Source organism: Streptomyces sp. NPDC031225, from assembly GCF_055570355.1.
Genome location: NZ_JBVIHJ010000007.1, coordinates 259,488 through 313,863 on the forward strand (window position 1 = coordinate 259,488; position 54,376 = coordinate 313,863).

Annotated in this window: 58 protein-coding genes, 2 tRNA genes and 2 pseudogenes (2 of these 62 only partly in view); 34 read left to right on the forward strand and 28 right to left on the reverse strand. The window is 69.2% G+C overall.

The features are described 5' to 3' along the window. Positions 1 to 1,091: the 5' portion of a diguanylate cyclase CdgB gene (cdgB, locus tag ACZ48Z_RS14820; protein ID WP_468736220.1), read on the reverse strand. Its footprint begins 568 nt before the window's first position; only the first 1,091 of its 1,659 coding nucleotides appear in the window; the start codon lies at positions 1,089 to 1,091; its stop codon lies off the left edge, out of view. 338 nt (positions 1,092 to 1,429) lie between these two features. Here cdgB and ACZ48Z_RS14825 point away from each other — a divergent pair, with 338 nt between their 5' ends. Continuing rightward, positions 1,430 to 2,008, forward strand: a complete 579-nt coding sequence (locus ACZ48Z_RS14825) for a flavin reductase family protein (protein ID WP_468736221.1) — start codon at positions 1,430 to 1,432, stop codon at positions 2,006 to 2,008. Between the two features lie 42 nt (positions 2,009 to 2,050). Beyond that, entirely contained in the window at positions 2,051 to 2,530 is a 480-nt protein-coding gene (locus ACZ48Z_RS14830) for a GNAT family N-acetyltransferase (protein WP_468736222.1), read from the forward strand. Here ACZ48Z_RS14830 and ACZ48Z_RS14835 read toward each other — a convergent pair. Beyond that, entirely contained in the window at positions 2,527 to 3,366 is an 840-nt protein-coding gene (locus ACZ48Z_RS14835; RefSeq protein ID WP_468736223.1) for a sigma-70 family RNA polymerase sigma factor, read from the reverse strand. The two genes, ACZ48Z_RS14830 and ACZ48Z_RS14835, sit on opposite strands and share 4 nt — an antisense overlap. Positions 3,367 to 3,553: 187 nt before the next feature. Continuing rightward, complete coding sequence (gene arfB / locus ACZ48Z_RS14840) at positions 3,554 to 3,991, reverse strand: alternative ribosome rescue aminoacyl-tRNA hydrolase ArfB (RefSeq protein WP_468736224.1); 438 nt, start codon at positions 3,989 to 3,991, stop codon at positions 3,554 to 3,556. Between the two features lie 180 nt (positions 3,992 to 4,171). Here arfB and ACZ48Z_RS14845 point away from each other — a divergent pair, with 180 nt between their 5' ends. Further along, on the forward strand, positions 4,172 to 4,747 hold the full coding sequence (locus ACZ48Z_RS14845) for a TerD family protein (protein ID WP_468736225.1): 576 nt from the start codon (positions 4,172 to 4,174) through the stop codon (positions 4,745 to 4,747). Positions 4,748 to 4,814: 67 nt separating this feature from the next. On the opposite strand, the gene ACZ48Z_RS14850 is transcribed toward ACZ48Z_RS14845, so the two are convergent. Further along, on the reverse strand, positions 4,815 to 5,081 hold the full coding sequence (locus ACZ48Z_RS14850) for a DUF397 domain-containing protein (protein ID WP_468736226.1): 267 nt from the start codon (positions 5,079 to 5,081) through the stop codon (positions 4,815 to 4,817). Then, positions 5,078 to 5,938, reverse strand: a complete 861-nt coding sequence (locus tag ACZ48Z_RS14855; protein WP_468736227.1) for a helix-turn-helix domain-containing protein — start codon at positions 5,936 to 5,938, stop codon at positions 5,078 to 5,080. Before ACZ48Z_RS14855 ends, ACZ48Z_RS14850 begins: the two co-directional genes overlap by 4 nt. A gap of 155 nt (positions 5,939 to 6,093) precedes the next feature. Between ACZ48Z_RS14855 and ACZ48Z_RS14860 the strand changes: the two genes are divergently transcribed. From ACZ48Z_RS14860 to ACZ48Z_RS14885, 6 genes and pseudogenes are all read left to right on the forward strand, one after another. Beyond that, positions 6,094 to 6,555: an ATP-binding protein gene (locus ACZ48Z_RS14860; RefSeq protein ID WP_468736228.1), complete on the forward strand. Its 462-nt coding sequence runs from the start codon at positions 6,094 to 6,096 to the stop codon at positions 6,553 to 6,555. Between the two features lie 201 nt (positions 6,556 to 6,756). Further along, on the forward strand, positions 6,757 to 7,617 hold the full coding sequence (locus ACZ48Z_RS14865) for a helix-turn-helix domain-containing protein (protein ID WP_468736229.1): 861 nt from the start codon (positions 6,757 to 6,759) through the stop codon (positions 7,615 to 7,617). Next, positions 7,614 to 8,227, forward strand: a pseudogene (locus tag ACZ48Z_RS14870) (Uma2 family endonuclease). The gene ACZ48Z_RS14865 and the pseudogene ACZ48Z_RS14870 overlap by 4 nt, the downstream one beginning before the upstream one ends. Positions 8,228 to 8,239: 12 nt before the next feature. Further along, entirely contained in the window at positions 8,240 to 8,782 is a 543-nt protein-coding gene (locus ACZ48Z_RS14875; RefSeq protein WP_468736230.1) for a hypothetical protein, read from the forward strand. A 314-nt stretch (positions 8,783 to 9,096) separates the two neighbouring features. Next, a complete protein-coding gene (locus ACZ48Z_RS14880; protein ID WP_468736231.1) occupies positions 9,097 to 10,581 on the forward strand; it encodes a hypothetical protein in 1,485 nt (494 codons plus the stop codon). A gap of 19 nt (positions 10,582 to 10,600) precedes the next feature. Continuing rightward, on the forward strand, positions 10,601 to 11,122 hold the full coding sequence (locus ACZ48Z_RS14885; RefSeq protein WP_468736232.1) for a hypothetical protein: 522 nt from the start codon (positions 10,601 to 10,603) through the stop codon (positions 11,120 to 11,122). A gap of 193 nt (positions 11,123 to 11,315) precedes the next feature. Here the strand turns inward: ACZ48Z_RS14885 and ACZ48Z_RS14890 are convergent, their stop codons facing one another. Next, positions 11,316 to 12,737, reverse strand: coding sequence for a M1 family metallopeptidase (locus ACZ48Z_RS14890; protein WP_468736233.1), 1,422 nt, complete (start codon positions 12,735 to 12,737; stop codon positions 11,316 to 11,318). A gap of 41 nt (positions 12,738 to 12,778) precedes the next feature. On the opposite strand from ACZ48Z_RS14890, the gene ACZ48Z_RS14895 reads away from it, so the two are divergent. Next, positions 12,779 to 13,279, forward strand: coding sequence for a hypothetical protein (locus tag ACZ48Z_RS14895; RefSeq protein WP_468736234.1), 501 nt, complete (start codon positions 12,779 to 12,781; stop codon positions 13,277 to 13,279). Positions 13,280 to 13,351: 72 nt separating this feature from the next. Here the strand turns inward: ACZ48Z_RS14895 and ACZ48Z_RS14900 are convergent, their stop codons facing one another. Together ACZ48Z_RS14900 and ACZ48Z_RS14905 are read right to left on the reverse strand one after the other, a co-directional pair. Next, positions 13,352 to 13,867, reverse strand: coding sequence for a hypothetical protein (locus tag ACZ48Z_RS14900; RefSeq protein ID WP_468736235.1), 516 nt, complete (start codon positions 13,865 to 13,867; stop codon positions 13,352 to 13,354). 214 nt (positions 13,868 to 14,081) lie between these two features. Next, positions 14,082 to 14,819 (reverse strand): pentapeptide repeat-containing protein, encoded by a 738-nt coding sequence (locus tag ACZ48Z_RS14905; protein WP_468736236.1) that lies wholly within the window; start codon positions 14,817 to 14,819, stop codon positions 14,082 to 14,084. A gap of 142 nt (positions 14,820 to 14,961) precedes the next feature. Between ACZ48Z_RS14905 and ACZ48Z_RS14910 the strand changes: the two genes are divergently transcribed. Genes ACZ48Z_RS14910 through ACZ48Z_RS14920 form a run of 3 tightly spaced genes read left to right on the forward strand, consistent with a single transcriptional unit; the run spans position 14,962 to position 18,685 of the window. After that, positions 14,962 to 16,122: an NAD(P)-binding protein gene (locus ACZ48Z_RS14910; protein ID WP_468736237.1), complete on the forward strand. Its 1,161-nt coding sequence runs from the start codon at positions 14,962 to 14,964 to the stop codon at positions 16,120 to 16,122. 41 nt (positions 16,123 to 16,163) lie between these two features. Continuing rightward, entirely contained in the window at positions 16,164 to 17,153 is a 990-nt protein-coding gene (locus tag ACZ48Z_RS14915) for a zinc-binding dehydrogenase (RefSeq protein WP_468736238.1), read from the forward strand. 44 nt (positions 17,154 to 17,197) lie between these two features. After that, the gene (locus ACZ48Z_RS14920; RefSeq protein WP_468736239.1) at positions 17,198 to 18,685 is read left to right on the forward strand and encodes an MFS transporter; all 1,488 of its coding nucleotides are present in this window, start codon (positions 17,198 to 17,200) and stop codon (positions 18,683 to 18,685) included. 262 nt (positions 18,686 to 18,947) lie between these two features. Here the strand turns inward: ACZ48Z_RS14920 and ACZ48Z_RS14925 are convergent, their stop codons facing one another. Both ACZ48Z_RS14925 and ACZ48Z_RS14930 read right to left on the reverse strand, forming a co-directional pair. Further along, on the reverse strand, positions 18,948 to 20,345 hold the full coding sequence (locus tag ACZ48Z_RS14925) for an NAD(P)/FAD-dependent oxidoreductase (RefSeq protein ID WP_468736240.1): 1,398 nt from the start codon (positions 20,343 to 20,345) through the stop codon (positions 18,948 to 18,950). Between the two features lie 11 nt (positions 20,346 to 20,356). After that, positions 20,357 to 21,010 (reverse strand): rhomboid-like protein, encoded by a 654-nt coding sequence (locus ACZ48Z_RS14930; RefSeq protein WP_468736343.1) that lies wholly within the window; start codon positions 21,008 to 21,010, stop codon positions 20,357 to 20,359. Between ACZ48Z_RS14930 and ACZ48Z_RS14935 the strand changes: the two genes are divergently transcribed. Beyond that, a complete protein-coding gene (locus ACZ48Z_RS14935) occupies positions 21,009 to 21,935 on the forward strand; it encodes an aminoglycoside phosphotransferase family protein (RefSeq protein WP_468736241.1) in 927 nt (308 codons plus the stop codon). The two genes, ACZ48Z_RS14930 and ACZ48Z_RS14935, sit on opposite strands and share 2 nt — an antisense overlap. Then, entirely contained in the window at positions 21,932 to 22,444 is a 513-nt protein-coding gene (locus tag ACZ48Z_RS14940; protein WP_468736242.1) for a GNAT family N-acetyltransferase, read from the forward strand. Before ACZ48Z_RS14935 ends, ACZ48Z_RS14940 begins: the two co-directional genes overlap by 4 nt. A 14-nt stretch (positions 22,445 to 22,458) precedes the next feature. Here ACZ48Z_RS14940 and ACZ48Z_RS14945 read toward each other — a convergent pair. Next, positions 22,459 to 22,532: transfer RNA gene (locus ACZ48Z_RS14945), tRNA-Thr, on the reverse strand. A gap of 216 nt (positions 22,533 to 22,748) precedes the next feature. Here ACZ48Z_RS14945 and ACZ48Z_RS14950 point away from each other — a divergent pair. From ACZ48Z_RS14950 to ACZ48Z_RS14960, 3 genes are all read left to right on the forward strand, one after another. Continuing rightward, complete coding sequence (locus tag ACZ48Z_RS14950) at positions 22,749 to 23,885, forward strand: ABC transporter ATP-binding protein (protein WP_468736243.1); 1,137 nt, start codon at positions 22,749 to 22,751, stop codon at positions 23,883 to 23,885. Between the two features lie 226 nt (positions 23,886 to 24,111). Beyond that, positions 24,112 to 24,570, forward strand: coding sequence for a hypothetical protein (locus tag ACZ48Z_RS14955; protein WP_328748382.1), 459 nt, complete (start codon positions 24,112 to 24,114; stop codon positions 24,568 to 24,570). Between the two features lie 58 nt (positions 24,571 to 24,628). Beyond that, positions 24,629 to 25,360 (forward strand): nucleotidyltransferase family protein, encoded by a 732-nt coding sequence (locus ACZ48Z_RS14960; RefSeq protein WP_468736244.1) that lies wholly within the window; start codon positions 24,629 to 24,631, stop codon positions 25,358 to 25,360. A gap of 229 nt (positions 25,361 to 25,589) precedes the next feature. Here the strand turns inward: ACZ48Z_RS14960 and ACZ48Z_RS14965 are convergent, their stop codons facing one another. The 6 genes from ACZ48Z_RS14965 to ACZ48Z_RS14990 form a co-directional block, all read right to left on the reverse strand. Then, entirely contained in the window at positions 25,590 to 27,251 is a 1,662-nt protein-coding gene (locus tag ACZ48Z_RS14965; protein WP_468736245.1) for a DoxX family protein, read from the reverse strand. A 288-nt stretch (positions 27,252 to 27,539) separates the two neighbouring features. Next, positions 27,540 to 28,481, reverse strand: coding sequence for a 23S rRNA (guanosine(2251)-2'-O)-methyltransferase RlmB (gene rlmB / locus ACZ48Z_RS14970; protein WP_356106418.1), 942 nt, complete (start codon positions 28,479 to 28,481; stop codon positions 27,540 to 27,542). A gap of 111 nt (positions 28,482 to 28,592) precedes the next feature. Continuing rightward, positions 28,593 to 29,990, reverse strand: a complete 1,398-nt coding sequence (gene cysS, locus ACZ48Z_RS14975) for a cysteine--tRNA ligase (protein ID WP_468736246.1) — start codon at positions 29,988 to 29,990, stop codon at positions 28,593 to 28,595. A gap of 77 nt (positions 29,991 to 30,067) precedes the next feature. Further along, positions 30,068 to 30,565, reverse strand: coding sequence for a 2-C-methyl-D-erythritol 2,4-cyclodiphosphate synthase (gene ispF, locus ACZ48Z_RS14980; RefSeq protein WP_468736247.1), 498 nt, complete (start codon positions 30,563 to 30,565; stop codon positions 30,068 to 30,070). Further along, positions 30,555 to 31,319: a 2-C-methyl-D-erythritol 4-phosphate cytidylyltransferase gene (gene ispD, locus ACZ48Z_RS14985; protein ID WP_468736248.1), complete on the reverse strand. Its 765-nt coding sequence runs from the start codon at positions 31,317 to 31,319 to the stop codon at positions 30,555 to 30,557. Before ispD ends, ispF begins: the two co-directional genes overlap by 11 nt. Positions 31,320 to 31,637: 318 nt before the next feature. Continuing rightward, on the reverse strand, positions 31,638 to 32,120 hold the full coding sequence (locus ACZ48Z_RS14990) for a CarD family transcriptional regulator (RefSeq protein ID WP_006380568.1): 483 nt from the start codon (positions 32,118 to 32,120) through the stop codon (positions 31,638 to 31,640). 609 nt (positions 32,121 to 32,729) lie between these two features. Here ACZ48Z_RS14990 and ACZ48Z_RS14995 point away from each other — a divergent pair. Continuing rightward, positions 32,730 to 33,377 (forward strand): copper chaperone PCu(A)C domain-containing protein, encoded by a 648-nt coding sequence (locus tag ACZ48Z_RS14995; protein ID WP_468736249.1) that lies wholly within the window; start codon positions 32,730 to 32,732, stop codon positions 33,375 to 33,377. A 92-nt stretch (positions 33,378 to 33,469) separates the two neighbouring features. Here the strand turns inward: ACZ48Z_RS14995 and phoP are convergent, their stop codons facing one another. Then, positions 33,470 to 34,141 carry a two-component system response regulator PhoP gene (gene phoP, locus ACZ48Z_RS15000; protein WP_005476807.1) on the reverse strand — a complete coding sequence of 224 codons (672 nt, stop codon included), beginning with the start codon at positions 34,139 to 34,141 and terminating at the stop codon, positions 33,470 to 33,472. 5 nt (positions 34,142 to 34,146) lie between these two features. Further along, a complete protein-coding gene (gene phoR / locus ACZ48Z_RS15005) occupies positions 34,147 to 35,403 on the reverse strand; it encodes a two-component system sensor histidine kinase PhoR (protein ID WP_468736250.1) in 1,257 nt (418 codons plus the stop codon). A gap of 224 nt (positions 35,404 to 35,627) precedes the next feature. Here phoR and phoU point away from each other — a divergent pair, with 224 nt between their 5' ends. The 6 genes from phoU (at position 35,628) to ACZ48Z_RS15035 (ending at position 39,545) form a co-directional block, all read left to right on the forward strand. Further along, entirely contained in the window at positions 35,628 to 36,317 is a 690-nt protein-coding gene (gene phoU / locus ACZ48Z_RS15010) for a phosphate signaling complex protein PhoU (protein WP_468736344.1), read from the forward strand. A 489-nt stretch (positions 36,318 to 36,806) separates the two neighbouring features. Then, positions 36,807 to 37,055: an SCO4226 family nickel-binding protein gene (locus tag ACZ48Z_RS15015; RefSeq protein ID WP_468736251.1), complete on the forward strand. Its 249-nt coding sequence runs from the start codon at positions 36,807 to 36,809 to the stop codon at positions 37,053 to 37,055. A gap of 74 nt (positions 37,056 to 37,129) precedes the next feature. Next, a complete protein-coding gene (locus tag ACZ48Z_RS15020) occupies positions 37,130 to 37,714 on the forward strand; it encodes a hypothetical protein (protein WP_468736252.1) in 585 nt (194 codons plus the stop codon). A 64-nt stretch (positions 37,715 to 37,778) separates the two neighbouring features. Next, positions 37,779 to 37,988 carry a hypothetical protein gene (locus ACZ48Z_RS15025; protein ID WP_468736253.1) on the forward strand — a complete coding sequence of 70 codons (210 nt, stop codon included), beginning with the start codon at positions 37,779 to 37,781 and terminating at the stop codon, positions 37,986 to 37,988. Between the two features lie 238 nt (positions 37,989 to 38,226). Then, entirely contained in the window at positions 38,227 to 38,910 is a 684-nt protein-coding gene (locus ACZ48Z_RS15030; RefSeq protein ID WP_468736254.1) for an alpha/beta fold hydrolase, read from the forward strand. A gap of 80 nt (positions 38,911 to 38,990) precedes the next feature. After that, on the forward strand, positions 38,991 to 39,545 hold the full coding sequence (locus ACZ48Z_RS15035) for a DUF4760 domain-containing protein (protein ID WP_468736255.1): 555 nt from the start codon (positions 38,991 to 38,993) through the stop codon (positions 39,543 to 39,545). A 19-nt stretch (positions 39,546 to 39,564) separates the two neighbouring features. On the opposite strand, the gene ACZ48Z_RS15040 is transcribed toward ACZ48Z_RS15035, so the two are convergent. Beyond that, a complete protein-coding gene (locus ACZ48Z_RS15040) occupies positions 39,565 to 40,131 on the reverse strand; it encodes a GNAT family N-acetyltransferase (RefSeq protein WP_468736256.1) in 567 nt (188 codons plus the stop codon). A gap of 917 nt (positions 40,132 to 41,048) precedes the next feature. Here ACZ48Z_RS15040 and ACZ48Z_RS15045 point away from each other — a divergent pair. Then, complete coding sequence (locus ACZ48Z_RS15045; RefSeq protein WP_468736257.1) at positions 41,049 to 41,711, forward strand: formylglycine-generating enzyme family protein; 663 nt, start codon at positions 41,049 to 41,051, stop codon at positions 41,709 to 41,711. 60 nt (positions 41,712 to 41,771) lie between these two features. Here the strand turns inward: ACZ48Z_RS15045 and ACZ48Z_RS15050 are convergent. Beyond that, positions 41,772 to 41,840, reverse strand: a tRNA-Tyr gene (locus ACZ48Z_RS15050). Positions 41,841 to 41,937: 97 nt separating this feature from the next. Here ACZ48Z_RS15050 and ACZ48Z_RS15055 point away from each other — a divergent pair. Next, positions 41,938 to 42,204: a DUF6959 family protein gene (locus ACZ48Z_RS15055; RefSeq protein WP_468736258.1), complete on the forward strand. Its 267-nt coding sequence runs from the start codon at positions 41,938 to 41,940 to the stop codon at positions 42,202 to 42,204. Between the two features lie 521 nt (positions 42,205 to 42,725). Here the strand turns inward: ACZ48Z_RS15055 and ACZ48Z_RS15060 are convergent. The 3 genes from ACZ48Z_RS15060 to ACZ48Z_RS15070 all read right to left on the reverse strand — a co-directional run bounded on the left by ACZ48Z_RS15060 (position 42,726) and on the right by ACZ48Z_RS15070 (position 44,293). Further along, positions 42,726 to 43,220 (reverse strand): hypothetical protein, encoded by a 495-nt coding sequence (locus ACZ48Z_RS15060; RefSeq protein ID WP_468736259.1) that lies wholly within the window; start codon positions 43,218 to 43,220, stop codon positions 42,726 to 42,728. A gap of 141 nt (positions 43,221 to 43,361) precedes the next feature. After that, positions 43,362 to 43,703: a hypothetical protein gene (locus ACZ48Z_RS15065; protein WP_468736260.1), complete on the reverse strand. Its 342-nt coding sequence runs from the start codon at positions 43,701 to 43,703 to the stop codon at positions 43,362 to 43,364. A 197-nt stretch (positions 43,704 to 43,900) separates the two neighbouring features. After that, on the reverse strand, positions 43,901 to 44,293 hold the full coding sequence (locus tag ACZ48Z_RS15070) for a hypothetical protein (RefSeq protein ID WP_468736261.1): 393 nt from the start codon (positions 44,291 to 44,293) through the stop codon (positions 43,901 to 43,903). A 134-nt stretch (positions 44,294 to 44,427) separates the two neighbouring features. Here ACZ48Z_RS15070 and ACZ48Z_RS15075 point away from each other — a divergent pair, with 134 nt between their 5' ends. Together ACZ48Z_RS15075 and ACZ48Z_RS15080 are read left to right on the forward strand one after the other, a co-directional pair. After that, positions 44,428 to 45,651, forward strand: a complete 1,224-nt coding sequence (locus ACZ48Z_RS15075) for an ISAs1 family transposase (RefSeq protein WP_468736262.1) — start codon at positions 44,428 to 44,430, stop codon at positions 45,649 to 45,651. A 508-nt stretch (positions 45,652 to 46,159) separates the two neighbouring features. Beyond that, positions 46,160 to 46,693 carry a hypothetical protein gene (locus ACZ48Z_RS15080; RefSeq protein WP_164409965.1) on the forward strand — a complete coding sequence of 178 codons (534 nt, stop codon included), beginning with the start codon at positions 46,160 to 46,162 and terminating at the stop codon, positions 46,691 to 46,693. Between the two features lie 68 nt (positions 46,694 to 46,761). Here ACZ48Z_RS15080 and ACZ48Z_RS15085 read toward each other — a convergent pair whose 3' ends face one another. Then, positions 46,762 to 48,273 carry a helix-turn-helix domain-containing protein gene (locus tag ACZ48Z_RS15085; RefSeq protein WP_468736263.1) on the reverse strand — a complete coding sequence of 504 codons (1,512 nt, stop codon included), beginning with the start codon at positions 48,271 to 48,273 and terminating at the stop codon, positions 46,762 to 46,764. A 503-nt stretch (positions 48,274 to 48,776) separates the two neighbouring features. On the opposite strand from ACZ48Z_RS15085, the pseudogene ACZ48Z_RS15090 reads away from it, so the two are divergent. Together ACZ48Z_RS15090 and ACZ48Z_RS15095 are read left to right on the forward strand one after the other, a co-directional pair. Then, positions 48,777 to 49,364, forward strand: a pseudogene (locus ACZ48Z_RS15090) (tyrosine-type recombinase/integrase); the annotation flags it as partial. Between the two features lie 432 nt (positions 49,365 to 49,796). Further along, positions 49,797 to 49,976: a hypothetical protein gene (locus tag ACZ48Z_RS15095; RefSeq protein ID WP_468736264.1), complete on the forward strand. Its 180-nt coding sequence runs from the start codon at positions 49,797 to 49,799 to the stop codon at positions 49,974 to 49,976. Between the two features lie 100 nt (positions 49,977 to 50,076). Here ACZ48Z_RS15095 and ACZ48Z_RS15100 read toward each other — a convergent pair whose 3' ends face one another. Further along, a complete protein-coding gene (locus ACZ48Z_RS15100) occupies positions 50,077 to 50,838 on the reverse strand; it encodes a phosphoglyceromutase (protein ID WP_468736265.1) in 762 nt (253 codons plus the stop codon). A 163-nt stretch (positions 50,839 to 51,001) separates the two neighbouring features. Between ACZ48Z_RS15100 and ACZ48Z_RS15105 the strand changes: the two genes are divergently transcribed. Beyond that, the gene (locus tag ACZ48Z_RS15105) at positions 51,002 to 52,276 is read left to right on the forward strand and encodes an MDR family MFS transporter (protein ID WP_468736266.1); all 1,275 of its coding nucleotides are present in this window, start codon (positions 51,002 to 51,004) and stop codon (positions 52,274 to 52,276) included. On the opposite strand, the gene ACZ48Z_RS15110 is transcribed toward ACZ48Z_RS15105, so the two are convergent. Continuing rightward, positions 52,251 to 52,676: a DUF2000 family protein gene (locus ACZ48Z_RS15110; protein ID WP_468736267.1), complete on the reverse strand. Its 426-nt coding sequence runs from the start codon at positions 52,674 to 52,676 to the stop codon at positions 52,251 to 52,253. The two genes, ACZ48Z_RS15105 and ACZ48Z_RS15110, sit on opposite strands and share 26 nt — an antisense overlap. Before the next feature lie 49 nt (positions 52,677 to 52,725). Here ACZ48Z_RS15110 and ACZ48Z_RS15115 point away from each other — a divergent pair, with 49 nt between their 5' ends. Together ACZ48Z_RS15115 and ACZ48Z_RS15120 are read left to right on the forward strand one after the other, a co-directional pair. Beyond that, positions 52,726 to 53,562 (forward strand): helix-turn-helix transcriptional regulator, encoded by an 837-nt coding sequence (locus tag ACZ48Z_RS15115; RefSeq protein WP_468736268.1) that lies wholly within the window; start codon positions 52,726 to 52,728, stop codon positions 53,560 to 53,562. Positions 53,563 to 53,572: 10 nt separating this feature from the next. Beyond that, entirely contained in the window at positions 53,573 to 54,097 is a 525-nt protein-coding gene (locus ACZ48Z_RS15120) for a hypothetical protein (RefSeq protein ID WP_468736269.1), read from the forward strand. 57 nt (positions 54,098 to 54,154) lie between these two features. Here ACZ48Z_RS15120 and ACZ48Z_RS15125 read toward each other — a convergent pair whose 3' ends face one another. After that, a protein-coding gene (locus tag ACZ48Z_RS15125; protein WP_468736270.1) for a type III secretion system chaperone family protein crosses the window boundary here: on the reverse strand, positions 54,155 to 54,376 show its 3' end. Its footprint extends 270 nt past the window's final position; only the last 222 of its 492 coding nucleotides appear in the window; its start codon lies beyond the right edge, outside the window; it ends in the stop codon at positions 54,155 to 54,157.

Consider the following 54,376-nt stretch of genomic DNA (forward strand, 5'->3'; position numbering starts at 1 on the left):
TGACAGAGCCGGGAGGAAAGGCGCGTCCGCAGCTCGGCGGAGTTCGGCAGGCCGGTCAGGGAGTCGTGGGAGGCGCGGTGGGCGAGCTGGAGCTCGCGGCGCTTGCGCTCCTCTATGTCCTCGACGTGCGTGAGCAGGAAGCGCGGCCCGTCGGCGGCGTCGGCGACGACGGAGTTGCGCAGGGACACCCAGACGTAGGTGCCGTCCCGGCGCCCGAGGCGGAGTTCGGCCCGTCCGCCCTCCGCCGAGGTCCGCAGCAGGGTGCCTATGTCCTCGGGGTGGACGAGGTCGGAGAAGGAGTAGCGGCGCATCGCGGACGCGGGGCGGCCGAGCAGCCGGCACAGGGCGTCGTTGGTGCGCAGGATCCGGCCGTGCTGGTCGCCGCCCATCTCGGCGATGGCCATGCCGGAGGGGGCGTACTCGAAGGCCTGCCGGAAGCTTTCCTCGCTGGCCCTGAGCGCCTGCTGTTCCCTTTCGAGCCTGACCAGTGCGCGCTGCATGTTCGCGCGTAGACGCGCGTTGCTGATCGCGATGGCGGCCTGGAACGCGTACATCTGGAGCGCTTCGCGTCCCCATGCGCCCGGTCGGCGGCCGTTGCGCGGCCGGTCCACGGACAGGACGCCGATCAGTTCGCCGCACTGGCCGCCGCTCTGCGCGCTCGGCGTGTACATCGGCGCGAACAGCCGGTCGGAGGGGTGCCACTCGTCCTCGAAACGGGGCGCGGGCCCGTCGGTGTACCACTGCGGTACGTCGTCGTCGTCGAGGACCCAGCCCTCGGTGTGCGGGATGAAGACCAGGTCGCCCCAGGTCTCCCCCATGCTCAGCCGGCGCTCCCAGGAGTCGCGGGAGCCCACCCGGCCGGTGATCAGCGCCTCGGCCGCCTGGTTGCCGGAGAAGGCGGCCACCACGAGGTCGCCGTCGGGGCGCACGAGATTGACGCACGCCAGCTCGTAGCCCAGTGCCTGGGTCACGCCGTTCGCGACTGTCTGCAGTGTGTCCGCGAGGCTGCGGGCCGTGTTCATGTCGGCCATGACCTGGTGCAGCTGTCGCAGGGACCCAAGCTGGACGTAAGGCTCCGACTCGGTCTCCATTGCTCGCCCTCCCCCCGAGACCTCGCAGTGAATCAAGGGTTCTGTCCTGCGTATCTCCAGTGCGGTTTCGGTGATCCGCACTGTCGGTACTTCTCCGCCACTGAATCACAGCGCGCTGCCCACTCGGTACACAGGGTCAACAATTAGTACCTCTTGTGACTCAAGTCACAGCGAAAGATGAACAATTGAGTGGGGTTTCTGCGGTTTCCCTGTGCGTTTACTGAACGCAAACTTTGGGTGTTTGTGGAAGGTGTGCGCATCTCCGCCGGTAGACCTAGGTCCGACCTCGGACGAAGGCCCGATGCGTGCTCCCCGGGCAGCCGCATAGCGTTTCGGGCATGCCCCGGACTCCCCTCGCCACCCCCGCCCCGATGATCCCCCCAGCCGCTTCCGGGCATGCTGTGGGGGTGAGCAACGAAGAGTTCCGTGCCGCCATGTCCCGGCTGGCCGCCGGCGTGGTCCTGGTGACCGCGTTCGAGCCCCCGCTCGACGCCGAAGGGCCCGGCGGCGAGGACATCGGCATGACGGCGACGGCGTTCCTGTCCGTCTCCCTGGACCCGCCTCTGGTGCTGGTCAGCCTGCGTACGGGCTCCCGCATGGACGACCTGCTCGACGAGCAGCCCCACTGGGCGGTCTCCGTCCTGTCCGAGAGCCAGCGCCACATCGCCGGCCGCTTCGCCATGAAGAACCGCATCAGCGACCGCCTCCTGTTCGAGGACATCCCCTACGTCCGCGGCGAGGCGACCGGCGCCGCACTGGTCGGCGGCGCCCTCGCCATCCTGGAGTGCCGCACGGAACAACGCGTGGAGGCCGGCGACCACACCCTGGTGATCGGCCGCGTCCTCACGGCCGCCGTCCCGAGCGCGGACGGCGGCCCCCTGGCGTATTTCCGCGGACGGTACCGGCAGTTGGGCTGAATTCCCTGGCCGCCGGCCGACGGCTCGAACTAGGGTCCCCGGATGACCTCAGCGATCTCCACACCCCGCCTCGAAGAGATCACACCCGGGAATTTCGAAACCGCCACCGGTATTCGGGTGCACCCCGAGCAGGAATTCGCGGTCTCCCCCGTGATGCAGTCCCTCGCCGAGGCATACGTGCATCCCGCGGGAGTGGCCTGGCCGCGCCTGATCGTCGACGGCGACCGCCCGGTCGGCTTCCTCATGGCCTTCCTCGACATCGACTGGCGGGCCGACGGGGGCAGCGTGCGCCGCTCCGGCCTGTGGCGGCTCAACATCGCGGCCGGTGAGCAGGGCATGGGATACGGCCGTTTCGCGGTCGAGTCCGTCGCCGCCGAACTGCGCCGCCGGGGCACGAAGGAGCTGTACGTCACCTGGCACGAGGGCCCGCACGGCCCGGCGGACTTCTATCTGAGCCTCGGCTTCCGCCGGACCGGGGAACTGAGCGGGGGCGAGACGGTGGGAGTGCTCAGCCTCGACTAGACCAGGGTGACGTCCAGTTGTGCCGCCCGCTCCGGGTCCGTGGTGATGTCGATCACGGCGATCCTGTCGTGTACGAACGTGAAGGCCAGCGTTCGCTCCACACGGCCCTCCCGGAGCACCGCGAGACCCGTGACGCCCCCGACGAGAGCCGGTACGACGACGACGTCGCGGTGCGAGTAACTGCTCGCCCCCTTGGCCACCGCCGACGCCCCCGTCGTCACCCCGGCCTCCGTGCGCACCACGACGTCCGGATCGAGGACCGCCAGCAGCCCGTCGAAGTCACCGTCACGCGCGGCGGCCAGGAAGGCGTCGACGAGCTCGCGCCGACGGGCGGTCCCGACGTCCGCGCCCTGCGCGCCCCGCACCCGTCGCCGGGCCCTGCTGGCGAGCTGGCGGGCGGCCGCCGGGCTCTTGCCGACCACGCCGGCGATCTCCTCGTACGGGACCGCGAAGAGGTCGTGGAGGACGAACGCGAGCCGTTCGGCGGGGGTGAGGGTCTCAAGGACGACGACAAGGGCGGAGCCGACCGAGTCGGCGAAGAGGGCGTCCTGTTCGGGATCGGGCGCGACGGCGGCGACCGGCGTCCCGGACTCAAGCGGCTGCTCGGCGCGGGACCTGCGGGAGCGGAGCATGTCGAGACAGACCCGCCCGACGACCGTCGTCAGCCAGCCGCCGAGGTTGTCCACCTGCCCCGCGTCGCTCCGGCTGAGCCGCACCCAGGCCTCCTGCACCGCGTCATCGGCCTCGGCGACCGACCCGAGCATCCGCTGCGCGACCGCCCGCAGCCGCCCCCGGTGCGCCTCGAAACGCTCGGCCAGGAAATCGTCGTCGCCCATGGGTCACCGCTCTCGTCGCCGTCAGCTGCCAGTCGGTTGACGGAAGAGAGGGTGGAGATGTGACACGCGTAGGCGGGAGGTGCCGTTTTTTAGGGGCGCGGGGCTGTATCGATGTGCGGCTCCGCCGCGTGAGCGCGACCCGCCACGACGGCGCCGCAGCCGATGAACAGCCCGACGCCCGGAGGCATTACCCCCAGTCCCGCCCCGTCCGCCCCCGTTTGGTGTCCGAGCGCTGCTTCTTCTCCCGAAGCCGGCGTTCGTTGATCCCGCGCGGGATGCGTGTCGCGCGGCGCGGCTTCGGCGGCGGCGCCGTGGACTCGGCGAGCAGCGCCGCGAGGCGCACGGCGGCGGTCTCACGGTTGCGCCACTGCGAACGGTGCTCGGAGGCGCGGACGGTGACTACACCGTCGACGAGCCGCCCGGCCAGCTTCTCCAGCGCCCGCTGCTTCCACACGTCGGGCAGCGCCTCGGTCCGCTCGATGTCGAAGCGCAGCTCGACCTGCGTGTCACTGGTGTTGACGTGCTGTCCGCCGGGCCCGGACGACCGCGAGAAACGCCACATGAGCTCGGCCTCGGGGAGCGAGACGGAGCCGCGGATGACATAGGGACCGGACATGAGGTCCATGTTCCCGGCTCTGTCCGGTCCACGTCACCCCAATATCGCCGGACCGCCCCTCTCTCTTGGCAAAGAAAGTAAAGACACAGGGAACCTTGGGCACCCCTCGCGGCGTTCATACGGGTAGCTGTAGCTTCAAGGCCGTACCGCCGTACATAGACGTCTTAACGAGGGAAGGACTCCCAAACCATGGCTGTAAGCCTGTCCAAGGGTGGCAACGTCTCGCTCACCAAGGAGGCCCCGGGCCTGACCGCCGTCACCGTGGGCCTCGGCTGGGACGTCCGCACGACCACCGGCACGGACTTCGACCTCGACGCCTCCGCGATCGCGGTCAACGCGGAGGGCAAGGTCTACTCGGACGGCCACTTCGTCTTCTTCAACAACAAGGAGACCCCGGACAAGACCATCGTCCACACCGGCGACAACCGCACGGGTGAGGGCGCTGGCGACGACGAGGCGATCAAGGTCAACCTCGCCGGCCTCCCGGCCGACATCGACAAGATCGTCTTCCCGGTCTCGATCTACGACGCGGAGAACCGCTCGCAGAACTTCGGCCAGGTCCGCAACGCCTACATCCGCATCCTGAACGAGGCCGGCGGCGCCGAGATCGCCCGCTACGACCTCTCCGAGGACGCGGCCACGGAGACGGCCATGGTCTTCGGCGAGCTCTACCGCAACGGCGCGGAGTGGAAGTTCCGCGCGGTCGGCCAGGGCTACGCCTCCGGCCTGGTCGGCATCGCCACGGACTTCGGCGTCAACGTCTGACGTCGACTGCACCGAGCTGAGCGGGAGCCCCTGGCCGTACCGGCCGGGGGCTCCGGCTTTCCCGCCCCTACGCCTGCGAGACGAACGCGGTCCAGGCGGCGGGGGTGAGGGTGAGGCGGGGGCCGGCGGGGTCGTTCTTGGAGTCGCGGACGTGGATGGTGCGGGGGGTTAGCGCGATCTCGACGCAGGACTCACCATCGGTGCCGCCGCTGTAACTGCTCTTGAACCAGTCCAGTGCGATCTCGACGCAGGACTCGCCGTCATTGCCGCCGCTGTAACTGCTCTTGAACCACGCCAACTCTGAGGTGTCACCGGCAACGGTCTCGCGGATCATGTTTCTCCCAGCAATTGCTCGATGAAGGCCAGCGACTCCCTCGGTGGGAGAGCCTGCGCCCGGATGGTGCCATACCGCAGTTCGATGACGCGCAGTTGTTTCGCATCCGAGGTCGGGCGGCCGTTGAACGCACCGTCGGAGCGCCCCACTACCGTGCCATCCGGGAACTTCAGCAGCTCGATCCTGCCGTCCAGCCCCGGGTGAGCGTCACTGTTCGTCGGCATGATCTGAAGTGTGACGTTACGCAACCGCCCTACCTCCAGCAGACGTTCGAGCTGCTGTCGCCAGACCATTGTGCCTCCGACCTGTCGACGCAGAGGGGCCTCTTCCAGTACGAAGTGGATGGCGGGGGCGGGGTCACGTTCGAAGACCGACTGCCGAGCCAATCGAGCAGCGACCATGCGCTCCACGTCATCCGGCGCGTACCCCGGTTGTGCCGCCTCGATCAAGGTGCGGACATGCTCCGGGGTCTGCAGCAACCCAGCGATGATGTTGCACTCGTAGACCCCGATCTCGACGGCCTGCCCCTCCAACTTGGCCAGCTCCCGAACCTTCTTCGGATACCGGACCTTCCTCACGTCCTCCTTCATCGCCGAGATGAGTCCACCCGCCCCCAGTACCTCGTCGGCCCTGTCCAGATAGTCGAGCCGAGGGATCCGCTTGCCGCCCTCGACCTTGTAGACCAGGTCCTCCCCGTACCCGACGGCCTCGCCGAACTCGGCGGCCCGCATCCCCACGGCCTCGCGCCGCAGCTTCAACTGCCGCCCCACCGTGGCGATCACGGCCACGCCCCACTCGTCGTCGGGGTCGACCTCCCACCCCGCCTCGACCGCCTCCGCCTCGCCGTCCACGCTCATCCCGCGCCCCTCCGCCGTACGTCCGTGTCCGCGACGCCCCTACCCGTACGTCCGCCCCCGACAGCCCGGACACGACCGGACAAGCTCCGGACAGTCACCGTACGCATCGGTGTCGTCACTGTTCACGGTAAGCACCGACGGCCACGCTGAGTGACGTGAATCAAGAAACCGCCGTCATCCGCAACTTCAGCGTCCTGCTGTCCCCCACACCGCGTGGAGCGCGCCTGGCCCGGCTGCTGGCCGGCGAGCAACTGCGCGAGTGGGGAATCCCGTTGCACCCGGCGGAGCACATCGTGGCGGAGCTGGCGGTGAACGCGTCCACACACGGCAGGGTCCCGGGGCGCGACTTCCGCCTCACGCTCTACGTCGTCGGCGACACCCTGCGCATCGAGGTAACAGACACCCGGGGCGACCGTCTGCCCCGCGCCGAACTCCCCGCACCGGACGCCGAGTCGGGCCGGGGTCTCGTACTGGTGGAGGCGCTTGCCGACCGGTGGGGCGTGGCGCCGGGGCCTCGTCCGCGCAAGACGGTGTGGGCGGAAATCGACCTGTCACCGGATCCCGGAAACCCGGGCTTCGGTGGTGGTGGCGGCCTTTTCCAAGGAACTCATGGGTGAAAGAACCCCGACCAAACCCCACCCCTCCTCCCGCCTCGCAGTCGGCTCACTCTCGCGAGTGAACATCACCAACTCAGCTGGATTTCGCCCCGGTTGCCTGCCCTACAGTCAGCCCCAACACAACAGCAGACATGCAACGGCCCTCGCCGGGACGGCAATCCCAGTGCGAGGGCCTGACCACCAAGGAAGAGACGCTTCCCGATGGACACCCAAAACCCTAGCGCGCCCTCGCGCGCCCGGTCCCGTGTTGCCGCCAAGAACCACTCGAACCGGGACCCCGAAGCCGAGCCCGGCGGCGGTCTGCTCCACGACCACACCCGCCACACCACCCGCTTCACGGTGATCGGCAACCACCTGGCCCAACACCCGGAGCTGTCACTCCTGGCCATCGGCCTGGCCGCACACCTCCAGTCGCTGCCGCAGGGCGCCTGCGCCGACATCAAGTCGCTGGCCGCTCGCTTCCCCGAGGGCCCGACCCGGATCGCGGCCGCTCTGCGCGAGTTGGAGGCCCACGGCTACCTGCGCCGCGAACGGCGCCGCATCCCCGGCGGCCGCATCGTCACCCGCACGGTCTCCTGCAACCAGCCGAAGCAGCACCGCACAGCCCCGGCACGAAGGACAGCGCCCGCACACGACACCCCGCGCTCCGAGAAACCGTCCCTCCGCGCCGTACCGCACCCTGCCCACCCCTCCCCGGCGCTCCTCCAGAAGTCCACCGACCTCCTCGCGGGCCTGCGCCGCATCGACTCCCGCCTGCCCCTCTCCGCCCGGGACACCGGCCACCTCGCCCCCGGAGTCGCCGCCTGGCTGGAACGGGACGTCACCCCCACCGCCGTACGCGACGCCCTCACCGCAGACCTCCCTCCCGACGGCCCCCGCCACCCCGCGGCCTTCCTGGCCCACCGGCTGACCGTCCTGCTGCCACCCCCACCGCCCCCGTTCCGGCCGCTCGGAGCATCACCACCAGCCGCCCGCGCCCCCCTTCAGAACTGCAACGGCTGCGACCGCGCCTTCCGCGCCCCCACAGCCGGCCGCTGCCGCGACTGCCGTCCCGCACCATGACGGGCAACCCGAGCGATGGCAGGCGAGCCACCTCGCACCACCGGTACCGCGCCACGCGGGACTTCGTGCAGTCCATGGACGACACCGTGCCCGGCAGGTTCGAGATCACCAAGGAAGGGATCGTTCACGACATCACAGCGGGCGCCGGTCGGCACGAACTCACCGCCGCGCGCATCCGGAGACGCCTGGAAAAGGTGACGCCGGAGGACATCGTGGCCCACACGGGCAAGCCGGACGTCGAGGACGAGGCCGAGGGAATCCTCCGCCGACCCGACGTCATGGTGATCGCCGAAGCGAACATGCAGGGCGAGGAGACGTTCGACCCACGCACCCTCATCGCCGTCGTCGAGGTCGTCTCCCGCTCCAGCCCCGAAAGCGACTGGGTCGGCAAGGTCCGCGACTACCCCCTGATCGGCATCCCCGTCTACGCGGTCTTCGACCCCCGCACCGGCGCCGACGCCGTCCTCACCGACATCCACCCCACCCCCGACGGACCCCGCTACGCCACCCGCAGGACTTCGTCTACGGCGAGGACGTCACCATCGCCGACTGGGCCATCTCCACGGACGATCTGCCGCGCTACACGGCTGGTGAGGGACGGCGTGGCTGAGACGATGCCCCGGTGAACTCCTTCTCGAATGGCCGGCCGCCCCTCCAGGAGCCCAGACGGGCCGAGCCCGGTGAGTGGCCGAAATTCGAGGCCGCGCTCGCTGTGGTCAATCGCGACGTGACGGCGACCCTGCCCGGTCAGGACGCGCTGATCCTGATGGTCGCTCCGTCCTGGCAGCCGCTGCCGCCGGGCGGGATCGACAGGGGCTTGGTCTTCGTGGCGATGCCGGACGGCCGTTGGCAGGGCAACGCGGTGAACGCCGACCGGGAGGAGGGCGACCCGCCAGAGCCGAATGATGCGATGACGGCCCTGGGCCTGGTCGCGGAGGCGGCACAGGACACGATCATGGAGCTGCTCTGGCAGGCCTGGCCGATCTGTCGGGAACACAAGACCGGACTTCACCTTCGCCCCGCAGGGACCGCTGAGGACTTGCACGGGAGCGAAACGGACGCATCGGACCCAATGGTGTGGTGGTGCCGGGGCAGCCGGGACCGCACATCCCACGACGTCTCCCTGGTGGGCGAGTTGGCCGCCACCCTGCCTTCTGTGAACTAGGGCCTACTGCGAAGGAAAGGGAAGGTCATCCAACTCTGGCGACTTCGTCAAGACTTGAGCAGGATTTGAGCTCAAAGCAAAGCGATCACCAACCCGAACTGATGATCATTGACTCTTCAAGATCCCCCCCGTTAGCTTCCAGTCAAGCCGCAGCACCGACCAGACCGGCGCGGCAGCAGCGGGGGAAACACTCAAAGGCGATTGCCCATCCCCTGCCTTTCACAACCGCTTCGCAAGCGGTTTCACATGATTCATCGCGCTCCCAGGAATGTGGCGGAGCGTGCGATGAAATCGGGGAATCGGGGAATCTCTCCATGACCAAACCCTCTGGCAGACGTCTGTCTCTGGCCACCGCACTCAGCGTCGTCGCCACCTCGGCCGTGATCGGCTTGGGGCTCTCGGCACCGGCGCACGCCGTCTGCACACAGAGCACAGACACACCGGGCTGCGGCAGCACCAGCAGCCCGAGCCCCACTCCCACGGCGACCGACGTCAAGCCCACCGACTCCGCGGCGCTGCCCACCAGCGGATCGACGATCACCGCCGCTCCGAGCCCGGGCACCCTGACCGCCGTGTCGGGCGCCGCCACGGTCAAGGGTGTCTTCACCCTCGGCAACGGATCGCCCCTGGCCGGCGCGACCGTGACCCTGACCCCGGTGGACGAGGTGCCGGAGGACGGCAGCGACGTCACGCCGACAACCGTTGGCACGACCAAGACGGCTTCGGACGGTAGTTGGTCGTTCACGCTGCCCTCGACGCTGCCGACCGAGCTTCAGAACTATGCGGATGCCAACGGAGGCGTGCTGTCCTTGCAGGCGTCGTTCGACGGGAAAGCGCCCGACGGCACCGTCCTGACCGGCAGCGACTACGTGGATGCCGGAGTGGCCACCGGTTCCACGACGACGGAAGGATCGGCCGCCGCCCGAGCCGAGGCGGCAAACACAGTGGCCATCCACCCCGACGTGGACGAGGCCCAGGTGACACCGGCGGACTCGACCCTGGTCGACACCGCAGACACCACTTCCGACGACTCTTCCGGCACTGCGGCGAACACCTGGCAGTCGGCGGACGGCGCCTCCACTGCCGACTTCAATCCCGACACGGCCGGCGGTGTCGACTACAGCGCCGTGACACCGGACCTCGGCGGAGGCTGCATCGTCACCAAGCACGTCATCAAACAGCATGACTACTACACCACCGTCGGCGAGGCGCACGCCTACTACGACACCACCGCCGCATTCGAGTACAACAACACCTTGTCCAGCACCTGGGGCGTAGCGACCAGTGTCGACGGAGAGCACTGGTCGATCACCGGCAAGGTTTCCCGGAAGAGCAGCACCGGTCACGCGGTCGGATTTGCCAACCAAGGGCCTTACTGGGCAAAGCGTTTCCAGATTCCCGTCGAATACCAGGACGTCGACCGCCGGGTCACGTGCATCGGCGAAAAGACCAAGCACACCTACTCCATCGTCCCGGTCAAGTACGACATCCCTTCCGGGGGCGACGTGGCAAGATACGGAGCCGATGTCCGTTCCAAGGACGGAGTGAGCTCCTACCGGGGTTCCAATCCCGCCTACCGTGCGGTCCTCGGCAAGAAGCAGTACACGACCATCACCTCAGGAACGTCGATCACCTACGGCCTCGCCGCCAAGGTGTTCAACGTGACGGTCAGCCTCGACACGGAGTACGGCGCGGCGCACTACCAGAAGATCACCGCAGGGTCCGGGCTCTCGGAGCACGACATCTGGGGCGCCAAGGGAAAGATCTCGGGGAACCCCGGTGTCATCTACTCGTACTGACCGCCGAGCAGGCGTGCTCGTGGCAACAGCTCTGCTGGTCCTCGCGACGGCCTGTTCCGGTTCGCCGGAAGGCAGGACCACGGGCACAGCCCTGCAGGCGGAAGGGCCGGGCACGAACGGTGCTCTCGGTTTCTCGGACGTGAAGGTCGGCGACGTCTACCGCATGGCCTTCCCACTGACCAGGAACACGTCCAAGCAGCCTGTCTCCGTCACCGGGGTCAAGCTGCTGGACATCCCAGCCGGCGTGAAGCTCCTCAAGTACTCCATGTACTCGGTCAAGGACACCCCCGGCTACCGCCTGGGCTACCAAGAGACAGCGCATCCCACCGCGGGTGACATCGACCTCGACAAGTACCCGGACTACTACGGGCATCCCTACACCATCAAGCCGGGAGTGCTCAGCGACAAGTACACGGTGATCAGGCTCCGGGTCACCGGAAAGATCACCGAACCTCTCACCGGATGCGAGATCGACTACACCGAGGGAGAGAAGGACTACCGCCAGACCCTCGGATGCAAATTCGGTCTCGACATGACCTGAAACAGTCGAGACGCACCTACGGCGCTCCGTTCCCACCACCCACGGGAGCGGAGCGCCGTCCGGGTACGTCACAGTCAGGCACCACAAGAGCCGTCAAGTCCCGCTCAGAAAGCGATAGTTCATGCCCAGCTGGGGAAGCCGGCGGGACCCCGACCGGCCTGCCGACAGCGGCCCAGCGATCACACCCCGTCGGCTACGCCCGCTCCGGCTTGCCGTCCCCGTACAGCCAGTCGTCCCAGATCGGGGTGAAGTCCTTGTCGGGGGCCTGGTGTTCGACGTACGTCGTGAAGTCGTCGGTGTCCGCGTTGCCGTGCCGGTGGGCGGCGGCCCAGCCCCGGACGAGCGCCGCGAACGCCTTGTCGCCGACGGTCTGCCGGATCTTGTGCAGGACCATCGCGCCGCGCTGGTAGACGGGGCTGTCGGAGAGGTGCGCGGCGCTCGACGGCTTTCCCGGCGGGAAGTCCCAGAGGTCTTCGTAGTCGTCGTCGCCGTGGTCGTAGAGCGCGTCGAAGGTCTGCTGGGCGCTGTCGCCGCCGTGGTCCTCGGTCCACAGCCACTCGGCGTAGGTCGCGAAGCCCTCGTTGAGCCACATGTCGCGCCAGGTCTTCGGGGTGACCGAGTCGCCGAACCACTGGTGGGCCAGCTCGTGGACGAGGGTCCCGGTGTCGGGGGTGCCGGGGAAGTAGGGGCGGTTCTGGGTCTCCAGGGCGTACCCGGCGTCGCCCACGCGGTCGACGATCGCACCGGTGGAGGAGAAGGGGTACGGGCCGAAGGCGGCCTGGGCCCACTTCATGATCTCGGGGAGCTGCGCCAGCACCTTCCGGCTCGCGGCGGCCTCGGACGGGTCGACGGCGGTGTACACGGGCAGGCCGCCATCGGAGGCGCCCTCGATACCGGGGACGGTGGAGCGCCGGATGTCGTAGTCGCCGATCGCGAGGGTGGCGAGGTAGCTCGCCATGGGTTCGGCGGTGTGCCAGGTGGATGTCGTACGGCCGCCGCTGGTCCTGGACGCGGTCAACTCGCCGTTGGAGACGGCCTGGAGGCCCTCGGGGACGGTGATCGTGAGGTCGTAGGACGCCTTGTCGGAGGGGTGGTGGTTGCCGGGGAACCAGGCCATCGAGCCGGTCGGTTCGCCGAGGGCCACCGCGCCGTCCTCCGTGGTCAGCCAGCCCTCCTCGGAGCCGTCCGGGTCGGTGATCGTCCTCGGGGTGCCGGAGTAGCGGACGGTCACCCGGAAGGTGCGGCCCTCGTCGAGGTCGTCGTGCGGGCGGACGGTCAGTTCCTGGCCGGTGCGGTTCCAGCGGGCCTTGTCGCCGTCGACGGTGACGCTCTTGACGTCAAGGCCGTCGAGGTCGAGGTCGAAGGCGGACAGGTCGTCGGTGGCGCGGGCGGTGAGCGTCGCGGTGCCGGACAGCCGGTCCCCGTCCGGGTCGTAGGCGAGGTCCAGGGCGTAGTGGGTGACGTCGTAGCCGCCGTTGCCCGACTTCGGGAAGTACGGGTCGCGCAGGCCGGAGCCGCCCGGGGTGCCGTGCACCCCGCCGTCGCACGCGGTCAGCGCGAGGGCTCCCACCAGGAGCAGGGCGGTGACGGGGGCGAGCTGCGCGGATCGGGACACGGCGGTGATCCTACGGTCAGGCGCGTGACACCATCGGCTCCGTGCTCGACATCGGCTACGCCCTCTCCAACCGCTTCCCGGACCCCCCGCAGACCGACTACCGCCGCGCGGATGTCCATGCGCTGCGGCACGACCTGTTCTGCGGGGACGTCTACCTCGCCGACACCAAGGAAGACCGGGAACTGTCCACAGCCTGGGGATGGGTGCCGGTGCTCGACTTCGCGTGGGCACTGTGCGACGTCGCGGAACGCCTCGACCGCGATCCCGCGGGCTCCCGCGCGTCCCGCCCCCAGCACGCGGAAATCGACTTCACCGAGTCCACGGACCGCATGCTCTTCGAGCGACGCTTCGGGTGGGTGGACATCGAGGCCGACTGGATGCCGGTGGAGGAGCCCCCGCTCGCCTTCTCCCACTCGGATCTGCGCCGTGAGGCCCGCGACTTCCTGCACGACCTCATCGCCGACCTCGTCGACCTCCATGAGGACCTGGGTGAGAACCCGGCGATCTGGATGCTTCAGGCACGGTTCCCGCGAGTGTCGTGACGCGTCCGGCGTCCGCTTCCGGCGCCCACCCGCGCACCCGCGCACCCCTGATGCCCACCCGCGCACCCTTGATCACGCCTCCGGCAGTGCCCGCATGACCGCCTCGGCGAGCTTGCCGGCCGCCTTGCACTCCTTGTCCTCGTCGGACGAGCTGCCCTGCTGCAGATACCAGACCCTGACCGCGTCCACGGCGTTCTCCGACGTGGCGGCCGGGTCGGTCTCGCCGGATCCCGTGACCACTATCTGGCAACCCTCCTGGAGGATCTGCCTGTTGGCCTGGAGCCCGCCGACCGTCGTCATGCCGTCGCCGCCCTCCGGCAGGTAGAAGCTGCCTATCTGGAGCGCTCCGTCCGCCTCTCCGTCGACCGGAAGCTTCCACTCGCAGTCGTCGGTCGCGCTGCCCGACTGGAGCTCCGCCTTCTTCACCCCGAGTGCCTTGGTCATGGCGTCCTGCGACAGGAGCTTGCAGTAGTCCACACCCTTGATCTGCCGCGCGCCGATGGGCCCGGTGTCGTCGCCGGAGGAGTCCTTGCCGCCGCAGGCCGCGGCGGCCGCGAGACACAGGGTCACCGGAAGGAGGAGAGACAAGGATCCAAGGCGCACAGCGGCTCCCCATGGAGAGGCGGTTCGGACTGATCGGGTGATCCATCCGAACCCAAGCTTCCCGAGCAAAGGGCGCGATCATGCGACAGATCGGTGTCAATTGTTCTCAGCCCAGGGGAAGTTCCTGATCCCTGTTCCCTCGGCCCGGCCCTTTGCCCGGCCCTTGACCCCGCCCCCGTCCGCCCCCTCCCACTCCCCCTCACTCCACCCGGATCCCCACCTCCGCCGCCAACACCGGTGCCAGATCCAGCAGTTGGGACGGGGTGATCACCGCGCCCGCCAGCCTGTCGACCCCCCGGGCGATCTCCAGCGACGCCGCCCCGCGCAGGTCGACGTCCTTGAGGGTCGCCGCCGTGAGGTCCACGCCCTTCAGTGCGCAGTCCACGAACTCCACACGCTCCAGGCGAGCACCGCCGAAGTCCGGTTCCACCAGCACGCAGCTCTCGAAGACGACGTCCTTCAGCCTGGCCGTGCGCAGGTTCAGGTAGTCGATCTTGCCGCCTCGGATCACCACCCGCTCCAGCACCGCGCCGTGCAGCTGCACCCCGCCGAGGCGGGCGTCGATCAGCTCGACGTCACGGAGGGTCGACTCCGCGAGGTCTGTGCCCACACCCCGTATGCCGGTGAGGACCGAGTCGAGGAAGCGGGCGTGGTGGAGCCGGGTCTCGTCCAGCGCGCAGCTTCTCAGCGCGCAGTCCATGAAGCGGGCCCCCGCCCCGTCCTGCCCCACGAAGTCCACTTCCAGGAACTCCAGGCCGTCGTAGTCCCCGTCCGGCTCCAGCTCCCCTCCCCCGAATCCCCCGAACGGCTCCAGCGGCGGCAGCCGCACCTCCGGCCGCCGCGCCCCCTTCACCCGCGAGCCGCCCGCCGCACCCGCCGCACTTGAGCCCCCCGACTCACCGGACCGGCCCGCTCCACCCGTCGCTCTCCTCGCCATGCCCCCATCCTGCACCCCGCCACTGACAATCCCCCATGACATCCCCCTGAGCTGCGCGAAGACCCTTCATGTCACATTCCGGTGCCTTCGGTCAGTCATACCGGCGAGACACGCGACTCCGAGCAGAGGGAGACCCCAAGTCATGCACCGCATCACCGTCGTCGGCGGTGGCCTCGCCGGACTGACCGCGGCGATCACCGCCGCCGAGGCGGGCGTCAAGGTCACCGTGTACGAGGCCCATCACACGCTCGGCGGCCGGGCCCGCACCGCCGAGGCGCCGTACCGCACGAACGACGGTCCGCACGCCCTCTACAGCGGCGGCCCGCACTGGTCCTGGCTCCAACAGCGTGACCTCGTCGGCCCGCTGGCGCCGCTCCCGCCCCTGGAGGCGGCCCGGCTGCGGCTCAGGCACAAGGGTGTCCTGCGCCGCACCCCGCCCTTCGCCATGCTCAAACTGCTCCGCCGCAGCGCCCAACGCGCCCCCGTCGACGTGGACTTCATGTCGTGGGCGACCGAGCAGGCGGGCGAGGAGGGTGCCCGGGCCGCCGCCCACTACTCCGCCGTCGCGCTCTTCCACCACGATCCCGGCGCCCTGTCCGCCGCGTTCGTACAGGAACGGCTGCGGCGCGCCACCAAGCTGCCGCCCGAGGCGCACTACCCGCGCGGCGGCTGGGCCGGCGTCGTGGACCGCATGGCCGCCCACGCCTGGAACCTGGGCGTCCGGATGGAGACCCTGTCCCGCGTCGACACGCTGCCCACCGACACCCCGGTCGTCGTCGCCACCTCCCTCGACGCGGCCCGCAGGCTCCTCGGCGACGACTCGCTGACCTGGCCGAGCGGCCGTACAGCACTCGTCGACCTCGCCCTGCGCACCCGGCGCGGTGACGCCTTCGCCGTCTCCGACCTCGACTCGCCCGGCTGGATCGAACGGTTCACCGCCCAGGACCGCACCCTTGCCCCCGTGGGCGAACAGCTCCTCCAGGGGCAGATCCCGATCGCCCCGCACGAGAGCAGGGCCGACGGGGTCGCGCGCGCGGAGCACCTCCTCGATCTCGCCTTCGAGGGCTGGCGCGAGCGCGTGACCTGGCGCCGCGAGTCCGTCGCGAACGGCCGTACCGGAGCCGTGGACCTGCCCGGCACGAGCTGGCGGGACCGTCCCGCCATCGACCGGGGCGACGGCGTCTACCTCGCGGGTGACCAGGTCGCGGCACCCGGCGTGCTGTCGGAGGTGTCCTTCACCAGCGCGCTCGCCGCCGTATCGCTGGCACTCGGCCGCAACGCTCTTGACCTCAAGCATGCTTGAGGCCGAAGAGTGGGGCCCTGACGACACAGGGAGTTCTCCTCATGCACGCCATCCGCCTGCACGCCTTCGGCCCCGCCGAGAACCTCACCTACGAGACCACCGACGACCCGCTGCCCGGCCCCGGCCAGGTACGTATCGCCGTACGGGCGGCCGGAGTCCACCTCCTGGACACCGCCCTGCGCGAGGGCCGGCAGGGTCCCCTGCCGAAGCCGACCGCGCTGCCCACGATCCCGGGACGCGAGGTCGCCGGCACGGTCGAGTCCCTGGGGGAAGGCGTCGCCGGCCTCTGGCTCGGCAAGCGCGTGGTCGCCCACCTCGGCTTCGCCCCCGGCGGTTACGCCGAACTGGCCGTCACCGACGTCGAACGCGTCCACGAGATCCCCCAGAACCTCGACTTCGCCCAGGCCGTCGCCATGATCGGCACGGGCCGTACGGCGATGGGGATCCTCCAGTTCACCGAGCTCGGACCGGACTCCGTGGCCCTGATCCCGGCGGCGGCCGGAGGCATCGGCACCCTGCTCGTGCAGTACGCGAAGAACGCGGGGGCCACCGTCATCGGCCTCGCGGGCGGCCCGCACAAGGTCCGCCTCACCGAGAGGAACGGCGCCGACCTCGCCGTCGACTACACCGACCCCGCATGGCCCGACAAGGTCCGCGCCCACCTCGGCGGCCGGAACGTCACCGTCGTCTTCGACGGCGTCGGCGGTGAGGTCGCCCGCGAGTGCGTCGCCCTTCTCGGCCACGAGAACCGGACCGGCCGGCACATCGTCTTCGGCTGGTCCGGCAAAGGCATCCACGAAGGGCAGCCGTATCTCGTCGAGGGTGTCTCCGAGCAGGTCCTCGGACCCGCCATGACACAGAAAACCGGCGGCCCCCACCCCATCCGCACCCTCGAACTGCGCGCCCTCACCGAGGCCGCCGCGGGCCGCCTCACGCCCGCCGTACAACGCTTCCCCCTCGCCGACGCGGCGGCCGCGCACCGGGCCCTGGAAACGCGCGGCACAACCGGAAAGGTGGTCCTGGAGCCATGACACGCCCAGATGCGACTCATACCGATTCATGGTCTGCTGGCCGGGTGAGCGTCACCCGGACAGGTGAACAAGCAGACCCCCGGCGCTGGTGGGGCCTGGTGGTCATCGCCCTCGCACAGCTGATGGTCGTCCTGGACGCGACCATCGTGAACATCGCGCTCCCCTCCGCTCAGCGCGACCTGGGCATGTCCGACGGCAACCGGCAATGGGTCATCACCGCCTACACGCTGGCCTTCGGCGGTCTCCTCCTGCTCGGCGGCCGCATCGCCGACCTCGTGGGCCGCAAGCGCACCTTCGTGATCGGCCTGGTCGGCTTCGCCGCCGCCTCCGCACTCGGCGGCGCGGCCACCGGCTCCGGCATGCTCTTCGCCGCCCGCGCCCTCCAGGGCGTCTTCGCCGCCCTGCTCGCCCCGTCCGCCCTGTCCCTGCTGACCACCACGTTCACCGACCCGAAGGAACGCGGAAAGGCCTTCGGGATCTACGGCGCCCTCGCCGGCTCCGGTTCGGCGATCGGGTTCATCGTCGGCGGCCTGCTCACCGAATACCTGAACTGGCGCTGGTGCCTGTACGTCAACGTGCCCATCGCCGTCGCCGCCGTCATCGGCGCCCTCGTCCTGCTGCACGACCGCCCCGGCCACGCGGGCGCCCGTCTCGACGTACCCGGCGTGCTGCTGGGCTGCGGCGGCCTGGTCGCGATCGTCTACGGCTTCAGCGAGGCCCAGCCACGCGGCTGGAGCGACCCCCTGGTGCTCACCCTGATCGTGGGCGGCGTCGTACTCCTGGCGGCCTTCGTGTGGTGGCAGTCCCGGGCGCGCACGCCCCTGCTCCCGCTGCACATCGTCAAGGACCGCAACCGCGCGGGCTGCTTCCTGACCATGGGGCTCGCCGTCATCGGCATGTTCGGCCTGTTCCTGTTCATGACGTACTACCTGCAGGTCGTGCTCGCCTACTCGCCCGTGCGCACCGGCCTCGCCTTCCTGCCGATGACCGCCGCGATCATCGTCGGCTCCACACAGATCTCGGCCCGGCTGATGAACCACGTCGCACCACGCATGCTCATGGCCCCCGGCATGGTCCTCGCGGCGGGCGGCATGCTGATCCTGACGCGGATGACCGTGGACAGCTCCTACACCACCGAGATCCTGCCCGCCCTGCTCCTCATGGGCCTCGGCATGGGCCTCACCTTCATGCCGGTGTTCTCCACCGCCACCGCGGGCGTCGCCCCGCAGGACTCCGGAGTGACCTCGGCGACCGTCAACACCGCCCAGCAGGTGGGCGGTTCCATCGGCACGGCACTGCTCAACACGATCGCCACCACCAGCAGCACCGCCTACGTCGGCGCCCACCTGGCCGGTTCCTCACAGAAGGCCCTGATCGTCAAGGAGGGCGTCGTGCACGGCTACACCGTCGCCATCTGGTGGGCCGTGGGCATCATGCTCCTGGCCGGCCTGATGGCGGCCCTGATGGTGACGACGAAACCACCGAAACAGGGGGCACCCGCCCCGACACCACTGCCGGAATCCGTGGCCTGAACGCCGAGGGGCGGCCCGGATCCGTACCGGGCCGCCCCTCCCCTCTCCCCGGCACATGGGGACCCGCGCCGAGCAGGACGACGGTGAACGAGGTCAGAGACTCCACCCGGCCGTCGTTCACGGCCCCGGGCGTGCGGGCGCCGGCCGCAAAAAGCCTTACCCGAACAATGCCGACCGGCGACCCGACCCAACCCGACCCAACCACCCGCCGCCACCGCCGCCGCCGCCGCGATCCGGTCCGGTCCGGTCCGGTCCGGTCCGATCAGTGCCGGCCGGCAATCCGGTCCGCCCACCGCGCCAACCGCGACGACTCCGCACGCCGGCTCGTCAGCTCCCGCCGGTCCGCCGCGCGATAGGTGGCGTACATGCCCTGCACGCCCAGCCACCGCAACGGCTCCGGCTCCCACCTGCGCACCTTGTGCCCCACCCACGGCAGATCCGTCAACTCCGTCCGGCCACCCTGCCCCGAGTCCTGCTGCACCAGATCCCGCAGCGTCCGGGCCGCCAGATTGGCCGTGGCGACACCCGAACCCACGTAACCGCCCGCCCAGCCCACCCCCGTCGAACGGTCCAGCGTCACCGACGCACACCAGTCACGCGGCACCCCCAGCACCCCCGACCACGCATGCGCGACCCGCACCCCGGCCAGCATCGGGAAGAAGCTCACAAGAACCTCCCGCAACGCCTCGACCGTCGCCTCCTGCGTCCGCCCGTCGTTGTCCGTCCGCGAACCGAAGCGATACGGCACCCCACGCCCGCCCAACGCGATCCGCCCGTCGGACGTCCGCTGCGCGTACATGTACGCGTGCGCCATGTCCCCCAGCGTCTGCCGCCCCTCCCAGCCGATCACCGCCCACTGCTCCTCGGTCAGCGGCTCGGTGGCGATCATCGAGGAGTTCATCGGCAACCAGGTCCGCCGCTGCCCCTTCAGCGCCGCCGTGAAGCCCTCGGTACAGCGCAGCACATACGGCGCCCGGACCGTGCCGTACGGCGTGACCGCGTGCTTGGCCCGGATCTCCGTCACCGGAGTCTGCTCGTGAACGGTCACCCCCAGCGCCTCCACCGCCGCCGCGAGCCCCTTCACCAGCCGCACCGGATGCACCCGCGCCCCGTGCGGCGTCCACGACGACCCCACCGCGTCCGCCACCCTGACCCGCTCCGCCGTCTCCCGGGCCCCGAACAGCTCACGGTCCTTCTCGCCGTACGACAACTCGTGCTCGTGGAAAGCCCGCAACCGCGCCAACTGCGCGGGCGAACGCGCCACTTCGAGAACGCCCCCCTTGTGCAGACCGGCGTCGAAACCCTCCTCGCCGACCACCCGGACCACCTCGCCGACGGTGTCGTTCATGGCCCGCTGAAGCCGCACGGCAGCCTCATGACCATGCAGCTTCGCGTACCGCTCCCGCCCCGCGATCCCGTTGTACAACCAGCCGCCATTACGCCCGGAAGCGCCGTAACCACAGAACTTCTGCTCCAGGACGGTGATCCGCAGAAAAGGCACCGCCTTCTTCAGGTAATACGCCGTCCACAACCCCGTGTACCCGCCACCCACGATCACCACATCCGCCGACGCATCACCACCGAGCGGCTCCCGCACCCCGGGAAAACCGTCGTCCGCGTACCAGAAGGAGACACCGCCGTTCACGACACCACTGCTCATGGCCAGGGACGCTAACCCGCCGAAGCACCCGCTGTCTCCTTCGGAATCCGCACACTTTCCCGCCCCCTGACCAGCGGATAACACCCGAACCCGATCAACGCCGACGTGAAATGCCCCAGATCGGTGAACGTCCGCCCGGTCACCAACGGCACCGCGTACACCACGAGAACGACGAACCCGTATCCGTACCGCCACGGCGCCGGAATCCGGTACACCAACACCGCCACCACCCCCGCCAACGCATAACTCACCCCGATGTCCAACGTGTTGACCGCCGACGCGGGCGCCACCCCGAGCCGGATCCCCCACAACAACGCCCCCTCACTGATCAGCGTCGCCAGCACATGCGCCGCCGCACACACCCCCAACCACCGCGCGGTACCCAGCCAACGCTCCACCGGCGCATGAAAAAGGGAATACAGCACGACATACGGCAACCAGTGCCCGCCATCGATCCACATGGCACTGGACACCAACACCCGCACCGGATTGCTCGACAACTCATGGATGTTCGTCGAACGCTGCCGCAGGAACTCCTCCTCGAACTCTGGCGACATGTGATGCAACGCCACCGTCGTCACGAACAGAATCCCCAGCCACACATAGGTGCCGGGGGCCCCACGGACCCAGGCCCGCACCCAGTGGACACCCCGGTTAATTCGCATGAGGCGATTCACGCACGCCGGTAGGGTCCCCCGCGTGATCGACATCCCGGCGGAACTGGCGGCGACACAGGAGCTTCACAACGGCGACAAAGGACGGGAGTTCATCGCCGCACTGCCCGCGCTCGTGACCGACTTCCTGGACCGCTGGGACCTCAGACCCGACGGCACCCCCATGCACGGAGTCACCGCCCTCGTCCTGCCCGTCGTACGCCGCACCGACGACACCCCTGCCGCCCTCAAACTGCAGCTCCGCGACGACGAAAGCGCCGGCGAACCCCTCGCCCTACGCCACTGGAACGGCGACGGAGCCGTCCGCCTCCTCGACCACGACCCCACCACCCACACCATGCTCCTGGAGCGCCTCGACTCCACCCGCATGCTCTCCACCCTGCCCGACACCCGCGAAGCCGTCCTCGTCATCGCCCGCCTACTCGCCCACCTCACCGCCACCCCCGCCCCACCCGGCCTGCGCAGACTCGGCGACATCGCGGCGAACATGCTCGACAGAACCCCACAAACCCTGCAACGCATCACCGACCCCGACACCCGCCGCCTCGTCGCCGACTGCGCCGCCGCCCTGCGCGAAGTCGCCGACGAACCCGGCGACCGACTCCTGCACTGGGACCTGCACTACGACAACGTCCTCGCCTCCGACCGCGCCCCCTGGCTCGCCATCGACCCCAAACCCCTCGCCGGCGACCCCGGCTTCGACCTCTGGCCCGCCCTCGACAACCGCTTCGACGCCGACGAGATCACCTGGCGCTTCGACGCCATGACCGACACCCTCGGCCTGGACCGCACACGCGCGCGTGCCTGGACCCTGGGACGCCTCCTCCAGAACGCCATCTGGGACAGCCGCCCCCTGGCACCCCACCACATCGAGATCGCCCACCGCCTGCGCACCCACCGGAGCCGACACCCATGATCCGCCCCGCCACCCCCGCCGACATCCCCATGATCCACACCCTCATCCGAGAACTAGCCGACTACGAAAAGGCGTTGCAGGAAGCAAAGGCGACCCCGGAGCAACTCCACCAAGCCCTCTTCAACGACCACCCCGCGGCCTACGCCCACGTGGCAACCGACGACACGACCGGCTCTGTGATCGGCTACGCCATCTGGTTCCTCACCTTCTCCACCTGGCGCGGAGTCCACGGCATCCACCTGGAGGACCTCTACGTCCGCCCCTCCGCCCGAGGCGCCGGCCACGGCAAGGCCCTCCTCACCGAACTCGCCCGCATCTGCGTCGAACGCGGCTACCAACGCCTCGAATGGGCCGTCCTCAACTGGAACACCCCCGCGATCACCTTCTACGAATCCCTCACCGCCCACCCCCAGCCCGACTGGACCACCTACCGCCTCACCGACGAGGCCCTGACACGGGTGGCCAACGCCCCGGAGAACACACGAAAGCCCAGGCCAGAAACCTCCTGACCTGGGCTTTTCGGAGCCCCCTGTCGGATTCGAACCGACGACCTACGCATTACAAGTGCGTTGCTCTGGCCATCTGAGCTAAGGAGGCGTGCACCACTACCGCGTGCGTGCGCTCGAGCAGTGTACCCAGGTCACCATGGGGGCCTGTCGAAAATTTCCGCGAAGTTCACAGACCTCCAGGTACTGACATACGCGTGAACCCCGGGTACCGTCCTGACCCAGTCCACTCGTGTGGACTACACCACCACCTTCCTACAACGGATCGTCCGGCACGTTCCTGCCGGTAGAAGGGGGCCTCTGAGTCATGGCCACTGTTTCGTTCGACAAGGCGACCCGTATTTACCCGGGTTCCACGAAGCCCGCCGTCGACGGTCTCGACATCCACATCGAAGACGGCGAGTTCCTCGTCCTCGTCGGCCCGTCCGGCTGTGGTAAGTCCACCTCGCTCCGCATGCTCGCGGGGCTCGAGGACGTCAACGGCGGCGCCATCCGCATCGGTGACCGCGACGTCACGCACCTGCCGCCGAAGGACCGGGACATCGCCATGGTGTTCCAGAACTACGCGCTGTACCCGCACATGAGCGTCGCCGACAACATGGGCTTCGCGCTCAAGATCGCCGGCATCAACAAGGCGGAGATCCGGCAGAAGGTCGAGGAGGCCGCGAAGATCCTCGACCTCACGGAGTACCTGGACCGCAAGCCGAAGGCGCTCTCCGGTGGTCAGCGCCAGCGTGTGGCCATGGGTCGCGCCATCGTGCGTGAGCCGCAGGTGTTCCTCATGGACGAGCCGCTGTCCAACCTGGACGCCAAGCTCCGTGTGTCGACGCGTACGCAGATCGCGTCGCTGCAGCGCCGTCTGGGCATCACCACCGTCTACGTCACCCACGACCAGGTCGAGGCCATGACGATGGGCGACCGGGTGGCCGTGCTGAAGGACGGTCTGCTCCAGCAGGTCGACTCGCCGCGCAACATGTACGACCGTCCGGCGAACCTGTTCGTCGCCGGCTTCATCGGTTCCCCGGCGATGAACCTCGTCGAGGTCCCGATCACCGACGGCGGTGTGAAGTTCGGCAACAGCGTGGTGCCCGTCAACCGTGAGGCCCTCACGGCCGCCTCCGACAAGGGTGACACCACGGTGACGGTCGGTGTCCGTCCCGAGCACTTCGACGTCGTCGAGCACAACGGCGCCGCCGCCTCGGCCCTCACCAAGGACACCGAGGACGCCCCGGCCGGTCTCGCGGTCACCGTGAACGTCGTCGAGGAGCTCGGCGCCGACGGTTACGTCTACGGTTCCGCCAAGGTCGACGGTGAGCTGAAGGACCTGGTCGTGCGTGTCAGCGGCCGTGCGGTCCCGGAGAAGGGCGCCACGCTGCACGTCGTGCCGCGTCCGGGCGAGATCCACGTGTTCTCGACCTCCACGGGCGAGCGCCTCACCGACTGAGGACATATCGCGCGAATTCACCCGCGTTGACGAAGAGGGCCCCGCAGAGTGCTGCGGGGCCCTTCTCGTGCCCGGGCGCCATCGTCGGATACTCGCCGGATACCCCGGCACTTCGGTCATTTCGAGCAGTGTGCGTCAACGCCTTACCCAAAAAGCGGCACCATCTCATCCCCCGAACCGGTGACTAAATGTCGCCAAATCATTACCGCACGCTACCCTCACACGCGTGAAGCACTCCACTAACCAACAGACGCGACGCGGCCGGGGCCCCGCCCGCCGTATCGGCCGCTCCCTCGCCCTTGTCCTGCCCGTCGTCCTGGTTCTCTCCGGGACCCTGGCGGTCACCCGAGTCAACTGGTCGGGGGATCCCTCGAGCTCCTCGGTGCTCACCGCTTCGGACGCGACGGTCTCCGACGGCAAGCCACGCAGCGCTCCCCTGGCTCCGCAGGACGTCCTGCGCGAGCAGCTGCTGACCGAGCTCCAGGAGAAGAACCCGGGTATCGCCCTCACGCACCTCCAGGAGGCCGTCAACGACCGTCCGTCGCTCGCCAGGCACTGCGTCTCCATCGCGAAGGCCCTGGGCCGCGCAGCGGTCCGTGTGTACGGTCCCAAGCGCGCTCAGTCGTACACCCGCCCCGTCTGTGACACGTCGTTCGCGACGGGGGTGGCGGCCGCGCACGGCTGACCCGCGACCGGGGACGCCGACCGAGGTCGGGAAAGGGGCGCGTCGTACAGTTTCGGTCATGACCGATCAGAACGCCGCGTCCCGTCCCACCCAGGCCGTGATCCTGGCCGGCGGCCAGGGCTCCCGGCTGCGTCCCTACACCGACGACCGGCCCAAGCCGATGGTCGAGATCCCCGGTACGGGGACTCCGATCATCGGCCATCAGCTTGTCTGGCTCGCCGAGGAGGGCGTGACGGACGTGGTGGTCAGCTGTGGGCATCTCGCCGATGTGCTGCAGAACTGGCTGAAGACGGCCGATCTTCCGATGCGTGTCACCACCGTCATCGAGACGGAGCCGCTCGGCCGCGGTGGCGGTCTGAAGTACGCGGCCGCGCATCTGCCGCACCCGGAGCGGGCGTGGTACGCGACGAACGGTGACATCTGGACCCGTTTCTCGCTGCGTGACATGGCGGACTTCCACACCGAGCGGGACGCGGTGGCGACGCTCGCGTTGGCGCGTCCGCGAATTCCGTGGGGGGCCGTGCAGACCGACGGCTTCGGGCACATCACGGACTTCATCGAGGCTCCGCCGTCGACGTTCGAGATCAACGCGGGTGTGTACGTCTTCTCGCCCGCGTTCGCGGCTCTGCTGCCGGAGCGGGGGGATCATGAGCGGACGACGTTTCCCACGCTCGCGCGTGAGTTGCGGCTGGCCGGGTTCCCGATTCCTCAGGGGGCGTACTGGCGGGCCATCGACACCGCGAAGGATCTGACGGAGGCGGCGAAGGAGCTGGCCGCTCTGGGGCGGTGACGGTCGTCTTCCGGCCGGGTGCGGTGACGGTCGTCTGCCGGGTGCGGGTCCGTCGTGGCTGGTCGCTCCCACGCGGCGGTAGCCGCACATCGAGTACGGCCCCGCGCCCCTGAGAACTCTTCGTCTCCCTGCATTGAAAAGGTCCCGCACCTCCACGGGTGCGGGACCTTTTCGTGGGCTTGCGTGTCTCAGCCGGTGGGCTTGCCCAGTACGTCGCCCACCGGCCCGCCTACCCCAACAGGCCGCCGACCAGGCCCGGTTCGCCGGAGGAGGAGCCCCCCGTGCCGGAGCCGCCTGTTGAACCGCCGGAGGTGCTGGTGCCGCCGGTGGGGCCTGAGGTGGTGCTGGGGGCCTGCTGGGCCGGGGAGGACTGCTGGGGTGCGGTCTGGCCCGTGGTGCCCTGGGTCTGGCTGGGTGAGCCGGTGGTGGTGCCGGTGTCGCGGGTGGCGCCGGGGGTGGCCGAGGCGCCTGCGGAGGGGCCCCTCGTGGCGCCGTGACTGGGCGTGGTGGATGCCGACGGGCTCTTCTTGCGGGCCTTGGCGGAGTCCTGCGGGAGCGGGGAGCCGGGCAGTTCGTTGCGCGGGGCCTCGCCGGGGCCGGGGACGATGACGCGGTCGGCGTCCCGGACGGCGCCGCCGAGCACCGAGCCGATCAGCAGGGTCAGGCCCATGACGATCGCGGTGATGAGGGCGCCGCGGCGCAGGACGTAGCGGCGCAGTTCCCAGATGTCGGAGCGGGGGCCGAGGCGGCGCCAGGCGCTGCCCGCGAGGCGGCCGTCGATGGAGTAGACGGGGGCGCCGGCGATGATCAGCGGGGACCAGGCGGCGAGGTAGATGATGTCGGGGGTGTCGTAGGCGGGGACGCTCTTCCAGCTGACGGTGACGAGGAGCGCTGCGGAGAGGCCGGCGCCGAGGACCGCGCCGACGCGCTGCCAGCAGCCCAGGATCGTGAGGACGCCCACGATGACCTGGAGGAAGGCGATGACGAGGCCGGCGCCGACCGGGTGCTGGAGGGCGAACTGGCGCAGTGGTTCGGCCACTTCCCACGGGTGCAGGGTGTTGAGCCACTTGACCATGGAGCCGCGTTCGCCGCCGTCGAAGTAGACGGGGTCGCAGAGCTTGCCCATGCCGGCGTAGATGGTGATGAAGCCGAGGAAGATGCGCAGCGGGAGGAGGACGACGCCGAGGTTCATCCGGCGGCCCGGGTAGTAGGCGTGCCGCGCGGGTTCGTCGCCCTGCCGCTTCGGGGGGCGGCCGGCGCCGGTCTCGTCGTAGTAGCCGTCCGTGAACTCCTCTGCCGGGTAGGCGGGTTCGTCGTAGGCGCTGCCGACGGACCGCATGCCGGGGAGGAGTCGGGTGCCGTCGGCGCCCTCGTGCGTGCGCTGGGCGCCGACGACCGGGGTCTCCATGGTCTGGGCCAACTCGGCGCCGTAGTCGGCCTCGTAGCCGCGTTCGACGTCGATGCGGGGGATGACCTGGGTGGCTCCGGCGTCGGCGGCGGGGGGTTCGCCGTGGCCGACGCTGCCGCCCCGCACGGCCTGGAGCAGACGGTGGGCGCCGGTGTCGTCGGGGGCGGACTTGCCGCTCCACACAACGGGCCGGCGGCGCCCCGCGACGGGGGCGGCGCCGGTTCTGACCGCTGTGGCGCCGACGGCCGCGATGCGCGCGGTGTCCTCGGCGGCGCTCAAGTGCCGTGCGATCCGCTGGGATTGGGCAGTGCGCCGCGTCGACGCGCCCAACTGGACGCGGAAGCTGGCGTGGTTGACGATGATCTGCGCCGGATCGCTCGGCACCTTCACCATGCTCAGCGCGGGAGCGTCATCGAACCCGGAATCGAATCCCGACGAGCCGCCCCCCGTGGGTGTGCGGGGTGTTCTGGTGTCCACACTCATCTAACCGAGTGACGTGTGTTTAGGACACTGCTTTGACTCGCCGGATCTGTCCGGACCCCGTCAAGGTTGCCCCGTACGCCACGAATACCCCGTGTGGGGGACTGCGCCGAAAACCTGTTCAACCCCGCGGGCGCACGCTGTCAGGCCCGGCGGCGCGGCGCCTCGTACAGCACGATGCCCGCCGCCGCACCGGCGGCGCCTCCTTCTGCCGCCCTCGCACGCTTCGCGGCTTCGGACGCCTGCGCCGGCCTCCGACCGGCGGGCTCCGCCTGCTTGCGCCGACTGCCCTCAAGCCCGTCGGCGGGCCGCCTCATAGAGCACGATGCCCGCCGCCACACCGGCGTTCAACGACTCCGCGCCGCCCGGCATGGGGATCCGCACCCGGTAGTCGCAGGTCTCGCCGACCAGGCGGGACAGGCCCTTGCCCTCGCTGCCGACCACGATGACGACGGGGCCGCCGAGGGCTTCCAGGTCGCCCACCTCGTGCTCGCCGTCGGCGGCGAGGCCGACGACCGCGATGCCGGCCTTCTTGTACGCCTCCAGGGCGCGCGTCAGGTTGGTGCAGCGGGCGACGGGGGTGCGGGCGGCCGTGCCGGCGGACGACTTCCACGCACCGGCGGTCATGCCGGCCGCGCGCCGCTCGGGCACGAGGACGCCGTGGCCGCCGAAGGCGGAGACGGAGCGGACGGCGGCACCGAGGTTGCGCGGGTCGGTCACGCCGTCGAGGGCGACGATCAGGGGGTCCTGACCCTCGTCGTAGGCGGCGCTCGCGAGGTCCTCGGCGTGGGCGTACTCGTACGGCGGGACCTGGAGGACCAGGCCCTGGTGGTTGAGCCCGTTGGTCATGCGGTCGAGCTCGGGGCGGGGGGCCTCCATGAGGTGGACGCCGCCCCGGTCGGCGACGAGCTGGAGCGCCTCGCGGACCCGCTCGTCGTTGTCGATGAACTGCTGGACGTAGAGCGTGACCGCGGGCACGCCCTCGCGCAGCGCCTCGACGACGGGGTTACGGCCGACGACCATCTCCGAGGTGCCCTTGCCGCCGCGGCCGCGCGGGGCGGGGCGGCGTACCGCCTGCTTCGCCTTGGCGTTGACGATTCGGTTCTTCTTGTGTCCCTTGCGCGCCTCGGCGGGCGGGGTCGGGCCCTTGCCCTCCAGGCCCTTGCGTCGCTGGCCGCCACTGCCGACCTGCGCGCCCTTCTTGCCGGACATGCGGCGGTTGTTGGCTGCCATGACCTACCTGTCCTACGTCGGTGCTGCGTCAGTGAAATGTTCGTACGTTCATGCAGTGTGCCGCCCGGAAGGCCGGGCGGCACAATCGATCTTCGGTGACCGGGGGTGGGACTAGCGCGGTCCGAGGGTCCAGCGCGGTCCCTGGGGGCTGTCCTCGATGGTCAGTCCCGACTGGCTCAGTTGGTCGCGGATGGCGTCCGCTGTGCCCCAGTCCTTGCGGGCGCGGGCCGCCTCGCGCTGGTCGAGGACCAGGCGTACGAGGCTGTCGACGACGCCGTGCAGGTCCTCGCCGCGGTCGGTCTCGCCGGCCCAGTGCGGGTCGAGCGGGTCCAGGCCGAGGACGCCGAGCATGACACGCACCTCGGCGAGGCGGGCCACCGCGGCTTCCTTGTCGTCGGCCGCGAGGGCGCTGTTGCCCTGCCGGACGGTGGTGTGCACGATGGCGAGCGCCTGCGGGACGCTGAGGTCGTCGTCCATGGCCTCGGCGAAGGCGGGCGGTACCTCGGCCGCCGGCGCCACGTCACCGGCCTTCTCCACGACCCGCTGGACGAAGCCCTCGATCCGGGCGAACGCGGACTCCGCCTCGCGCAGGGCGTCCTCGCTGTACTCGATCATCGAGCGGTAGTGGGGTGTGCCCAGGTAGTACCTGAGCACGATCGGCCGCCACTGCTTGACCATCTCGGAGACGAGGACGCTGTTGCCGAGCGACTTGGACATCTTCTCGCCGCTCATGGTGACCCAGGCGTTGTGCACCCAGTACCGGGCAAACTCGTCGCCGTAGGCCTTGGCCTGGGCGATCTCGTTCTCGTGGTGCGGGAAGATCAGGTCCAGGCCGCCGCCGTGGATGTCGAAGGCGGTGCCGAGGTACTTGTGCGCCATGGCGGAGCACTCCAGGTGCCAGCCGGGGCGGCCGCGGCCCCACGGGGTCTCCCAGTCGGGCTCGCCGGGCTTGGTCGCCTTCCACAGGGCGAAGTCCCGCGGGTCCCGCTTGCCCGTCTCGCCGTCGGCGGAGGGCTGCAGGAGGTTCTCCAGCTCCTGGTTGGAGAGCTGGAGGTACTCCGGGAAGGACTTCACGTCGAAGTAGACGTTGCCGTCGGACTCGTAGGCGTGGCCCCGCTCGATGAGCCCGCGCATCATCTCGATCATCTCGGGGACGTGCCCGGTGGCGCGCGGTTCGTACGTCGGCGGAAGGCAGCCGAGGGCGTCGTAGCCGTCGTTGAACGCGCGCTCGTTGTCGTAGCCGATGGACCACCAGGGGCGGCCCTGGTCACGGGACTTCGTGATGATCTTGTCGTCGATGTCCGTGACGTTGCGGATGAAGGTGACGTCGTAGCCGCGGTACTCGAACCAGCGGCGCATGATGTCGAAGTTCAGGCCGGAGCGGATGTGGCCGATGTGCGGGGCGGCCTGCACGGTGGCGCCACAGAGGTAGATCGAGACGCAGCCCGGCGTGAGCGGGGCGAAGTCACGGATCTGCCGGGCGCTGGTGTCGTGCAGGCGAATGGTCACGGGTCCAGGGTAGTGGGCGAACCCCCGTGCATTGCACCCGTCCGAGACATCTCAGACTCCGCCCGCCACGACACATCTCAGGCCCTGCGCGCCACCAACGCCGTCGCCACCGCCATCAGCCCTTCGTCCCGGCCGGGGAAGCCGAGCCCGTCGGTCGTGGCTCCCGACACCGACACCGGTGCACCGGCGGCCTCCGAGAGGATCTTCTGCGCCTCTTCCCTGCGCTTGCCGATCTTCGGGCGCGGCCCTACGACCTGTACGGCGACGTTGCCGATGACGAAGCCGGCCTCGCGCACGATCCGGGCCGCCTCCGTCAGCAGGGTGACGCCGGACGCACCCGACCACTCGGGGCGCCCGGTGCCGAAGTGCTGTCCGAGGTCGCCGAGGCCGGCTGCCGAGAACAGCGCGTTGCACGCGGCGTGGGCGACGACGTCCGCGTCGGAGTGGCCGGCCAGACCGGGTCCCTCACCCTCCCATTTCAGGCCCGCGCACCACAGTTCGCGGCCCTCCTCGAAGGCGTGGATGTCGGTGCCGATGCCGACCTGGGGCAGGATCACGGGCTGCTCAGAAGCCATCGTTGAGCCTCCTGCGGGCCAGGACCGCCTCGGCGAGGACCAGGTCCAGTGGGCGGGTGACCTTGAAGGCCTCCTCGTGTCCGGGCACGACGACGACCGTGAGCCCCAGCTGCTCGACCATGCTCGCGTCGTCGGTGACGTCCTCGGTGACCGTCTCGTGGGCGCGGATCAGCGTGGCCCGGTCGAAGCCCTGCGGGGTCTGTACGGCGCGGAGGCGGGCGCGGACCGGGGTCGCCACCACTGGTTCCGGCTCACCGGGAGCGGTCGCCGGCTCGACCTCCTTCACGGTGTCCGCGAGGGGCAGGGCCGGGACGACGGCGGGCGCGCCCTCCCGGACGGCCTCGATGACGGCGTCGACGGTGTCGACCGGGACGAGCGGGCGGGCCGCGTCGTGGACCAGGACGATGTCGTAGTGGGAGGGGAGGGCGTCCAGGCCGAGTTTCACCGATTCCTGGCGGGAGTCACCGCCCGGGACGACGAGGAAGTCCGTCCGCTCGGGCAGCGCGTGGGCGTCGAGGAGGGACTTGACCTCGCCGGCGCCGTCGGGCGGGGCCACCACGACGACCAGGGAGACGGCACGGGACGCGGCCATCGCGCGGACCGCGTGGATCAGCATGGGGGTGCCGTTCAGCGCGCGGAGTGCTTTGGGGGCGCCCGGACCGAGGCGTACGCCCCTTCCGGCGGCCGGAATCACCACCGCGGTGCGGGCTTCCGCACGGGCTGCGGCGGGCTCGGGGCGCGAAACGTCAGACATCGGTTCCTGTCAGGTTTGTGTGCTCGGCCAACGTGGGTACGGAGACAGCGTGCCGGGCGCGACGCCTTGACCGGACCCTTCCGTGACCCCGGTCGAGCCTGCTGCCCGGGCCCGGCACGCCAAGTATCGGGGGAGCTTTCCCCGAGAGGAACACGCGCACGGCAGCCGGTGACGTCGTGGATGTCGGCATCCGGACATGGACATGCCGCAGCGCCCGGCGACAGCTGTTGCGTCATCGGGCACCGCGGCATTATCAGTGCGGCAATCAGGTTTCAGTGTGTGCTGAGCTGAGCGGGCAGGGTGCCTGCACAGGAATGCTCAGGACGCGAGAACCTCGTCGAGCAGCGCCTCGGCCTTGTCCTCGTTCGTGTTCTCCGCGAGGGCGAGTTCGCTCACCAGGATCTGCCGCGCCTTGGCGAGCATGCGCTTCTCACCTGCGGAGAGTCCGCGCTCACGCTCACGACGCCACAGGTCACGCACGACTTCCGCGACCTTGATGACATCGCCGGAGGCGAGCTTCTCCAGGTTTGCCTTGTAACGACGGGACCAGTTCGTGGGCTCCTCGGCGTACGGCGCGCGCAGCACCTCGAAGACCCGGTCCAGCCCTTCCTGACCGACCACATCACGCACGCCGACGAACTCCGCATTGTCCGCTGGCACACGTACCGTCAGATCGCCCTGGGCGACCTTCAGCACCAAGTAGGTCTTGTCCACGCCTTTGATCTGGCGAGTTTCGATAGCCTCGATCAGCGCGGCCCCGTGATGGGGATAGACCACGGTGTCGCCAACCTTGAACGTCATGTGACAGGTACCCCTTCCGTGGCTATCCAGGGTAACACGGAAACTGCGGTTCCTGAATGGCGTTTTCGCAGGTCAGGGCATATCTCGGGGCTTGACAACTGCAACAGGAACGTGCTGCGACGGCCGAGCGGAAGAAGGTATTCGCAGGTCGGAGCGGCTCTCCGGGGGAGGTGAAACGCGTACGTTACACACACCCGGAAGCCCCTCCGCTCGGGCTAACGTCCCCAAATGTCCGGTTCCATGTGTGCGACTTCCGCTACTCCGTTCGGAGTCAGGAGTCGGTTCCGCGTCGATTCAGGAATTGATCACACGACGCCGGACGGATCAGCCGGTGATCAATTCCGGGGGCGATCACGCATTCCTTCACGGAAGTTTTGCTACTGGATGCCGAGGCGGTTATCCGAATGCCGGACGAGCGCCGGACGAGCGCCGGAGTGCGGGACCCAAGTGACCCACGAGTCACTTGTGAACCGGAGTGACCGGAGAGAAACGCCTCTTGGGGAGGGTCGGGTGCGGCCCGGTGGGAACGGCTCGGTAACCTGAGGCCGCTGACAGACACTTAGCGCGGCTTTACGGCCGCCTCGCTCAAGTCAAGGAGTTGCCGCCGCCGTGAGCAGCAGCCTTCGACGCGGCGTCCTCGCCGCCGCCGCCATCGCGTTCTCGGTCACCGCGCTCTCCGCGTGCGCAGCCGGAAACAACGCCCAGACGCTGGAGGTCAAGCCGGACAACGCGGAGACCAGCGTCGGCGGCATCAGGCTCCAGAACGTCGTGGTCATCACCCAGCCCTCGACCCAGGCCTCGGGCGAGACCAAGGGCCCCGCCGTGGTCTCCGCCACCGTCTACAACGGCACCGACACCGCCCAGACCCTGGACGCCGTGAGCGTCGACGGCGGTGGCAGCGCCGAGCTCAAGCCCGCCAAGGGCAAGGGCAAGGTGACCGTCCCGGCCTACGGCTCCGTCATCATCGGCGGCAAGGGCAACGCCTCCGCCTCGGTGGCCGAGATCGGGGAGAGCGTCAAGGACGGCAACGCCCAGAAGGTCACCTTCACCTTCAGCACGACGGGTGACGTGAGCCTGCGCGCCTTCGTGGTGCCGGCCGACAGCTACTTCACCAAGTGGGGCCCGTCGGCGATCCCGTCGCCGCCGGTGACCTCGCCCACGCCGACCGGCTCCGCGAGCGCGGCCGGCTCGGCGAAGCCCGGCGACACGGCGGGCTCCGCGAGCGCGACGGCGACCGAGTCGGCCGCGAGCCACTGAGCGGCCGTACGGGAGCGTCGTACGACGCGTACGCGGAAGGGCGGGACCTCCGAGGAGGTCCCGCCCTTCCGCGTGACGGCAGGCGTTTCTCTTTACGGCTCGAACTTGTAGCCGAGTCCGCGCACCGTCACCAGGTACCTGGGGGCACCCGGGTCCGGCTCGATCTTGGCGCGCAGGCGCTTGACGTGGACGTCGAGGGTCTTGGTGTCACCGACGTAGTCGGCGCCCCAGACCCGGTCGATGAGCTGCATACGGGTCAGGACGCGGCCGGCGTTGCGCAGCAGCATCTCCAGGAGGTCGAACTCCTTGAGGGGGAGGTCGACCTTGGAGCCGGAGACCGTCACGACGTGGCGGTCGACGTCCATGCGGACCGGGCCCGCCTCCAGGGCGGCCGGCGTGACCTCCTCCGGCTCGCCGCGACGGCGCAGGACCGCGCGGATACGGGCGACCAGCTCGCGGGAGGAGAACGGCTTGGTGACGTAGTCGTCGGCTCCTATTTCGAGCCCTACGACCTTGTCGATCTCGCTGTCCTTGGCGGTCACCATGATGACGGGGACGTTGGAGCGGCCGCGCAGCTGGCGGCAGACCTCCGTGCCGGGCAGGCCCGGCAGCATCAGGTCGAGGAGGACGAGGTCGGCGCCGTTGCGCTCGAACTCGTCGAGTCCGTCGGGGCCGGTGGCCGCGATGGCGACCTCGAAGCCCTCTTTGCGGAGCATGTACGAAAGGGCGTCGGAGAAGGACTCCTCGTCCTCGACGACGAGCACTCGGGTCACGGAAGGACCTCCGGGGCGGGAAGCGGGTCGTAAGAAGCCGACTCGGGGGTGGAATGCCCGTCCTCGTCGTCGAGGTCGGGGTGCTGGAGCGCGCGGTCGCGGGCCGCGCCCGCCTCCGGCAGTCTGAGGGTGAACGTGGAGCCCTGTCCCTCCGAGCTCCACACCGTGACCTCCCCGCCGTGCGAGGCGGCCACGTGCTTGACGATCGCGAGACCGAGGCCCGTGCCGCCGGTCTGGCGGGAACGGGCCGGGTCGACGCGGTAGAAGCGCTCGAAGATGCGCTCCTTGTCCTTGTCGGAGATGCCGATGCCCTGGTCGGTGACGGCGACCTCGATCAGGTCGCCGCTCGGCACCGGTACCCGGCGGGCGGCTATGCCGACGCGGGTGCGGGCGGGCGAGTAGTTGACGGCGTTCTCGACGAGGTTGCCGAGAGCGGCGGCGAGCTGGCCGCGGTTGCCCCAGACCCGCAGCTCGGCCGCGCCGGCGGCGGCCATGGTGATCTGTTTGGTGCCGGCCTGGTGCCGGCAGCGGTCGATGGCCTCGGCGACCAGTTCGTCCACGCGGACCGGCTCGGCGTCCTCCAGCGGGTCGTCGTTCTGCACCCGGGAGAGGTCGATGAGTTCCTGGACCAGGCTGGTGAGCCGGGTCGCCTCGATCTGCATACGGCCGGCGAAGCGCTCCACCGCCTCCGGGTCCTCGGACGCGTCCATGACGGCCTCGGAGAGGAGGGAGAGCGCGCCGACGGGAGTCTTGAGCTCATGGCTGACATTCGCGACGAAGTCGCGTCGTACCGCTTCGATCCGCCGGGCCTCGGTGAGGTCCTCCACGAGGAGCAGCACCAGCCGGGAGCCGAGCGGCGCCACCCGCGCGGAGACCGCGAGGGCCTCCCCGCGACCGGTTCCGCGCCTCGGAAGGTCCAGCTCCACCTGGCGTATCTCGCCGTCTCTCCTGGTGTCCCGGGCCATCTGGAGCATGGGCTCCACGGAGAGCTTGCCGCCGCGGACCAGCCCGAGGGCGTACGCGGCGGAGCTCGCCTTGACGACGGCGTCGGCCTCGTCGAGGACGACGGCCGAGGAGCGGAGCACGGACAGGACGGTGTCCACGCCCGGCGGAAGCACCGGGTCCGTGTGCAGGGATGTGCGGGTGGGGCGCTTCTGCTCCCGCTCGCTCCAGCGGAACGCCAGCATGGCGATGACGCCGGTGAGCACACCGGCGATCGCTGCCGCTGCGGCGACTGCCGCGTTCACGTCCATGCCTCCAGGTTAGGCATGGGATCGGTCCTGGCCACAGCGGTAGGAGTGCGAGCTCGAACACTCGTCGCCCAGAGTTCACCTTGGAGCCAGTGTTGGTTCATTTGGGAGGTCGGAAACGGACGCGTACAGGGCCGAACGTGGGAGCGTGGGGTACGCAGCACCGGTTTCACGGCCGGTTATGGCCCCTGGAACCCACAGGAATGACGTACGAGAGGGAACCGAAGATGCGGGACGCGTACCACGAGGAACTTGATTCGATCGGCGACGGTCTGGTGGAGATGGCCCGGCTGGTCGGCTCGGCGATCGGACGCGCCACGACCTCGATACTCGACTCCGACCTGAAGCTGGCCGAGAGCGTGATCGAGGCCGACCAGAAGGTGGACGACCTCCAGCACGACCTGGAGGCCAAGGCGATAGCGCTCCTGGCCCGCCAGCAGCCGGTGGCGACGGACCTCCGTATCGTCGTCACGTCCCTGCGCATGTCGGCCGACCTGGAGCGTTCCGGCGACCTGGCCCAGCACGTGGCGAAGCTCGCCCGGCTCCGCTTCCCGGAGCGCGCGATCCCGCACGACCTGCACGCGACCATCCTGGAGATGGGCCAGCTCGCGCAGCGCCTGATGGCGAAGGCGGCGGAGGTCATCATCACCAAGGACGTCGACCTCGCGCTCCAGCTGGAGTCGGACGACGACGAGATGGACCTGCTGCACCGCACGCTCTTCCAGCACCTGCTGGACGACAAGTGGAAGCACGGCATCGAGACCGCGGTCGACGTGACACTGCTCGGCCGCTACTACGAGCGGTTCGCCGACCACGCGGTGTCGGTGGCCAAGCGTGTGGTGTACCTGGTCACGGGGGAGCACGCCGACGATCTCCAGGCGGACATCCAGCCGCCGACGGGAGCGGAGGGGGCCTGAGCCCTCCGGAGTGCGAGGGTACGAGGGCTCCCGCCCGGGGCGGGCGCAAGCCTCTGTGCGCCGTTGATGCGCCCAGCGGAGCGGGCATCCAATGGGTACAGGGCCTGATCCGACCGTCGGGACGTCCGGCCCTCGCCACGAGGAGGGACCCAGACCCATGGCCGAATCCCCCAGCACCCCCCAGCCCGACCCCACCCAGGAACGCCCGACCGAGCAGCCCGCCGCGATCAGGACCCTGACGGTCATCGGCGCGTGCGGCTGCGGTTCGGGCTGCGGGTGCGGGTGCCAGTCGGGCAATCCGTGTCAGTGCGGCTGAGTGTCGTACGGCTGAGTGCGGTACGGCGTTTCGTGCCGCGCTTTCGTACGTCGGTGAAGGGCTCCGGGGTGGGTACCGGGGCCCTTCGTCATGGCGTGCGTGGCGGCAACGGTCGCCCCGGCCGGGCGGGAGGCGCAGCATGGAGGGAGTCGGAAGGACAGGAGGTGCGGGTCATGTCGCTCTTCATGGACGTACACCACGGGATGCAGGGCATCACGGCGGACCAGCTGAAGCAGGCCCATCAGGCCGACCTCGCCATTGAGGGAGAAGAGGGCGTGCACTTCGAGCGCGCGTGGGCGGACCCCGAGTCGGGAACCGTCTACTGCCTCTCCGAGGCCCCCTCGGCCGAGGCGGTGCAGCGCATCCACGAGCGGGCGGGACACAAGGCGGACGAGATCCACGCGGTGCCGTTCTCGGTCTGACACGGCCCCGCGTCCGACGGCCTGAACCGAAAACAGCTTTGCCGCCGCCCCGCTCCTGCCTCAGGATTCTCGATGTGGCAGACACCGAACCCACCGACGACGAGACACCGGACGGGCTGCTGGGCTGGTGCCTGGTGGCCAATGTGTCCCCGGAGACAGCGCACGGCGAGAGCGGCCTCGACATCCGGCGCGGCACCCGGCACTTCGCCGCGGGCACCCTGCTGTGGCTCCCGCCCACGCGCTGGGACCCCGGCCACTGTCGCTGGCACGCGGCCGGCCGGCACCGTGGCAACTCCCGCCGGTACGTCAACATGGTCGTGCGCACCGAGGACTTGGAGAACTTCCGGGTCAAGGGTGTCTACAGCGAAGGTCTCGTCCGCAGTCTCAACGGCCCTCTGCACGACCCGGCCGCCCCTCGGACCCTGCAGGACCCGTGGTCCCGCGAGGTGGCCCAGGGCTGGGCGGACAGGTGGAACCAGCCCCGGGAGCGTCTCTTCATCGAGGGCCACCCCTACTCCCACCCGCGGATCTCCGTCCCCAACCCGCCGCCGGCGGAACTCCAGGTCGACGGCGAGACCCTGTACCTGGCCCACTACGGCACCAAGGGAGCCCGCTACAGCCGTACGCCCCCGCCTGTGGAACGGGTTCCGGAGCCCTGAGCCGAACCTCCGCTCTCTCCCCTTCACTGTTGCCGACAAGCCTCGAACCGGGTTGATCACTGCCATGACCGACAATGCCGCAGTCACCGTCGCCGACGATGACATCCTCAACAATCGGATCATCCCCGGCCTCGTCACACTCCGCGAGCATCTCGGCTGCTCGCTCCAGGAGGCGCTCTATGCCTTCACGGCACGGTACGAGGAGCTGAGGACGGACCGCCCCGGGGATTTCGTGTGCGGTCCCGACGAGTACTGGGCCGGCTTCTTCTCATGACGACGACCAGAGCACACGGGGAACCGTCCGGGTCAGCCGAGCGACGCTCAAGCGGTACGCGAAGCTTTTCGAGCCTCCGGTGCTGTGACCGCATGGGTTCGCCGAGTTGGATCGGATCAGCCGGGCCGGGCCGTCTCCGCAGATCGGGCTCTGGCCCTAGCCCGGTGTCAGAGCCCGGTGTCAGAGCCCCCCGCTAGCGTGTCGGCGACCAGATCCGACTCCTCCTCGGGAGAACCACGTGGACATCCTGCTCATCGCCGGCTTGTGGCTCGACGGATCCGCCTGGGACGACGTCGTGCCCGAACTCACCGCGCTCGGCCACCGTCCCGTACCGCTCACCCTCCCGGGCCAGGGCGACGGCGCCGCGTCCGCGACGCTCGACGACCAGCGGGAAGCAGTGCTTGCCGCGGTGGACGCGGCGCCCGGAAAGCCGCTGGTGGTAGGGCACTCCGCAGCATCGACCCTGGCCTGGCTGGCCGCCGACGCGCGACCGGAGAAGGTGGCCAAGGTCGCCCTGATCGGCGGCTTCCCCGCCGCCGACGGGCAGGCCTACGCCGATTACTTCGCGATGGAGGGCGGCGCCATGCCCTTCCCGGGCTGGGCTCCCTTCGAGGGCGCGGACGCCGCCGACCTGGACGAGCGGGCCCGCGACCGCTTCGCGTCCGCCGCGGTTCCTGTTCCCGAGGGGGTCGCCAAAGGTGTCGTACGACTGACCGACGAGCGCCGCTTCGGCGTCCCCGTTGTCGTTGTCTGCCCGGAGTTCACCCCGGCTCAGGCCGAGGAGCTGGTCGCCGCCGGTGACAGTCCTGAGCTCGCCCGCGCTACCCGCCTCGAGTACGTGGACCTCGACTCGGGCCACTGGCCGATGGCCACCCGCCCGCGCGAACTCGCCCGCGTCCTGGCGGAGGCCGCCAACTCCTAGCGGCCGCCCCGCGTGCGCAGGGGGTCTTGATGTCGGAAACGCCCCCCGTCAGCAGCGGGCCTTCCGTAAGGTATCCGCCCGTGACGTCGTATGAGCGGTGGTCCTTGGTTGCTTCGTTCGGTTCACTGGTCGTCAGTGTCGTCGCCTTCGCCGCACTGGCCTGGCAGCTCCTCATGCTGTCGCGCAGTACGGGTCAGGACCACGACAGGCGCCGTAAGCAGGCGACCATGGAGTACCTCACGGCCAACATGGAGCGGCGGAAGGCGCTGTTCGACGAGGGGATACCGCACGAGCGGGATCACGAGGCCATCACAGCCCTGATCAGCTTGTCGTTGTCCGGCAACGATCAAGCGACGAAACTCATCACGGCCTACCTCACGGCGTTCAACTTCCTTGCCGTCGGCGCACAGACGGACGCCTTCGACCGAGAGGTCATCGACGAGGCGTGGGGCGGCATCGTCATCTCCGTCTGGACCAACTACCGGCCCTGGATCGAGGAGCAGCGGCGTCGGCACGGTGAGCCCCGGGTGTGGGAGAACCTGGAGTGGCTGGCCGGGAGGATGACGCCACGCCGGTCCATCGTTCCCTCTGGGGGCAGCGGAAACCTGCCCCCGCAGGGACAACCCGTGCCGTAGGGGGAGAGTGCGACTGGTCCTAATCACCGCCGAGGCGTCCGGGCTCCGGGGTCTCGTCCGTGAAGCCGTGGTCGGTCGGGTGCGCCGGTCGCTGTGCCAGCCAACCCGACACCCTCGGGCCTCCGTTGATCGCGTCGCCGTCCAGGACCGTACGGACGTGCTGGAAGCCCTGGCGGAGGTAGTACGCCTGCAGATCCTCGTTCGTCGTCCACGCGTCGAGCCGGAGCCATGCCGCCCCGGCCCGGCAGGCACGGTCACCGGCCCAGTCCAGCAGTCGCCCGCCGATGTTCTGCCCGGCGTGTGTCCGCGCCACGGAGAGCTTGTTGATGAACATGGAGGGCTCCGAGAGTTCCTGCTCCGTCCAGAGGCCCGCTTGCACCTCGGGGGTCACGGTGATGGTGGCCGCCGTCACCGAACCGTCCAGGACCATGAAGACGGTGCCGTCCTCGACGGTCTCCAGCAGTTTTGCCGCCGGGTAGGGGAACTGCCACTGGTCGATTCCGAGGCGGGAGAGCCAGCTCGCGGCCTCCGTCCGGAAGGCCAGCAGCTGGGGCAGGTCGCCCGGTCGGGCGGGGATGATTCTCACCGGGGCTCATTCTCACGTAGTTCGCTCAGCGGCCGTCTCGTCGAAGTGCCGTAGCCACCCGTGCCGTTCGCGCAGCCGGAGGGCCTGATCACGGGACGCGTCAGTCCCACGTCGGCCGACGCTACCGTCCCGCCCACCGTCGCAACTTCCCGGTGACATGGGCCTTGTGAAGGCGGGTTGCCGACGCTTCGCTCGGGCTCGTCACGAACGCAGTGACAGGAGTCCACCGCTTCCCCCCTTTGCGAGCCGTCCATCTGACGGCGGGGAAGTCCGTGATCTCTGAGATGCGCTCTCGCTCAATCACGCGTGTGCGCAGGTAGCCGCGGATCGAGAGGCTGTCGTGCTCACACGTCACGCCGAGCCGGTATCCCCTCACGGCGAGGATCGCGAACCCGATCAGAGCGAAACAGGCCACGAGCCGCGAGACGCCGGTACCGGCCTGTGCTGCGTAGGCCACAGCAGCGGCCGCCGGGACGGCTCCGAGGCTGCTGTTCGCAAGACGGTTCACCATCGGTGGCGATAGCTCCACGACGCTCCTCGTCTGTGCCGGTGCCTGGCGGTGCGTGCCGGTGGCAGCGTACTGGTACCTCGGCTTGGGAAGCTGTGATCATTCGAGGCTGAATCGGGGCGCTGACGAGCGTTGATGGCTGACCCGCAACTCTCGCAGGTGCCGTCGGCTTTCACCATGGTTCCCCGCTGTTCCCCGCTCGATCTGGTGCGGCAGTGGTGCGGAGCTGCGGCGTCCAGGAGGTGATCAGCTGACCACATTCCCTTCCCGGGCCTCCTCCCTCGCCCGGGATGCCCGGCTGCTAGCGTCCGGCACCATGTGGGCTCACGAGATAGTGGCCGGTCGACCGGCGTGGCGGCACATTCCTTCCGGAGTGGTCTTCCGGGCTGTCCCTGGTGGGACATTCCTGATGGGTCTGTCCGACGCGGAGCTGGACGCGGTTCGTGCCATTGAGCGGTCCGACGGCGCCGATGACGACCTCGAAGCGTTCTTCGCCGGTGCTGTCCATGCCCGGCCGGTACGAGAAGTGCGGGTCGAACCGTTCTTGATGGCCCGACATCCGCTGACGGTGGCGCAAGCGCGGCACTGGCTGCCCGAGTACGAGGACAGCTTCGCCGACTCGGATGCAAGCACGGCCCGCTTCGAGGATGACTTGGACGACCTGCTCGGGACGTTGCCCTTCCGGCTGCCCAGCGAGGCGGAGTGGGAGTACGCGGCCCGGGCAGGGACGACCACTCTGACCTTCCGAGGGGACGGGAGGCCGGACGAGGACCATGTGCTGGAAGACTTTGCCGACGAGGAGCGCACAGCCGCGGCTGAGAACGCCTTCGGCTTGGCGGCGATGGGGTCGGCGAACGAGGTCTGCGCCGATGTGTGGATCCCACATTTCACGGACGCGCCGGCGGACGCTCGCCCCCGTACCGGCGACGGACCGCGCGTGGTGCGAGGAGGTGGCGGCGATCTCTCTCCGTGGCAGGGCTGCGACGAGTGGCTGCTGTTGCTCTCCGCCACCCGTGACGAGTCCCAGGACTTCACTGCGGTCCGCCCGGTCGCACCCCTGCCAACCAGTTAGGGCAAGATCTGGATGCCAGAAGGGGGCTACCGGAATTTCGGAGGTAGCCCCCTTCTGAACTGGTGCTCCCGGCAGGATTCGAACCTGCGATACCTGCTACAGGAGTTCGATCAGGCGGTTCTCGTACGGCTGTCGCAGTCCTGCCAATTTGGCGTGTGTGATCGCTCAAGGCCGCCTGCGTCCAGAGTCGTTGATGTCATCTGGTGATGTCAGGTTGGATGGTCCGATGGAGCGCATAGAGGCCGAGCTGTTCACGGACGGCAGCAACGACGCAGTGGTTCGCCTCCCCGGCCGACGGTTCCCCGGGGTACTGGTGCAGGGCGATTCCCTCCACATCCTCCGCAGTGACGTGGCCGAGGTGCTGGAAGCCTGTGAGCGGGGCGACGTGGACGAAGCTCGGGACTCCGCCGGCCTTCTTCTGTCGGACCTGGATGCCCTGTTGGCACGGTACGAGGCTGTGTTGAACGAGCACGAGATTCAGCGGCCGTACTGAGCTGTTGGGCCACCTGCTCGGGAAGTTGCGGGCCTTTGCAGCTGTTCGGGGCGCTGACGAGTGCGAACGGCTGGGCGAGGGGGCGGGTCGTGCCGGTGGGGTGCGTTGTCAGTGGGCGTGGCTGGGGTCTCGGACGCGCGGCCGGCTTCCGAGGTGTCCAGCTCTGTAGAGCAGTTGCATCCCCGGCCCGTCCGTCTGGGGGCGGCCTGGGTATGGCCCGGACCTGACCGACGGTCGGGCTGCGTCGAGCGTCCTGGACATCCGCGTCCGTTGTCGGCGCCGACGTATCTGATGGCCCAGGCCCACCAAAAAAGCCCCCGCCCCGCAAGAACCTCGCAGGTCGGGGGCTTTCAGACGTTCGGTTACTTCTTCTTGCCCTGGGTGTTGTCAGGGATCTTGGGGAGCTGGGTTTTTGCTGCTCAGGGGCGGTGGGCTCGTGCACCTGGTGGTCGGTGTTGGTCGTCGTTGGCCGTTGTCGAGCGGCGTCGGACGGCCCAGGGACGGCCCAGACTCGCCACTTCTCAACCGGACTCGGTGGCGGTGTCGTTGGCCTCTGCAGATCTCTGGTGCGACCGCATGACGGTGCGCAGAGCTTCGAGTTCGGTTCGGGGAAACGGCCGGCCCCATTGGGCTTCGTAGCCTTCCTCGCCCTGCTCGTAGTCGATCCGGTAGAAGGCCCGGACGGTGGACCGTGCCAGCGCCGTGACGGTGTGGCGGCCTGACCAGAGAACTATCCCTGAGCTTTCCAGGAGTTGGGCGTTGTCGGCCAGGACCAGACGGACATCGACCGCTGATCCGTCTCTGCGAAAGAACCATCGGTACAGCTCTGGCTCTCCGTTGAACTCGGCGCGCGTTTCGTCGTCACCGAGGACGAGGCGGGCAACGGCGTAGAGGAACTCCTCGGACGCATCGGTGATGTAGGAAGCGACGGCCTCTGCCTCGCCGCGATCGTCCGACACCTTGATGTCGGCCCACCCGTGACTGTGCAGCTTCCACGTGATCGCTAGAGACGACATCTCCCCTCCCCAGGGCGGTTCTATGGACGTGAGCGCAGTGCGGCTGATCTCTCAGCTTGGGAAAGCCGTGGGTATTTAGGCGCCGCTCGGGCGGTGACCTGGGCTACGGCGTTGGCGCTGCTTCATCGGCCCCTGCAGCCTTCACCTTGGTTCCCTGCTGTCCCCCGCCCGGTCTGGTGCGGCTGTGGTGCACGCAACCTCATGGAACACGTCGTACTCGTGTCGCGCCTCCGGCATGAGTTGCGTCCGTTCCGACTTCGACAGCGGACACTTCGTCGCGACGGCGACCTGGCCCAACGACTCACCGGCACTCGCCCTCACGATATGAGGCGTGCTCGCGTCACTGGCTACCTTCAGCAGGGCTGCGCGTGCACGGGGATCATCCGTTGCGTACAGATCCATAGCGGCGTCGTCCCGGCCACCGATGTCTGCCTTGGGGTTGAGCAACACCTCGATAAGGGCCTGCACCTGGTCGGCGTTCACCCCGGCATCCTCTGCCGAGCGGAGGCGCGGTGCCAACACGCTTTCCAACTGTGGTGGTGGGGTGGTGTGCTGCGTGCGGGGGCGTTCACCTGCGTTCAGGGATGGCCCGACTCCCGGTCCTACCAGGCTTACGGTCTCGTCTGAACGGCCGTGAACCCCGATGAATGAGACGGAAACTGAGACGGGGCCAAACCGCCTTACGAGTTGCGACAGTCGGAGGCGATCGGTAACCGTTCTGGGTAGGGGCCCTCGTGCGCCCTGCCCTGCAGCCAGTCGGTGAGCCACTGCGCGAGTGATTGTCCTATCGGTGCAGGGGCATGCCGGATGCAGCACAGGTTGGGGTCCCAGTCCCACATCTGGCCGTCGGCCGTCCGGAAGTCGATCAGCGTCCACATTGCGCAGCCCCGGTCCATCAGCGGGACGATCCCCGACGGGAGGACGTCATCGGGGGCAATGAATCCGCGGTACGCCATGGTGATGTCTGAGCAGTCGCTGAACCAGTCGTTCGTCTCGGTCACGGACACCACTTCCCACGGTCCGAAGCCACCGTTGGCGACTTCGAGATAGATCCGCTTCAACAGCTCGGGCATCGGATGCCAGGGCGGTTGCAAGTTCCGGGATCGCGTAGATCGTCCGCGTCCAGCGGGAGTTGACGCAGCAACAGCACAGGCACGAGACCGGTGATCATCAGGGTGTCTACGCCAGCTGATCACATCGAGGTCCCGTGCCTGCCGCTCCATCCTCCCTGGTCCCTGCCGCCCTGGCGAAACTGGGCCCCCTTCACCAGCACGACACCGGCCGCCTGCGCGCCCACCTCCAGCGCGTACCCGACCCGCGTTCGCGTCGAGGGCGGTGGTATCCCCTGGTCGGCCTGCTGCTGATCTGCGCCTGCGCAGTCGTCTCCGGCGCCCGGACCACCACCGAGATCACCGAGTGGGGACAGCGCGCCACCACCACGGTGCTGGAACACCTCGGCATCCGGCGCCATCTGCCCGGACGCCGGCGCGCCCCGTCCCATGCCACCTTCACCCGGCTCCTGGCCGCCCTCGACGGCGATGCCCTGGACGCCGCGATCGGCGCCTACCTGGCCGGACACAACTACACCGGCGTCGACGCCACCGGCTCGGTGCCGCGGCCGGCGATCGCGGTGGACGGCAAGGCATTGTCAGGCTCCGCGCACCGCCAGCAGCGCCACCGGCACCTGCTGTCCGCCGTCACCCACGCCCCCACCGTGACCCTGGCCCAGCGTGAGGTGGGGGCCAAGACCAACGAGACGGCCGCATTCCGTCCGCTGCTGGAACCACTCGATCTGACCGGCACCGTGGTCACCTTCGACGCCCTGCACAGCGTCAAGGACCAGGTGCGCTGGCTGGTACAGGAGAAGAAAGCCCACTACATCGCGGTGATCAAGGGAAACCAGCCGACCGCGTCGGCCCAGCTCAAGGCCCTGCCGTGGGACCAGGTGCCCGTGGCGCACACCGTCTCCGGCACCGGGCACGGCCGGCGGGAGTCCCGCTCGGCCAAGACCATGGCCATCGCGGCGAACCTGGGCGGGATCGCCTTCCCGCGAGCCCGGCTGGCCTTGCGCATCCACCGGCGCCGCCAGGAGAACGGCAAGCGGCAGACCCGGGAGACGGTCTACGCCGTCACCAGCCTCGACACCCACCAGGCCACCCCTGCCGACCTGGGCGGATATGTGCGCGGGCACTGGGGAATCGAAAATTCCAGCCACCATGTCAGAGATGTGGTGTTCGCCGAGGACGCCTCCACCGTCCACACCGGCAGCGCGCCGCGGGCGATGGCCGCTCTGCGGAACCTGGCCATCGGCAGACTGCGGCTGCTGGGAGCGGACAACATCGCCAATACCACCCGAGCGATCCGGGACGCACCCGAACACGCCATCTGGATCTGGGGCATCACCGGCAGCCCGCTTCTACCGGGAACTTGAAGCCGCCCTGACCGGGGTCAGGGCGGTGGCGTGGTGTTCGCCTTTGCCGGCGTCCAGGCCGAGGAAGACGCCGATTTCGCTGATGTCGATCACGTGCACTCTCCGGTCGTACCCGTCCCGGCCTCACCTGCGGCACCAGCTGCCGGCATCCACATTACGAAGAGCCTCCCAAGTCCCAGAAGAACCGCTGGTCATGCCCCTAGCCAGCGGTCTGCCAGCGCCCGGCACCGGTGACACCACCCCCAGATCATGATCAACAGGGGGGAGCAGTCATGCCGGGCCCGGAGGCCGGGAACCCCATTGCGGGGCCGAGTAAGACGGCAATGGGGGGCGGTAATACTTCCGCAGGGGTCTTTCATGCCGTGCGTGTGTCGACTGTCTCGCAGTGTCGGGCAGGAGGTTGTCCACACCAATCGGCAGGGGATAGCTGGACAATTGCTCGGATGTGAGGATTTGCCGTAAGCCGCCGAACACGGCGGAGTGGCAAGTGAAAGAGAATCCGATCAGCATGAAGAAACTCGTTGTCAAGAGCAGGCGTGCGTTCGCCGTGGGCTTCGTCGCCTCCACGCTCGCCCTGGGAATAGGTGTCGCCGCCCCCGGTGTCGCCTCCGCGCAGCCGGCGCCGGTCTCGGGTAGTGCCCAGCACACCCAGAATCCGCCGAGCAACATGGAATTGGGCATCGACTTCTGGGAGAATATGGGATGGCCGAACTGGCGCAACCTCGGTGACCGGGAGTGGATCGAGGCGGCCCACTGGACTGACAGCAACGGGGTTACCCACTCCGACTTCGTCTTCACCGGCGGCCGGTTCTACGACCGCGACCAGGGCCTCATCAACTTCATGAACAGCCCGGCGGCCCCCAGCTCCAGCCACGGGTACACGGGGACCTTCCAGGAGTACAACACGACCATCTACGACCGTCAGCGGGACGACGTGGTTCCCCGGCGTGACGCCAACCGGATCGTCAGGGCGATCGGTACCGGCGACCTGTTCTGGACCGACGACCACTACTCGACGTTCCACTACGCGGGACGGAGCTAGCACATCTGAAGGGGGTGTGACCGCCGCACGGCGGTCACACCCCCTTCAGTTGCGTCTACGCGTTGTGGTCACGCGGCGTGGCGGTGCCCCTGAGCGTGGCGGGAAGCGGTGAGGAACTCGCGTTCCAGACCGGTCAGCTCGTCGGGTTCCTGACAGCTGAGGAAAAGGCTTTCCGCGATGGCGAGGCGCTTGCCGCGATAGAGGTCGCACTCGTCGTGACCGAGCTCCTGCCAGGCTCCCGCCGCCTCGGTCAGATACCGGTGGTGCAGCAGGCGCTCGCGGTCCTCCTCCAGCCACCGACGCAGCCTGGGAGACTCGCTGATCACGGCGTCGTGGGTGAGCTCCGCGGAGTTCTCGCCGAGTGTGACGAGCCGGGCGCCGACCAGCGTGTTCAGCACCGGCCGCGTCTCCCGGTCCTCGAACGCGCGCAGCTCGGACGGCCGCACCGGCCGGCGCACGTAGGAGCGGTTCTCGTCGGGGGCGACAAAACGGCGCAGCACCCTGCGCGCGGTGAGCCGCTGCCGGGCGCACAGCCGGTCGAACACTTCCTCCGCGGTGGTGGCGAGGGCGCCCCGCACCCCGCCCATCTCCTCGTAGTCGGCCAGGGTGAGCACTCGGCCGCGCCGGCGGCACCAGACGCGCAGCAACGTGTTCGAGAGCATGGGCAGCATGGTGGGCTGCCCGAGGAAGTCGTCGACCAGCCGGGCCGTGAGATCACGTTCCACGGCGAGCCCGGCAGCCGCAGCCGGGCGGACGATCGCCTCGCGCAGCTCCGCCGACGTCATCCCCGGCATCCGCACGGTGCAGTCGGTCAGTGCGTCGAGCCAGGGTGTTTGACGCGGGCACCACCACAGGAAGTCCGGCCTGAGGTTGAGGACCACCCTCAGCCGCGATTCCGGTCGCCGCGCGGCCACCAGCAGCTCGACGAACCGCAGCCGCTCGTCCAGGTCCGGCACCAGCGTGCCCAGCTCGTGGGACTCGTCGACGACGATCCAGCGTTCCGGGTCGTCGGCGCCGGGCGACAGCAGCTGCTCGTACGTGGTCGCCGGCCGTGGTCCCGGCGTGATCAGGTGGACGGTGACCGGGTGTCCGGCGCACCGCGCGGCATCTCGCAGGACCGGCAGCAGGCCGGCGCGCAGCAGCGAGGACTTCCCGCTGCCCGACGGTCCCGACAGCGCGGCGAACCGCTTCGTGCGTATGAGGTCGAGCAGGCTGTCCACCACACGGTCGCGCCCGAAGAACAGGTGCCGCTGCTCACTCTCGAACCGCTCCAGCCCCCGGTAGGGCGACAGGGCGACGTCGTCCCGGAACGCGGCCGACTCCTCGGCGGCCCGCGACCACCGTTGCTGCCATTCGTCCGGATTCCCGCCACAGGCCCGGGCGAAGGCCACGACCACGGCCAGGGACGGCAGCCGGTCGCCCGCGGCGGCCTGGGCCAGCGCGGTGGGGGAGTAGTGGGCGCGGCACGCCATCGAACGGTAGGTGGGGCTGCCGGCGTCGCTCCGCAGCGCACGCAGTTCGCTCGCGAAGCGCTGAACGGGACCTTCGCCGGGATCCAGCGGTTTCTCGGGACGACCCATCTTTCCTTCTCTGCCTGGGCACGCGCCCTGCACGGGCATGCGCCTCGGCCGGGACGCACGTTGCCCGGGGGCGCATGTCCGACGCTGCCGGTACCGGCCGGACGGAACAATGGGGGCCGCTTGGAATGGGTATGTACGGCCGCCAGGATGGGTATTCGCGCGCGGCAGCAGTGTCCGTGGAGGACGGTGACGGGATGGCCGGGACGGCTGACCAGTGTGGTGCTGCGGGCTTCGGACGGGGTTTCGCGTTCGTCGGACGCCGCCACGAACTCGATCGGCTGCTCAACGCCGTTCGGCGGCCACCACCTGTGGTGATGGTGAAGGGGGCCCAGTTTCGCCAGGGCGACAGGGACCAGGGAGGATGGAGCGGCAGGCACGGGACCTCAATGTGATCAGCTGGCGTAGACACCCTGATGATCACCGGTCTCGTGCCTGTGCTGTTGCCACGTCAACTCCCGCTCAACGCGGACGATCCACCCAATCCCGGAACTTGCAACCGACCTGGGCTGAGGCAGGGCGAGATTCTCGGCGTCGCGGTCGACGCGATCGACTTTGAGGCGGGCACCCTGCATGTGGTCCAGCAACTGAAGCTGAGCCGAAGCAAGGCCGTCTTCGCGCCGCCGAAGGGCGGCAAGCTCCGGGACGTGCCACTTCCAGAGCCGGTCGCCGATGCGCTCCGGGCGCATATGAAGCAGTTCCCGCCGGCCGAGATCACCTTGCCTTGGAAGGTGGCTGGCGGACCTTCGATGACCAAGCGGCTGATCTTCACCGGGCCTCGTGGCGGCCATGTCTGGCGTACATCTCTCAACGAGGAGGCATGGAAGCGGGCGCTGGCTTCGGCTGGAGTGATCCCAGTGCGGAAGCCGGGCGAGCCGTACGCCGAGTCTCGCGAGAACGGCATGCACGCTCTCCGCCACTTCTACGCCTCGGTGCTCCTCGACGCCGGAGAGAACATCAAGGCCCTCGCTGAGTACCTCGGGCACTCTGACCCCGGTCTGACGCTGCGGGTCTACGCGCATCTCATGCCGTCCAGCCAGGAGCGTACCCGGAAGGCTATCGCCTCGGCTTACGAGGAATTCTCTCCGGGCTAGATAACGGAGGGGAGATCTCAATACCTTCCGTCCATGGATGGAAGTAACCCATCCATGGACGGAATGAGAAACCTCTGTCCCGAAGTTATCCGCCGTCGCTAGCGAGCTTTCTAGCTAGCAGAAAATCCGGCAGCACCACGGGCATCCACTGACGTCCATACAACTGCTGGCCTGTTCATTCTCGTAAACGGCCCGTCTACGAGAATGAACAGAGGAACGTTACTGCAGGCTCTTCTAAGGGTTGTGCACGCATAAGCGTAGAAGGTCATAGCCGCACCCTCTAAACATCAAGCCACCTGCATGTTTGGCCATATGACAGCACCTATGGGAAAGTCTCACTGCTATGCGAATGCCGCCCTGGCAGGGGCGGCATTCGTTTCCGTTTCCGCGCTCGGAAACCCTTGCCAGGAACCGACCACAGATGGAGGCCACATGGTCCCACGCGCAGGTGTCACCGTCGACATCTGTCCCCGCGACCTGCCGATCGCGCTCATCGGCACGGCCGGCGGAGCACTCGCCCTCTGGGCCAGCGCCCCCGCCGAGATCGTCATCCCGACGGCCCTGCTGATCGTCCTCGACGTCCGCATCCGGCGCTGGCGCCGACGCGCTTAGCGGCCCGATCCAGCAGCTGACGGCCCAGAGACGGCCCGAGGCCAACGCAAAGCCCCCCACCCGCAGGGAAACCGCAGGTGGGGGGCTTAATCGCGTCGCGTTACTTCTTCTTGCCCTGGTTCTTGACCGCCTCGATCGCTGCCGCCGCGGCATCGGGGTCGAGGTAGGTGCCGCCCGGGTTCAACGGCTTGAAGTCGGCGTCGAGTTCGTAGGACAGCGGGATGCCCGTGGGGATGTTCAGGCCCGCGATGTCGGTGTCCGAGACGCCGTCGAGGTGCTTGACGAGGGCGCGGAGGCTGTTGCCGTGGGCCGCGACCAGGACCGTGCGGCCGGCCAGGAGGTCCGGGACGATGCCGTCGTACCAGTAGGGGAGCATGCGGACGACGACGTCCTTCAGGCACTCCGTGCGGGGGCGCAGCTCCGGGGGGATGGAGGAGTAGCGCGGGTCGGACGCCTGGGAGAACTCGGAGTCGTCGGAGAGCGGGGGCGGCGGGGTGTCGTAGGAGCGGCGCCACAGCATGAACTGCTCCTCGCCGAACTCCGCGAGGGTCTGGGCCTTGTCCTTGCCCTGGAGGGCGCCGTAGTGGCGCTCGTTCAGGCGCCAGGAGCGGTGGACCGGGATCCAGTGCCGGTCGGCGGATTCGAGGGCCAGCTGGGCCGTGCGGATCGCACGCCGCTGGAGGGACGTGTGGACCACGTCGGGCAGGAGGTCGGCGTCCTTCAGGAGCTCGCCGCCGCGGACTGCCTCCTTCTCGCCCTTCTCGTTGAGGTTGACGTCCACCCAGCCGGTGAACAGGTTCTTCGCGTTCCATTCGCTCTCGCCGTGGCGGAGGAGGATCAGCTTGTACGGTGCGTCGGCCATGCGTATGAGCGTAATCCACGGTTTCGGTCCCCTGCGTGCCCGCTCGGCAGATGGACAGTGAACGGGACGGTTGGCGTCGTCCGTTAATCGAGTGGCCTGCTGCCCCCTCCTCTTCGTAAGGTGTGGCCAGCGTCTGGGCTACTTACATCGTGGGGGATCCGTCATGCCGCTCGCCACCCTGGGACGCGCCGCCCGCGAGACCGTCTCGGGGCTGCCCCGCGCGTTCTGGTGGCTGTGGACCAGCACGCTCGTCAACCGGCTTGGTGCCTTCGTCGCCACCTTCATGGCCCTGTACCTGACCCTCGACCGCGGCTACTCCGCCTTCTACGCCGGTGTCGTCGCCTCGCTGTACGGCCTGGGCGGAGTCGTCTCGTCGATCGGCGCCGGGGTCATGACCGACCGGCTCGGGCGGCGGCCCACCCTGCTCGTCGCGCAGTCCGCGACCGCCGTCTTCGTCGCGCTCCTAGGGTTCATGCACCATCCCGCCGCGATCGCCGTCGTCGCGTTCCTGGTCGGCATGGCCTCCAACGCCTCCCGGCCGGCCGTGCAGGCGATGATGGCCGACATCGTGCGGCCCGAGGACCGTGTCCGGGCCTTCTCGCTCAACTACTGGGCCATCAACCTCGGCTTCGCCGTCTCCTCCACGGCCGCCGGGTTCATCGCCGAGTACAGCTATCTCGCGGGCTTCCTGATCGAGGCCGGGATGACCGCCGTCTGCGCGGTCGTCGTCTTCCTCAGGCTGCCCGAGTCGCGGCCCGTCGTGCGGCACTCCACGGAGCCGGATGACGACGTCGGCCTGCGTACCGTCCTGCGCGACGGACGGTTCATGAGTGTCGTCGGGCTGTCCTTCCTCGTCGCCCTGATCTTCCAGCAGGGTGCCCTCGGGCTGCCCGTCGCGATGGGCGAGGCCGGGTTCACGCCCGCCGACTACGGCCTGGCCATCGCTCTCAACGGTGTGCTGATCGTCGTGCTGCAGATCCCGGTGACCCGCTTCATCCAGGACCGGGACCCCCGGCGGCTGCTCGTCGCCTCGTCCCTGCTCGCGGGATACGGCCTCGGGCTCACGGCCTTCGCCGGATCGGTCGGCCTCTTCGCCCTCACGGTGTGCGTGTGGACCATGGGCGAGATGATCAACGCGCCCACCCAGACCGGGCTCGTCGTCCGCCTCTCCCCCGCCCACGGGCGCGGCCGGTACCAGGGCATGTACACCCTGTCCTGGTCGGTCGCCGCCCTCGTCGCCCCCCTGATGTCGGGTTTCGTCATCGACCGGTTCGGGGCGGAGTGGCTGTGGGGGTCGTGCGCGCTCGTGGGGACGGTGGCGGCGGCGGGGTACGCCGTCCTGATGCGCCGGCTGCCGAAGGAGGGGGCCGCCGCCGGGACCGTCGTACGCGAGGGACCGGCCGCGGCGGATGTCACGGATGCATCCGCGCACCCTTGAGCACCTTGTCCACGGCGTTGCGCGGTCCGTACACCGCGAGTCCCACCAGGTCCAGTTCCGCCGTCGTGACGGCCCGCACCGCCGCGCGGTTGTCACGGTCGTTGCCCGTCGCGAACAGGTCGCTCGTGAAGAGCGCGCGCGGGAGCGAACGGGACAGCACACGCGCGTGGGCGGCCGTCAGGGTCTCCTTCGTGCCCTCGAAGACCAGCACGGGCTGCCGGAACATCGGCAGATAGGGCACGCCGTCGGCGTCCTCGTAGGGTTCGCCGATCACCTCGGGGGCCTCGGCGCCCAGGCCGCTGACGAGGAACGCGGTGACGTTCAGGCGCTGCCAGGTCTCCAGGTCCTCGCGCAGCAGGACGGCGATCTTGGTGTCGAAGCGGATCGGTTCGTTGCTCATGCGATGAGACTGCCGGGCACCGTACGACCCCGTCTTGTACGTTCTTTGCATGGCCGCCCGGAGTGAAGTCACCGCCTGGCGCCCCGCCGTCCCGGGCGTCACCGAGGTCTTCCACGCCCGCTTCACCGAGTACGCCTACCCGATGCACGTGCACGAGGCGTGGACGCTGCTGATCGTGGACGCCGGGGCCGTGCGGTACGACCTCGACCGGCACGAGCACGGCACTCCGGACGACACCGTGTCGCTGCTGCCGCCGCACGTCCCGCACAACGGCTCCCCGGCGAGCCCGGACGGCTTCCGCAAGCGGGTCGTCTATCTCGACGGCACGCATCTGGGCGACGAGCTCATCGGACCCGCCGTCGACGGTCCCGATCTGCGGGACCCCGTACTGCGGCGGCGGGTGGGGCAGTTGCACACCGCGCTGACCCGCGCCGGTGAGGAGTTCGAGGCCGAGAGCAGGCTCACCCTCATCGGCGACCGGCTCCGGACCCTGCTGGGGCCGGGGCTGCACGCCGAGTCGCCGCGCCGTGACCCCGCCCTCGCCCGCCGGCTGCGCGAACTCCTCGACGAGCGGGTCGTGGAGGGGCTGTCGCTGGAGGAGGCCGCAGGAGGTCTGCGGGCTCATCCGGCGCATCTCGTACGGGCGTTCAGCACCGCCTACGGCATCGCACCGCATCAGTACCTGACCTCGCGGCGGGTCGACCGGGCCCGGGCCCTGCTGCTCGCCGACCGCGGTCCCGCCGAGGTCGCCGTGCTCACCGGGTTCCACGACCAGGCCCATCTCACCCGGCACTTCAAACGTTTGGTGGGGGTGCCGCCGGGGCGCTATCGGACGAGCGCGAGGAGATCGACGGAAGACGCCCGTCCGGTGATCGCCCGCGGTTAGCGTCGCCGGCATGGATGACAGACAGAACTCCTTACCGTTCAGACGTCTCTCCGTCGCCGTCGCCGGGGCGGCCGTCCTGGTCGCCGTCAGTGTCGGCGGTGCCATCGCCGCGAGCTCCGACGACGACCCCGGTGCCCCCGAGCCGAGCGTGTCGGCCTCCCAGCCGCCGGACGAGGGTTCCGGCGGGAGCGTCGGGGTGAGCGAAGGCGGCACCTCGGACGGCAACTCGAACGCCGGGACCTCCGGCGGCACCGACCCGAGCCCCTCCTCCACGTCCCCCGACGACCCCCCGGTCACCGACGAACCCACGGACCAGCCCTCCACTCCGAGCGAGTTGGAGGAGCTCAACCGGCGTATCGCCGAACTCGACAAGAAGATCGACGAGTTGCCCACCAAGAAGGAACTGGCCGACGCGCTGCGGGCCTTCGCGGACCAGCTGGACAAGCCGGCCACGCCCGGCGATCCCGACGGGCCGACGGACGAACCGACCGACGATCCGCAGCCCACCGACTCGCTGCCGCCCGGCAACTCGTAGGGCCCCAAAGCACCGAGGCGCGCCGACGCACCGAGGCTCCGAACAGGCCCTCTGGCCTCAGCCCTGCGAGCGCTGTGTCAGATGGGCGAACGCGTCCAGGTTGCGCGTCGACTCGCCCCGGTCCACCCGCCACGCGTACTCCTTGCGGATCGCGGTGGCGAAACCCAGCTCCAGCAGGGTGTTGAAGCTGCCGTCGGCCGCCTCCAGGACCTGGCCCAGGAGGCGGTCGACCTCGTCGGCGGTGACCACGGCGAGAGGGAGCTTGCCGGTGACGTAGAT

Bases quoted from the DNA above. Each gene is read 5' to 3' on its own strand.
- ACZ48Z_RS15080 (WP_164409965.1), top strand. From the start codon at position 46,160: ATGAAGAAACTCGTTGTCAAGAGCAGGCGTGCGTTCGCCGTGGGCTTC.
- ACZ48Z_RS14830 (WP_468736222.1), top strand. From the start codon at position 2,051: ATGACCTCAGCGATCTCCACACCCCGCCTCGAAGAGATCACACCCGGG.
- ACZ48Z_RS15070 (WP_468736261.1), bottom strand. From the start codon at position 44,293: ATGCCCGAGCTGTTGAAGCGGATCTATCTCGAAGTCGCCAACGGTGGC.
- ACZ48Z_RS15060 (WP_468736259.1), bottom strand. From the start codon at position 43,220: ATGTCGTCTCTAGCGATCACGTGGAAGCTGCACAGTCACGGGTGGGCC.
- ACZ48Z_RS14990 (WP_006380568.1), bottom strand. From the start codon at position 32,120: ATGACGTTCAAGGTTGGCGACACCGTGGTCTATCCCCATCACGGGGCC.
- ACZ48Z_RS14855 (WP_468736227.1), bottom strand. From the start codon at position 5,938: ATGAGCGTGGACGGCGAGGCGGAGGCGGTCGAGGCGGGGTGGGAGGTC.
- ACZ48Z_RS14925 (WP_468736240.1), bottom strand. From the start codon at position 20,345: ATGAGCAGTGGTGTCGTGAACGGCGGTGTCTCCTTCTGGTACGCGGAC.
- ACZ48Z_RS15025 (WP_468736253.1), top strand. From the start codon at position 37,779: ATGACCGACAATGCCGCAGTCACCGTCGCCGACGATGACATCCTCAAC.
- ACZ48Z_RS15105 (WP_468736266.1), top strand. From the start codon at position 51,002: ATGCCGCTCGCCACCCTGGGACGCGCCGCCCGCGAGACCGTCTCGGGG.
- ACZ48Z_RS14910 (WP_468736237.1), top strand. From the start codon at position 14,962: ATGCACCGCATCACCGTCGTCGGCGGTGGCCTCGCCGGACTGACCGCG.
- ACZ48Z_RS15100 (WP_468736265.1), bottom strand. From the start codon at position 50,838: ATGGCCGACGCACCGTACAAGCTGATCCTCCTCCGCCACGGCGAGAGC.
- phoR (WP_468736250.1), bottom strand. From the start codon at position 35,403: ATGGACGTGAACGCGGCAGTCGCCGCAGCGGCAGCGATCGCCGGTGTG.
- ACZ48Z_RS14960 (WP_468736244.1), top strand. From the start codon at position 24,629: ATGACCGATCAGAACGCCGCGTCCCGTCCCACCCAGGCCGTGATCCTG.
- arfB (WP_468736224.1), bottom strand. From the start codon at position 3,991: ATGGACCTCATGTCCGGTCCCTATGTCATCCGCGGCTCCGTCTCGCTC.
- ACZ48Z_RS15055 (WP_468736258.1), top strand. From the start codon at position 41,938: ATGGAGCGCATAGAGGCCGAGCTGTTCACGGACGGCAGCAACGACGCA.
- ispF (WP_468736247.1), bottom strand. From the start codon at position 30,565: ATGGCTTCTGAGCAGCCCGTGATCCTGCCCCAGGTCGGCATCGGCACC.
- phoU (WP_468736344.1), top strand. From the start codon at position 35,628: ATGCGGGACGCGTACCACGAGGAACTTGATTCGATCGGCGACGGTCTG.
- ACZ48Z_RS14950 (WP_468736243.1), top strand. From the start codon at position 22,749: ATGGCCACTGTTTCGTTCGACAAGGCGACCCGTATTTACCCGGGTTCC.
- ACZ48Z_RS14915 (WP_468736238.1), top strand. From the start codon at position 16,164: ATGCACGCCATCCGCCTGCACGCCTTCGGCCCCGCCGAGAACCTCACC.
- ACZ48Z_RS15110 (WP_468736267.1), bottom strand. From the start codon at position 52,676: ATGAGCAACGAACCGATCCGCTTCGACACCAAGATCGCCGTCCTGCTG.
- ACZ48Z_RS14930 (WP_468736343.1), bottom strand. From the start codon at position 21,010: ATGCGAATTAACCGGGGTGTCCACTGGGTGCGGGCCTGGGTCCGTGGG.
- ACZ48Z_RS15095 (WP_468736264.1), top strand. From the start codon at position 49,797: ATGGTCCCACGCGCAGGTGTCACCGTCGACATCTGTCCCCGCGACCTG.
- ACZ48Z_RS14880 (WP_468736231.1), top strand. From the start codon at position 9,097: ATGACCAAACCCTCTGGCAGACGTCTGTCTCTGGCCACCGCACTCAGC.
- ACZ48Z_RS14845 (WP_468736225.1), top strand. From the start codon at position 4,172: ATGGCTGTAAGCCTGTCCAAGGGTGGCAACGTCTCGCTCACCAAGGAG.
- ACZ48Z_RS15085 (WP_468736263.1), bottom strand. From the start codon at position 48,273: ATGGGTCGTCCCGAGAAACCGCTGGATCCCGGCGAAGGTCCCGTTCAG.
- ACZ48Z_RS14835 (WP_468736223.1), bottom strand. From the start codon at position 3,366: ATGGGCGACGACGATTTCCTGGCCGAGCGTTTCGAGGCGCACCGGGGG.
- ACZ48Z_RS14850 (WP_468736226.1), bottom strand. From the start codon at position 5,081: ATGATCCGCGAGACCGTTGCCGGTGACACCTCAGAGTTGGCGTGGTTC.
- ACZ48Z_RS15015 (WP_468736251.1), top strand. From the start codon at position 36,807: ATGTCGCTCTTCATGGACGTACACCACGGGATGCAGGGCATCACGGCG.
- ACZ48Z_RS14935 (WP_468736241.1), top strand. From the start codon at position 21,009: ATGAGGCGATTCACGCACGCCGGTAGGGTCCCCCGCGTGATCGACATC.
- rlmB (WP_356106418.1), bottom strand. From the start codon at position 28,481: ATGGCAGCCAACAACCGCCGCATGTCCGGCAAGAAGGGCGCGCAGGTC.
- ACZ48Z_RS15045 (WP_468736257.1), top strand. From the start codon at position 41,049: ATGGGTCTGTCCGACGCGGAGCTGGACGCGGTTCGTGCCATTGAGCGG.
- ACZ48Z_RS14865 (WP_468736229.1), top strand. From the start codon at position 6,757: ATGGACACCCAAAACCCTAGCGCGCCCTCGCGCGCCCGGTCCCGTGTT.
- ACZ48Z_RS15115 (WP_468736268.1), top strand. From the start codon at position 52,726: ATGGCCGCCCGGAGTGAAGTCACCGCCTGGCGCCCCGCCGTCCCGGGC.
- ispD (WP_468736248.1), bottom strand. From the start codon at position 31,319: ATGTCTGACGTTTCGCGCCCCGAGCCCGCCGCAGCCCGTGCGGAAGCC.
- ACZ48Z_RS14940 (WP_468736242.1), top strand. From the start codon at position 21,932: ATGATCCGCCCCGCCACCCCCGCCGACATCCCCATGATCCACACCCTC.
- ACZ48Z_RS14905 (WP_468736236.1), bottom strand. From the start codon at position 14,819: ATGGCGAGGAGAGCGACGGGTGGAGCGGGCCGGTCCGGTGAGTCGGGG.
- ACZ48Z_RS15120 (WP_468736269.1), top strand. From the start codon at position 53,573: ATGGATGACAGACAGAACTCCTTACCGTTCAGACGTCTCTCCGTCGCC.
- ACZ48Z_RS14825 (WP_468736221.1), top strand. From the start codon at position 1,430: ATGCCCCGGACTCCCCTCGCCACCCCCGCCCCGATGATCCCCCCAGCC.
- ACZ48Z_RS14965 (WP_468736245.1), bottom strand. From the start codon at position 27,251: ATGAGTGTGGACACCAGAACACCCCGCACACCCACGGGGGGCGGCTCG.